A 57,671-nucleotide genomic window follows, 5' to 3' on the forward strand; every position below is an offset into this window, starting at 1 on the left:
ATTATGTGGCTTGGGCCCTAATATCGGGGCAGATTTGCATTTTGATGGACGGGTCCCCGACCGCAGTATTTGCGCCGGTCAATTTGGGGATATTTTTCATTTCCTATGAAGATTATTTTTTGCCTTGGATCATCGGCTCTTTCATGAGGCTGGTCCGTATGACTTCTGTGGTCTTTTCCATCTTTGCCACACCCTTGTATGTTGCTGTAATGACGTATCACGGACAAGGCATTTCAAATATTTTTTTGCCCACGATTATTTCTTCCAGACTTAACGTACCTTTTCCTCCGGTAGTGGAAGTGCTTATTATGGAACTTGTTATTGAACTGTTACGGGAAGCTGGCGCCAGATTGCCTAGCAAAATCGGACAAACGATTGGAATTGTTGGAGGTATTGTACTCGGCACAGCTGCTGTTGAAGCCTCAATTACAAGCAACTTTTTGCTGATCATCGTGGCATTATCGGCGTTAGCTTCCTTTACAACACCCATATTTCGAATGAGTGCAACGATACGTGTCCTTCGTTTTCCATTTATTATTGCAGCGCAGATATGGGGAATATTAGGTATTTTCATCGTCATGCTTGCTGTGATTACTCATCTGCTGCGACTAACGTCGCTAGGAATGCCTTATCTGGTCCCCTTTTATCCTTTTCGGACTTCCGACATGTTCGATTCTATCATTCGTTCTCCTTACTCCAAATATCATCATAAGTTTAGTTTTTTCAGAACATCGCAACCCGTTAGGTTCAATAAGAAAAAAGCAAAATTGAAAAGAGACATCGACGAATGAATACATATTGGGAGTGTTAAACAGTTGAAGCCATCGGTAAATGCACGGGTCGCCGTTTCACCGTTTCTGATAGCCTTATTGATTCATTCCATGCAGCTCGGAGTCAGCTATCTCTCTATGGCGAATAAGCCGATTCAATGGGCTGGCCAAGATACTTGGATAGCTGTCCTCCTTTGCGGTCTCAGTATTCACGTCGTTATTTGGATGATGTATGGAATCCTTAACCGTAATGAAACGGATCTTATTCAGATTCATCATCAATTTTTCGGTAAATGGGCTGGCGGTGCTCTTAACTTTAGTTTTATCGTTTATTTCCTGCTAGGTTCCATTTATCAAATGAGGTTGTTTATAGAAATTATACAAGTCTGGGTATTCCCTGATATTGAGATTTGGAGTCTGGCATTAGCTTTGCTTCTGTTAGTGTATTACATCGTTGCAGGAGGATTCCGAGTTATCGTAGGTATTTGTATGTTTAGTATGGTACAACATTTGCTTATTTTTTCCTTGGTGTTTGCGATGCCTTTTTTTCATTTCAACAATTTATTGCCTATGCTGGATCATTCAACGAATCATATCCTCAAAGCAGCGAAGGAAATAACATTTCCATACTTTGGCGTGGAGATGCTCTTTTTCTATTACATGTTCGACAAAACGCCGCGAAAATCACAGAAATGGGCTCATTTGGGCAATATGGTTACAACCATGTTTTATCTTATTATCATTCTTTCTTTATTGTTATTGTTCAAACCCGATCAATTATCGACAGAAATTTGGCCTGAATTATCCAATTACAAATTTGTTCGTTTTCCTTTCATTGAACATATTGAATTTATCGGTGCCTCTTCATTGATATTTGCGCTATTCCCTGTCCTATGTTTAAATCTTTGGGCTTCAACCCGAGTGATGAAATTCATGTTCAAGGTCAAGCAGCTGGCTGCTCTGCCGATACTTTTAATTCTGATCTTTATCCTAGTATGTCTGATTCCAGATCGTAACAGCATTGAAGAAATGAAAACTTGGTTATCCAAAATAGGGTTCTACATGATTTATATGTACATCCCCTGTTTGTATGTTGTTGATCTTGTCAGAATGAAAGTGAGAAGAGCGGTATGAACCGGTGTTTTTTCTTGCTATTAACGACTTGTTTACTGTTAACGGCGTGTGTGAGGCAACAAATTATAGACAGAATCACGCTTTTTATCGTCTGCTCCTTCGATGCCGCAACAAACGATCAAATCGAATTTACAATCGCTGCGCCTAAGGTTAAATCCAAGAAACCCGATTCCATCTCAAACCAATTGCTTTCCAAAGTTGCCAACACAAGCGTGGATATCAAAGAAACCATGGATTTTCAATTAACCCGCCCCACCAGTCCCGGAAGACTTTCGGTGATGTTGTTTGGAAAAGATTTGGCAGCAAAAGGGCTGGCCAAAGAATTGGATGTCGCTTTACGGGACGCTCAGGCATCACGCAGGATGTACTTAGCCGTAGTTGATGGAGAAGCAAAGAATATGCTGCAGGCGGATTTCAGTTCGGATGAGGAGAAAGGGATGTTCTTGTTCAATTTGCTTGATTCGAACATGCGGAGTGGAGTGCTGCCCAAGCAAAATCTTCACGAGTTCGAATATTCCCTTTCGGGGAAAGGCATGGACCCTTTCTTGCCACTGCTTAAACTGGAACACGATCAAGTCATGATTTCTGGTTTAGCTTTATTTAAGGATGATAAATATGTACAGTCCATCAACGAAAAAGAAATGCGACTCATGAAACTGCTTCAAAGTAATACAAAGCTAGGAAGTTGTGAAGTAAAGCTTGACGATGGCTCTTATGTAACAGTGAGAAACACCAGTTCTAAAGTGCGTTATCGAGTCAGTAAAGATGAGAAAAGTGAAAGCGTGACGATTAATCTTAACTTGAAAGGTGAAATTAATGAATCAAGGACTGTTTTTTCTCCAAGTCAAGAGCTGCAGTTAATCAAAAAGAGTCTGGAAAATGAACTTACCACATCTGGCATACAGCTTATCCACTTATTTAAAAAGGAAGGAATCGATCCACTTGGATTAGGGGATTTCGTAAGGAGTCAAACGCGGAATTGGAACGAAGATGAATGGGAAGAACAATATCCAACTTTGAATGTTCGCCTGAATGTTACGGTTATTATTAAAGAAATGGGTATCAAGAAATAAGGATAAAAACGGGAGTTTATATCCATACTGATAACGCATAACGAGATCCTACATAGGGGTATTTTAATTTGGCACAACAACTAACTAAACGCTATTCTCATTTGATGCATAGCATCCCATCTAATTCCAGCATTGAATACCCCATCAATCCGTGGATTCCTCTTTGGTGGTCGGCGGCCTTTCCGGGTTATGGACATTGCATGATCAACTATCCTTTGATCGGGTATTCGCTCATTATTTTCGAATTTACTGTCAACAATCTCGCCAAAATCAATCAGGCCATATACTTCTCCATGATCGGTAATTTCCAGGGCGCAATGGACGTCATCGATCTGCGCTTTTTCTACCTCTACATTGGCGTGTATGTGTTTACGATGTTCGACTCTTACCGCAGATGCGTGGATATGAACAATAACTACGTCTTATCTTACCGGACGACCACTCTGACGAAGACGACCAAGGCCTCTTCCTTTAGTATCAATACGTTGAACAAGGTTAGTCCGATTACCGCGACCTATTGGGAAATGATTATGCCTGGGCTTGGTTCCTTGTATCTCAATCATCTGATTTCGTTCTTCTTTAGCGTGGTCACCTGGACGATTACGATCGGCTTCTCTCGGTTCTATGTCGGCTTGTATTACACGTGCATCGGTGATTTTGAAAAAGCGAAAACGGTTATCGATCCACAATGGTACTTGTTCATTCCGTCGATCTACGGCGGTTATGTGTATTTCGCATATTCTCAGGCCGTTATAACGAATTTTCAATTCAAGCTGTCCCAATCGCAATTTTTGTGTTCCGAATATCAAAGTGCCGCGTTCATCATGCCGCTTGCACCTGCGGAAGAAGGGGAATTCATGTATATCGTCGCTTCGTTTGAGCATTCAACTGCAATCGAGCTGGCCTTAACCGAACTGGAACAGACGGGCATCCAGAAATCAGATATGTTCGCTTTGCCGCTTCGAATAAGAAACAAGAATAAAAAGCTCTTTGATAATGCTCATTACTCAGACGGTGTAAGCTTCATCGACCTTTCCACCATCATGGGATCAATTCTCATGCTAGTTGGCGGCATCTACGGCTTTGTGCTCAAGCAGGGGCCTGTCCTCTGGGCGTTATACGGATTGGTTAGCGGTGGGGTTCTTGGCTTTCTAATCAAATGGTTAGTCATTAAGAAGCTGCCGTCTCTGGATCTGTTTGGAAGAACAAGACCGACGGAAGTAGTCATGATGATCAGATGCAGCTCCGAAGACGACGAGCGTATCAAAGATATTTTATGGCACAACAAGGCTCTTGGTGTAACCGAATATAATCCGATCAATTGATGATATAACGAAGAAAAGAAGAAGATCGTTCTACCGTGGTCCCGGTAAAACGATCTTCTTGCGTTGTTCGCTTTTGGAAATAGTTTACAAAATGTATAAATTTCGAAACTTTTTCCGAGCTTTTGCGTCTAAAATTATGGATGAAAATGGGTTTAGATGATGAAATACCCAATTGAAGGAGAGATGGAGAATTTGAAGTTTAATTATTGGCCAAAACGAATGGCTCAATCAACTGCATTACTATCTGTACTATCGCTTTCCAGTGTTGCTCCGCTAACAGCAATAGCAGCAGATACTTCACCAAAAGATCAGTCCAAGATCGTCCAATTGACAGATCCCCGTTTGGCGATTGATGATCAAGGTGATGTTTGGTGTTTGGCACAGCATGCGATTTCGGTAAAGGATGGCTTTTTTCCTGATCTGATGGTTAGAGCAACAAGCATTACAAATGTAAAAAGTATTGCTTCAGGTGGCGGTAGCACGCTTGCATTGAAAAAGGATGGTACCGTATGGACGGTGGAACTAAACTCCGGAACTGCGACAATCGATCTAAAGGACACCCTATCTGCAACTTTGGGAGAGCGTATCCCTCACTTGGAAAATATCGTGAAAATTGATGTGTTTGGTAGCATTGGACTGGCCCTTGATAAAGAAGGAAAGGCATGGATATTTGAAACCGCACCTAGCTGGGTAAGAAACGATCCGTCTACTTCATTGAAATCAGAGCCTGTTTTACTTGAAGGTTTGGATCATATTAAGGACATGTCATTTTCTTATGATGTGACGTTTTTAAAAGAGGATGGCACTGTTTGGAACATTGATGAGTACAGCCCAAGGCCAAGTTCGAACTGGTCCCTATACGACTCGATCCGATATTCGAAACCTGTGCAGCTTAAAAATCTAAAAGACATTGTTCAGCTAGAAAGCAACCACTATGCCATTAAGAAAGATGGTACGGTATGGACTTGGGGACGAACAATTATATCCAAAGAGAACCTCGGGCCTGCTCTGACGCCAGTTGCACCTTATCAAATTGAAGAACTCTCTGATGTCGTGGACATTGCCAGCAGCAATGATCATTCGCTTTTTGTGAAGAAAGACGGTACGGTTTGGGGCTGGGGCTATTTTGTCGAGAAGTGGGAAGCTCTTGGAGCTACGCCTCAAAACGCCTGGAAGGACTTATCTAAATTAGATGGGTTTGAAGATGCTGCTTCTATCCATATAACTATAAATGGGAATTCTTTGTCGACGGAGTCCGTTATCAAAAAAGATGGCACGGTTTGGATGTGGGGATTGGATCAATTCCAAAACTTGGACAGTAAACCGCGACAAGTAGAATTCAGGAAATAATGAGAACTTAGACCAATTTGAGCCTTTCAAAGGCCTGCGAATTGGTCTTTTTTCCGATATTGCAGCGGTGTCAGCCCAATTCTTTGCTTTTCTTTGAAAATTATTTTTTTAAACCAGCTGCAAAGAAGGGACCATTGACCGAAATGGTCGTTAGGATACGAGCCATTTCTTGAGGAGATTCTTTCCCGCCACTTTCCAGCCATTGTTGGATTACCCCTATTATTGCAGTTCCCATATAAGCGGCTAAGTATTGACCTGGAACAAGAAGATTTTCTTCTTTTACAAATGCATTAGGATTATTGCCATAGAGTGTTTCCCACATGAATTTCTTCAATCTAGTTTGAAAGGATAAATCACCTCTTGGACCTAACACAGCTTTCATAAATCCACTATTGATTTGTAAATACTCAAATAATGAAACTGTAAAAGAAAATGGTGTCAAAGTCTGAGAGTCAATTTCAAGTGCGGCAATCACACTCGGATAGTTTTGTTTGGTAAGTCTGGACATATCAAGCATAATTTCCTCTTCACATCTCGTCATTAAATCAAACTTGTCTTGATAGTGTGCATAAAATGTGCCTCTATTAATTCTCGCCCTGGTTGTAATGTCTTTAACCGTAATAGCATCAAAACCTTTTTCATTTATTAATTCTACGAGTGCGTACCGAATAGATTCTTTGGTCCGAATGACACGTAAATCAGGGTTTATATTACGCAAGTAAATCCCTCCTTAATTTTATCCAACACATGTATGAAAGGTGTTCCGTAACCAACACATTTGCCATTTTTAATTATTGAACAGAGTCTATTCCAATTTTATAATTTGAAATGTAATAAACAACAGGGTGTTCATTATTATAACTTAACATCCAGGAGGGAGGCAGGCAACCTTTTAACGAAAATATGCGCTGCGCTAAGCAAAATTTGACATCAAATATGCAAATTTGGGGATACTGTTTTAAACGAAAGCTTATGGATTCCAGAAATTATTTTTAAAATGAGAGGAAGTCATGGTAAATGAACAAATTCATAGGCCGTCCTGATCTGAAACCGACACATCCAAATGACACTAAACCAGGTTTGAACCAAATAGTCATGACTACTGCGCATTATGGAAATCAAGAGATGATCATGGAAAAGGATGTTCCCATCAAAATGCGGGATGGTATCACCATATACGTCAATGTATTCCGTCCGAATAAACCCGGGAAGTTTCCGGTGGTAATGAGTATGGATCCGTATAATAAAGATGGTTTACCTCCCTATGAAACTTTTCGTCAAGTCTGGCCGACGGTAGGTACTATCGTTACATCTCTTTTTGCGCCATTTGAGTCACCTGATCCCGGTTTTTGGGTGCCAAACGATTATATTTTGATTAAAATCGCAACGCGGGGTAGTTCAAATTCGGAAGGTGACCTCTATCCTTGGACGAAAACGGAAACTGAGGATTATTATGAAGTCATCGAATGGGCAGGTGTTCAGGAGTGGAGCGATGGCAATGTGGGACTAAACGGTGTGTCATATCTGGCCATGACCCAATGGCGGGTGGCAGCTATGAATCCGCCACATCTGAAGGCGATCATCCCGTGGGAAGGGACTTCTGATCTGTACCGGGAATGGTACTTTCACGGCGGAATACCGGAAACGGCTTTCTCAGCTGATTTCGAGAAGTTGCAACATACCCGGTGGCCAAATAACAACATAGAAGAAATGGTAACATCGCAAAAAGAACATCCGTTACTCGATGAGCACTGGGAGGAAAGAGAAGTCAAATTGTCCGATATCAAGGTACCCATGTTGGTTTGCGCCAGCTGGTCGACTCATGGCTTGCATTCCCGCGGCACCTTTGAAGGTTTTAAACAGGCTTCATCCGAAGACAAGTGGCTGGTAGTCCATGGCCGCAAGGAGTGGGAAACCTACTATTTGCGTGAATCGCTGGAACTGCAGAAGGAGTTCTTCGATTACTTCCTGAAAGGCATTGAAAATGATTGGAAGGAAACGCCTCGGGTACGCTACGAGGTCAGAGAGAAATTCTATAAGGGACATATTCGCAGCGCGAATGAATGGCCGATAGCTCATACCCAATATTCAGAACTTTATCTGAATGGCGAAGAGACGTCTCTGCAGCAAACTCCTGTTCAGAACGAAACCAAACTTACTTATAATGCCGAGCCCGGTCAGACAGAAAAAAATGATGTAAAGTTTACATTTACCGCTGACGAGGACATCGAGCTGACCGGCCATATGAAGCTCAAGCTCTGGGTCTCCACCGAAGACACGGATGATATGGATATTTTTGTCGGCATTAAGAAGTACGACAAACGCGGCAATGAAGTGTACCTGCCTGATTTCAACCATCTTGAGAACGGTCAAGTGTCGAGTGGTTGGCTGAGGGTTTCCCATAGAGAGCTGGATCCAGAGAGATCTACGCCTTATCAACCAGTACTGAAGCATAAGAGATTATTGAAACTTAATCAAGGCGAGATTGTGCCGGTAGAAATTGAGATTTTGCCTGCAAGCATTTTCCTATCCAGTGGAGAAAGTCTGGTACTGGTCATAAAAGGCAGCGAGATCATTATCGAGGATCTCTCAGCAGGTGCAGTTTCAAGAGGTTATGGGCATAAGGAAACAGTGAACAATGGAACTCATTCGATTTACGCCGGCGGAAAGTATGATTCTTTCCTATTGGTACCCGTGATTCCAACGAAAGACTAGTGAAAGTCTGAGTTCGGGCTATATGGCCCGGACTATTGGGCTTTCCTGAAGTACCTAAGAAAGGAGTGATAACTGATGTTGATTACCTATAAATCCTCTGGCGATGGAATTCTGGAAAAGATAGCGCACCTCGAAAAGGATTGTTGGATAAATATTACTGCCCCATTAAAGGAAGAACTTATAGAGGTATCTGAACTTTGTCATATTCCAATTGAATTTTTAGAAGATCCGTTAGATTTAGAAGAAAGTGCACGGATTCAATATGATGAAGAGACAGATTGCACACTAATTATCAATGATTTTCCAATTATAGATGTTAATAACCATCCATTTGAGTCTTATATTACCATTCCTATTGGAATAATTTTAGGAAAGGATTACATCGTAACGGTTTGTAACCAGTCGAGTAACACCTTAGAAAATATGATCAAGAAACATGTTAACACTTCGATGAAGAGTCGTTTTGCATTAGAGATATTATTGTCATTTTCAACGCTGTATATTGAAAAGTTGAAGCTGCTCAACAAACAGCGTCTTAAAATAGAGAGTCATTTGCGTGATTCATTGACAAGCAAGCAACTCTATGACCTAATGGAGATTGAGAAAAGTTTAGTTTATTTTCTCACTTCTTTAAAGGCTAATGCGGATGTTATAACCAAACTTTTTCGTACCAAATCCTTAACCTTATATGAGGATGACAAAGATCTTCTGGAAGATCTAAAAATTGAAAATAATCAAGCCATTGAAACCACAGAATTATATACAAGAATTTTGAACAGCATAACGGGGTCGTATTCTTCCCTAATATCTAATGAATTAAATAAAACAATGAAAACTCTTACGTTATTTACAGTTTTTTTAACGCTGCCTACACTTGTATTTAGTTTCTTTGGTATGAATGTTTCCTTACCCATTGCGGATAAAGATCCCTTTTCATGGATTATTACACTTGTAATAGCCTTAGTTATTGTTATTTGGATTGGTTTTGCGCTATGGAGGAGAAGGATGTTATAAATTTTTACAACGAATTTAGTACATAAAAGAAACGATATTTTCCCCTTTCAAATAGTAAATATTCGCCATAGAATGGAGTTGTTTGCAAGCGGTTACGAAGGCGGATTCTAATGAATAACATGGTAGTACCGTCACCAGAAACCTTAAAAATAGAGTAGGAGATATGAGAAAAATGCATGTACATTGAAATATAAATATTCTAGGATAATGGGAATATTTATATTTTGTTTAAATGGAGACTATGTGATGAAGAACAGAGTGAAATTATACATCCTTGCAACTCCACTTTTACTTATGATGGGCGGATGCAGCATCATGCGATCAGATGATCCTAATGCTCCCTTAAAAATTGGAGTCCTAATTTACAGGTTTGATGATACTTTCATGACAGAAGTGAGGAACAGCATACTTGCAGCAGCTGATAGCCATGTCATCGTCGAGTTCGCGGATAGTCGCAACTCTCAATCAACTCAGAATCATCAAATGGATAAATTTGTGAAAGAAAAGGTGGATGCTCTTGCGATTAACCCCGTAGATCGGACTGCAGCAGCCGCAATGATTACGAAGGCAAAAGCAGCCAACATTCCTGTGGTCTTTTTTAACCGGGAGCCTGTGGCAGATGCTATGAAAAAATGGGACAAGGTTTACTATGTCGGCGCTAAAGCGGAACAATCCGGTACAATGTCAGGTCAACTGATCGTTGACTATATTAAGTCGCATCCGGAAGCGGATAAAAACAAGGATGATGTACTGCAATATGTGATGTTGAAAGGAGAACCTGGCCATCAGGATGCCGAGTTGCGAACCAAATTCGCCATTAAAGCCGTAGAAGATGCGGGTATTAAGGTGGAAAAGCTAGCTGAGGATACGGGAATGTGGGAGCGCTCAAAGGGGAAAGCGAAAATGTCGACATTTCTAGGTTTATATGGGGATCGAATAGAGGCTGTTTTTGCCAATAACGATGATATGGCGCTTGGGGCGATTGACGCAATGCAAGAGAAAGGCTTTATAACAGCCGATCGATTTATCCCCGTTGTTGGGGTCAATGGCACAGCCTCGGCTATGAAAGCGATGGAAGATGGGGCACTTCTGGGAACCGTGCTGAATGATGCAGTAAATCAAGGAAAAGCAACCTATGCCGTGGCTCATAGTTTGGCCTCTGGACAGATACCGGATCAAACCAACATTGGCTACGAAATGGCAGATGGTTTATATGTCTGGATACCGTATAAAAAGATTACGAAAGGAAATAGGAGCATTAATCTATCAAACAGTATTAGGTAAGCGTTATCAAATTGAATAGTAACCGTTTTGAATCAAGGAAGAAAATTATAGGTAAGTCGGAGGCTTCTGATGAGAAAATATGTGGATCTATTCGTCTACTTGCTGCTTTCCATCTCTCTTATGCTATCGGGTTGCACAATAGCTGATACTGGGCGATCCAATCAGCAGGAGCAGGTGGCTGCGGTGGATCATGGAAAGATCGCATCCTCGGGCGAAGTAAAGTTATCCGTCTACATGTATGTGACCGATGTAAGAGTACAAAACGTGTATTATGAGATTGCACGCACCTTCGAGGCCACACACCCGGAAATTAAAGTGGAACTGCAATTCCCTGGTTTTCAGTATGAAGAGATTCTGAAAGTTAAGCTTGCCACCAACGAGTTGCCAGATATTTTCGACACACATGGTTGGGCCAAGATTCGATATGGGAAGTATTTGGTGGATCTTAGAGATGAGCCGTGGGCGAGTCAGTTGACAGATACGATAAAATCGGTTGTAACGGATGACGAGGGGAAAGTATATGTATTGCCTATTAGTGAAGCGAGGGATGGCTTCTCCTATAACATGGATGTTTTAGAAAAATATCACACTCAAGTTCCAGTTACTTTTGATGAGTTGATGATGGCCGCGGATAAGATTGTGAAAGAAAGCCACGGAGAAGTCGTTCCTTTCTTTTTTTCCGGCATTGATTCATGGACGATCGGACAGTATTTTGATTATTTCGCAAGCTCTCTATTTGAAAAGTCTGATGTTTTTAAAAAGTACCCGCTGACAGCGACAGATTCGGACTGGAGCCAGTGGAATGTGCTTGCCATGAAATGGAAGGAAATGTTCGATAAAGGATATATCAATCAAGATGTTTTCACGGCAAAATACAGCGACTTGCCCAAGTTGTTTGCCGAAGGTAAAGTCGCATTTTCATTTGCTTCTCCCTCTTTTGCAGACGATGCGTATGAAGTGAATCCGAAAACACGAATTGGTATTATGCCAGTTCCGTCATTAAGTGTGGGAGGAAAACCTGCTTTTTCAAGCGGAGAACGCAACACCATGGGCATCTGGAGAAAATCCAAACATTTGGCCGAAGCAAAGCTGCTAGTGAATGAATTCGCAAAGCCGTCCAATATGAAAAAAATTGCAGACGTTGTAAAAATTCCGCCAGGATTGAAGGGTGTAACTCCCGAACATGAATTTGTACCGTTCTATAAGCTATATGAACAAGTACGTGTCACCCCCTATTTCGATCGTATCTATTTGCCAAATGGGATGTGGGACGTGATGCGGAGTCTGGGAATTGAGTTGCTAGCAGGCGATGTAGCTCCAGAGAAGTTCGGTCAACTTATGAAACAAGAAGTCAATCGACTTTCCAAATAAAAGGGCTAGAGGCTAGGAGGCAGGAACGAAATGAGATCTGATTCTTTTCGCTTTAAGCTCATGATGCTGTATTTCTGGACGATTGTTATTCCAACGGTTATCATCGTATTCTTTCTACCGAACTTTTTTCAAAAGTTGCTGCTGCATCAGACAACACAATATACCGAAAGTACAGCTGCTGCCTTTACGAAAAACATTGAAAGCTATCTGAATGAACTGGAGCGACTCACTTTAACGCCGTACTTTGACAGCGATATTATGAAGGCGCTTAAATATAAAGCCAAACAAGATCCTATAGCGCAGCTTTCCCCCCTTGAGAAATTGAAGATGGATGAAGTGCTGAATGAAAAGTTCCATAATTTTATTCGCATGTCGAGAAAAGATATATCAGGAACTACGCTGGTCACTTCAGATGGCTCCATCTATGCCAAATCAACAGGTTTGACAGCGCCAGTTAACAATTATCCCTTTTCTTCCACAGAATGGTACCGCAAAGCGTTGGCAGCAGAGGGGTCTGCCGTCTTTATTGGTAGTCATAAGCAAGACTACTTGAAGCAGCCTTTAGAGACAGATGTATTCTCGGTAGCTAGGATTATAAGAGATCCTGATACGGAGTTAAAGCTTGCTTTTATTATTGCCGATGCAGATACTGGGGTGCTGCGGAATTTAATTCAAGATTTCCAATTTAACGTAAACGCTACCATTGCTGTTCTCGATGACAATCAACAGGTGGTTTATTCCACAGCACCATTATCACCATTAATGAGTAAAAGCGTAGGGGAGTCCTCAGTTTCGTTAGTAGAGGATGAAAATACGTACACGGTTATTCGCCGTGATATTGGAACAGCCCATTGGAAGTTGGTTTTTTTTTGCCAAATTCAGAAATTATCTCTCAGCTAAGGTGGTTGTACATTATCGGGGGATTGTTCGCTGTATGCGGACTTTTCTTAACTGTCATTGTCTTCTTTCTTTTATCAAAGTGGATTATTCGTCCGTTTAAAGAAATCATCTGGACGATGAAGAAAGTGGAAATCGGTAATTTGCAAACACGTCTGCAAGTTAGGGGGACGGATGAGGTAGCGCAAATTGGTTTAGCGTTTAATCGAATGATTAATCAAGTGGAAGAGCTTATTGTTCGCGAATATCAAGCGAAATTTAATCAACAGCAAGCGGAATATCGGTCCTTGCAAGCTCAAATCCAACCCCATTTTCTTTATAACATCTTAAATGGCTTTATTGGTCTTAATCGGATTGGAGAGCATGAGAAGCTGGAAGAGTCGATCATTCACCTTAGTAAAATGCTTAGGTATATTCTTGCTGGGCGAGATTGGACTTGCGTTAAGGATGAGTGCGACTTTCTCACTTGGTACTGCCAATTGCAGCAGCTCCGGTTCCAGGATCGTTTGCAGTACCGTATTCGATATGATACAGAGAGCATGACCGTTCAAATTCCAAAGTTATTACTTCAACCACTTGTTGAGAATAGTATCATTCATGGAATTGAACCTCTGAATCAGCAAAGGGAATTGAACGTCGATGTTCATGTGGTGAACAATCATACGCTAGCTATTTCGGTTACGGATAATGGTGCTGGATTTGATGTAAGTAAAGCTGGGAAAAGTGTAGGTCTAACCAATGTTAAAGAACGCTTGCAGCTTGCATATCCCGAAGGTGAATTTGCTTTGGACAGCAAGATTGGAGAGGGCACTTGCATACATATTCGAATTCCTATCAAGGAGGCATTCAATTGAAAATAGTAATTGCCGATGACGAATATTTAGCTCAACAAACATTACTTAGTATGATTCGCCAAATGGAAGGTGAGTGGGAAATTGTCGGAGTAGTGGGCAATGGCTCTGAACTGTTAGACATCCTTCAAGCGCAGCGTCCGGATATCGCTTTTGTGGATATCAAGATGCCTGGTATGAATGGCATTGAAGCTATTAGAGAAGGTAAGGTTGTTTCTCCTCACACGGAATGGTTTATTTTATCAGGCTATTCGGAGTTCATTTATGCACAAGAAGGTATTCAGCTTGGTGTCCTTAACTATTTGCTAAAACCTCTTAGTTTAGGGGAGTTGCGGGAAGCTTTACTTTCTGCAAAGGCATCTATTCAAGAAAGGGTTGTAGACAAACAAAGACAATTCGCGAATTCCGTGCAGAATCTGTGTTATGGATTTGAGCAGGATAATGTTTGCTTTAAGGATGAGTATACATACATGCATGTTCAAATGGCTGTCGTTTTTTGGGATTGTTCTTTAGAAGGAACAGCTGAATCCTTACTGTTTAGACAGGTATACATCTCAATCAACCGGATTGTTGAAGAGTTTACGGCAAAAGGAGTGCTGCTTACCTGCTTTGCCCTCCCGAGTGGTCAGTATACGATCGTTGGGGGCCCTCGGTACAGCGTCAAAGACAAGGAAAGCTGGAACGAATTTATCTTGCGACTGCAACAAATTATTGATAGCTGGAATACTTCTGAATTGAAGCTAACGGTCATTTCTTCACAGGAGCATTTACCTTTGCATGATATTAATCAATATGTGAATCGTATCATTCAGAGCAGCATTTTTCGTATCTTGAAGGGGGTGGGTAAAATGTGGAACAACCATTCGTTTCAGCACTTTAGTAGTGAACATCACGAACTGTGCAAAAAAATGGAGAGATTGGTTAAGGCTTACCGCGAGAATCGGTACTCAGAATATATGGATGCGTTGTTTGCGATTAAGCAATACGCTGCAGCGAGTGAACGTCTTTTTGAAGGTAGCGGCATTATGGAATCAATTGGCACTTATTTAACAACAACATTGCGAATTCAGCTTGAGTCTGGCACGTCCATGTCTAGGTGTATTGTGCTTTTGAAGGAGCATGGTGAACGATTGCTGCAACGTATGAACAAGGATGAACCATCCCAGGACATTGTGCAGAAAGTTATCCAATACATGAAGTCCAATTATAGGAACGAGATCGGTACAAACTTAATTGCGGAGCATTTTCATGTCACGCCGAATTACTTGAGTACCGTGTTTCATCAGAAAACGGGGTTTACAATTATGCGCTTCTTGACTGAACTTCGTATTAACAAGGCCAAGGAAATTCTAGCAGAAGGAACTGTCCAGATACAAGAGGCGGCGGAACTTGTCGGGTATTTCAACCCTAGTCACTTTACGAATTTATTTAAAAAAATTGAGGGACATTCCCCTACTGAATATAAACAGATGTTGAAAAGAAACGGATAGTAAAAGAGGTCTATTGACCATAGAAATGGACAAGTCAACATTAATTATGAGACTCATGGAAGCGCCAACATTCATGTTATCCTGTATGTATTGAAGCCATTGGAAGGCTATGCGATGAAGGGTGGGGACATTGTTTCTAGAGCGCGAAATGCCTCAACGCACATTGTACGAATGGCATGAAAATTATTGTAATCCCAGAGATTCCGTTATCATTACGGGGGAGACGGACCTGAAGAAAAAGAGGAGGAGTAACATTGCAAAAAAGACGTTCTACACCGAAAATTGCGGTAAAACTATTCTTAATTATGAGCTTGCTTATTGTCAGTCTGCCATTTGGATTGCCGAATGCCGCCTTTGCCAATTCTGAACAACCTCTATTTAAACAAGACCAATATAATTCTAATGAAAGCAACGTCACGAAAGCAGGAATTTCATCGGTGTCCGAAGCTACCTATGTATCTGACCCAAATGGGGTTAACAAGGCACTTGCGGCGGAGCTGCCAGCTGCGGCAGGAGCAAGCATGGTGCTGGATAGTGCATGGGAAGTAGAAAACCCGACAGTTGGAAAACTTGTTGTTAATGCGGATGGAAGTGTTACGATCACAACGGAAGGTGGAGCAATTAATGATGCAGGGGGAATGAAAAACATTCTTTACTATCAGCTTCCGAACCAGACGGACTATGATTTTACTGTGAAAGTAAATGGGAATTTTACGGCAAACTATCAGGGGGCTCAACTGATGATCGCAAGCGGAAAAAACCGTGCGAATGCCGTTGGTGTGGTCCGCAGATTTCATGGATTTCTTGGCGGAACATATGGAACAAACATGCTCATGGGCGTTATGCAGAATGGTGGTACGCCTGGCGAGTATTATGAAGGTGCTGCAAACATCGGCAATGAGTTCTATCTGAAACTTCAGAAGCAGAACGGAAGAATCACTGGTTTCTATGCAGCGGCGTACAGTGACAACAAAGCAGATTGGAATCAGATTATTGATACCACTGGCGGCAAGAACTATGAATTCATAGATAAGGGCAATGCACTCATTGACCCTGAGAAGATTTATTTAGGAATCGCAGCGGCAAACGGTGGCGGGAATACACCCACAAACATCACGTTCTCTGATCTGAGAATTGGTGGTGAACCGGTACCCTTCTCTATAAATTCAAAGGCATTAAAATCCGTTGTGCTTTCTGGTGAAACGGAAATGGGTGTAGGTGCTGCACATACACAAACGCTTAACGTGACAGGTGCAGATTATGATGGAAATGTAATCACAGCATTTGATTCGGTAGTCTACACAAGCAGTGATGAAGATGTGGCAACGGTTAGTGGAGCCGGTGTAGTTACTGGTGTACGTAACGGCAATGTAGTCATTACTGCCCAAGCAACATTGGGTGAAGTTACAAAAACAGCTACTCTGGCAATTCAAGTTGGAAATATTGAGACAGAAGATTCATGGGAACTTTCATCTCCAGATGGCCATACAAAGATGACGGTAGAAATGATCACAGGTGGCGTTCTTCAATATACGGCGGAAAAGAATGGCGTAGAAAATATTGGGACATCACCTCTTGGTTTAGTAACCAACTTAGGTGACTTTTCGAGTGGCCTTGTATTTAAAGAAGCTTCAGAAGTGAAAGAAACCAACGAAAGCTATAAGGTGCTTTCCGGTAAGAGTAATGAATATACCAATCACTACAAAGAACAGACGCTTACATTTGCAAGGAAGAATGATAATTCTGTTACATTTGATTTGATAATACGTGCCTATGATGATGGAACGGCATACAGATATGCTGTCCACACGGACGTGGCAAAAGAGATTAAAATCAGTGATGAAGTTTCAGGTTTGCAGCTTCCGAAAGAAGCAGATGTCTATTGGATGAACTATACTTCGGCTACATGGAACTATGAAGGTCAGTATACAAAAACGACTACGGAAGGATTAGCAGCAGGCTCTACTCCCTCGATACCATTCCTCTATGGAAAAAATGGTGTTTGGACGCTGTTCTCAGAAGCTGACCTCAACGGAGCTTACACGGGTTCTATGTTTACAGTTAAAGAAAACGGGATGTTGGATGTTTCGTTCTCTAAGACACAAGGGACGAAGGCTGTAGTGACAACGACGCCTTTCAAATCACCTTGGAGAGCGGCCATCACAGGTACTCCCAAAGACATTGTCGAGAATACAATGATTGAAAACCTGAGCACGCCAGCAGATTACGAAAAATACGACTATGAATCATGGGTAGATCCAGGTTTATCTTCCTGGTCATGGGTAGCGAACTGGGGAAGTGGCATCAGTGATCAGTCGAAAGCTGAAACACATTTGAACTGGATTGAATTTGGAGCAGAAATTGGATGGGATTATTATATCCTTGATGAAGGCTGGGCCCTGGGTGGTCGTGGAAATGTTACTGGTGTGCGTGACTGGTGGCCGCAAGTAAAAGCGTTTGCACAAGAAAAAGGAGTTAAATTGTGGGCATGGGTACATGTAAGCGATATTGATACACAGGCAGAACGTGACAAGCACTTTAAAGAATGGTCAGATCAAGGCATCGTAGGCATCAAGCCGGATTTCTTTGATGGGGAAGGCCAGGCTAATATGCAGCTTTATGATGATCTATATAAAGATGCGGCGAAGTACAAGCTCATGGTACTTGCACACGGTGCAAATAAACCAACCGGTGAAATTCGTACTTATCCAAACGTGTATGGACATGAAGCCATCCGTGGACAGGAAGCAGGTGGTATTACTGCGGAACAGTACACCATGATTCCGTTTATCCGAGCGGCAATTGGACCGGCAGAGGTTACGGAAGAAATCAGATCTAAGGATTATAACAAGACGACGATGGGTTTCCAGTTCGCATTGACAGCGTTGATTGAAGATGGCATTCATAGTATGGGTTCTGCGCCGGATGTTTATAGAAGTATTCCGGAAGGCATGTCCTACTATAAAAATTACCCGAAAAAATGGGATAAAACAGATTTACTTGACGGTGAAATTGGCCAGTATCTGAGTATAGCTAGAAGAGCCGGAACAAACTGGTATGTTTCTGGAATCAGTGTGAATCCAAGAACGATGAAAGTTCCATTAAAATCCCTTGATTCAGGCAAAACGTATACAGTTTTGCTTTACACAGAAAACGGCAGACAAGACGTAGATATGAAAATTATCCCGAATGTTACAAACCAAACCGTATTAGACATAAATGTACTTTACGGCGGCGGATATGCCTTACGTGCAGTTCCAACAGCAGAGTTGGATAGCATCACTTCAATCGTTGCCAATCCGACAGTAGTGACAGTAGAAAAAGGATATTTATCTGATCCGGTTGCAGTTACAATCAATCCGAATAAAGCAGAATTCAAAGATGTTATTTGGAGTGTTGGGGACGAAACCATCGCAACTGTCAATCAGAACGGTGTAATTAGAGGCGTTGCTGAAGGTAAGACGACAGTAACGGTAGCTTCTGCTTACAACAAAACTGTAAAGGCAGAAGTTAAAGTAACAGTTATACCTCCAAGGTATGTTCTTGATAGTACTAAATGGACAATCCTTAATCGGAATGAAAATGTGATTATCAATAATGCCGATTCTGCAACAATTACAACAGAAACGGGAGTACTTGGCGCTAATAACTGGAAAAACATGTTCGCTATGGATGTACCGGAAGGTGATCAAGACTTTACGATCACAGCTAAGATTTCCGGTGGGCTTAAGGCCAATTATCAGGGGGGATTTATCACAGTCTTTAATAAAGCGAATCCGAATAGCTTATCGGTAGCAGCAGGTCGGCGTTATCACAGCGGCATAATGGGAAGTCACCCTCAGGCGTTCGGTGTCATGTCAACCGCTTCAGGAGCTACCTCGGAATATTACAACGCAGATGATGATTTCAATAAGGATGTTTACGTTAAAATTCAAAAAGTTGGAAATACATTTATTAATTCTTATAGCTATGATGGTGAAATTTGGACAGCAATTACCGATAAAGGAACACCGAGAACGACTACAAATGCAAATTTGGCAGCAAGTGCAAATCTTTCTGTAGGTTTCTATGCAGGTTCCGGCGGGGGACAAACGGCAATTGATATCAAAGTCAGCGATTTTACTTACAATGGTGTGAAGGTACCGATAGCAATTGACACCTTGGAACCAGGAGTTGTTGATAAGTCGGCGCTGAATGATGCAATAGCATCTGTACAAGCATTAAAAGAAGCAGACTACACAGCAGACAGCTGGGCAGCATTAGTAACACAATTGGATGCAGGAAAAGATGTAGCTGCAAAGGAGAAGGCAACACAGCAGGAAGTGGCTGAAGCAACAGCAGCAATTCAAACAGCAGTAGAAGCACTTGTAGCTGTAGATCCAGAAGTTGTTGATAAAACGGCACTGAATGAAGCAATAGCATATGTAGAAGGATTAAAAGAAGTAGACTACACAGCAGACAGCTGGGCAGCATTAGTAACTCAATTTAATGCAGGAAAAGATGTAGCTGCAAAGGAGAATGCTACACAACAGGAAGTGGCTGAAGCAACAGCAGCAATTAAAGCAGCAGTAGAAGCACTTGCTAGGACAGGTTCAGGAACAGATCCAGGAACAGATCCAGGGACAGGTTCAGGAACAGATCCAGGAACAGGTTCAGGAACAGGTCCAGGAACAGGAACAGGAACAGGTTCAGGAACAGGTTCAGGAACAGGTTCAGGAACAGATTCAGGAACAAATCCAGGAACACCAGTAACTGAACCCGCTAAGTCGGTAGTGCATTTCATGGACAATGTCGTTGATATTGCCAGAGTGCTAACCAGCATCGCACAAAAAGTTGAGGAAGCCAAATCCATTCCGGCTCCGTTGGAATTTACGGATACTTCTTCTCATTGGGCTGACTCCACAATTGGTATGTTTGTGAAGTTAGGAGTGGTTACCGGATATCAAGACGGCAGCTTCCACCCGGATGGAAGCATCACTCGTGCGGAGTTCGCTACGGTTCTTGCCAAGGTATTTGGCCTTGCAGGCAACGCTGCTGGAAGCTCCTTAAGTGATATTTCCGGTCACTGGGCCGAAACCTCCATTAGAGCCCTGCAGCAAAAAGGTATAATTTCTGGCTACGAGAACGGCACATTCCAGCCTGATCGGGAAATCAGTCGTGCGGAGATTATTGCAATGATTTCCAAGATTATTAACCTGAATAGCGTTAATGCTGCGTCGTCCACTTTCTCCGATCTGGAAAACACATGGAATAAGGAGCAGATCGGGCAAGCGGCGGCAGCCGGAATAATCAGCGGATTGGGAGATGGTAAGTTTCTTCCAGCCAAGCAGGCTTCCCGTGCCGAAGCGTTAACTATTGTACTGAAGGTTCTAGAGACTAATCCAGAGCTTAAGATTCTACTGGATACCCTGAAATAAGCAGGCGTTTGTTTTACTAAAGGTGCTTGCGCGAATAGAAGCCCGCCTAGCCTTTTCGAAGGCCGGAGCGGGCTTCTTCTTGATTGCAAGAGGCAGACGCGCCTTTTACAAATCAATAAAATAGGTTAATATTCCTGCAAATTCATTGGTAAAAGGTGATGGAAGAAATATGATCGGCCTTACGAGAAATCGTAAGGCTATTTTCTATTCTTAAGCTTGCAAATGATAAGTTTAAAGCTCACAAACGAAAATATTACATAAAAGAGACGGAGCTAGTACATTTTTATTGATGAACTTATGCGATATAGTAATCATACTAATTTTTAAAAAAAGGCTGTAGCGAAGTGTGAAATGCTCGCAAGAGAAGCAGAGAGGTGTATCCTATTGATTTTACAAGCAAAAGAAACAGTGGAAATCAGGATTGACGCTCAGGAACATACGGGCATTGGGTTAGCTTTGCAAGATTTAATTCGTGATTTGAGCCATGTGATGAACATTCAGGCTGATTGCCGAAAGTACCTTTCGGATGTAGAGGGCTTTTCCATTCTAGTAGGAAGCTTAAGCAATCCTGCTTTTTCAGAGTTCTTAACGAAGAAAAAAATAGATTTCAGCGATATCCATGGGAAAACGGAGCACTACTTCGTCAAGAGTTTAGGGAAAGAAGGGCAACATCTCGTTATAGCTGGCAGTGATACCAGAGGGGCGATCTATGGTATATACGAATTTAGCCGAGTTGTTCTGGATGTGAATCCCTTGTATCTGTGGACAGGCCATGCACCTACACCCAAGGAAAGTCTTGATTTGGGCAGCATCTCGTTGACTGATGGACCTACGACGTTCCGTCACCGGGGATGGTTCATCAATGATGAGGATCTGCTGCTGGGCTGGACCGGGAAATTCGATCAGGATTTTCAGAACAATGCCTTCACGAAGCATGCTGGTTATGCGAATGCACTGGAACCGATTATGGAGACTGCGCTCCGTCTCAAACAGAATCTGCTGATCCCATGCTCCTTGTTGGATATCCTCGATCCATCTGATGAAGATTTGGTTAGGCGGGTGTCGGAACGCGGATTACTTATTTCCCAGCATCACATTGAGCCGTTAGGGGTATTCCCCAAAAGGGTCCGACGCTATTGGCAGGAACGGGGAGATGTTGAGCCTCTGTCCTACACGACAAATCCTGAGAAGTATGAGGAGGTTTGGCGGCTTTATGCAAGCCGTTGGGCACGGTATGACAATGTGGTTTGGCAGCTTGGTCTTCGTGGCATGGGCGACAAGCCTGTCTGGGCAGATGATCCGTATGCGCCGGAAACTGCAAGTGGAAGAGGTCAGTTAATTGCTGGTGCCATTGCCAAGCAACATGAGATTATAGCCGAAGCGCTGGGTCACAGCAACTTCGCCTCTACGGCTACTTTGTGGATGGAAGGTATGGAGCTTCTGAAGGGAGGACATTTATCCTTCCCGAAAGAAACGATCATTATTCATGCGGATTTCGGACCTACTCAGATGTTAGGTGACAGCTTCTATGAAGGTAAACGGGAACCGGATCGGCAATATGGCATTTATTATCATGTCGCGTTCTGGAGCTGCGGACCCCATCAGGTCCAAGGGACTTCACCGCAGAAAATTTATTACAATCTGCAAGCAGCTGTTCAACAAGGAAATACAGACTACCTTGTCGTCAATGTAACGAACCTCAGAGAGATGCTGCTGGGAACCCAATATACGGCTGCTATAGGTTGGAATTTTGGGAATTACGAACCAGAAGCGTATTTGCAAGATTGGTCTTTCGAACATTATGGTCAGCGAGGTGGACAGGCAGCTGCGCTTGCTTATCAAGCTTATTTCGGCGCGTTCCACGCATTAGACAACCAGGGATACGCTGGTCGCATGCTTCTGATGGATGGCATGTGCCGCAGACTGACGATCAAGTTAGTTGCTATCCTTAAGGGTCAACCGTTTACCAAAGACGAGATCCAGAACAAAACCCTATTGGCTTTCGATCAAGATGAGGATTTCATAAGCTATTATAAAAATGCCACTGGGGATGCCCTTCCGAAGTGGGACAACGCTTTGAACGCGGCTTATCAGGCTTTGCAGGAAATGGATGAAGAGCGTAGAGAGTTCTTTACGACCAATCTGATGGTCCAGCTATCTCTCATCCGCGCGCTGTATCGGGCCGTTCATCATCTATCTGTTGCGGCGGAGATTGTACTTGCCGGATCTACAAGGGAAGAGAACGCACGTGGCCGAATCTTGGAGGCTGTAGCAGAGCTTCAGCAGGCATCGGTTATCCGGATGCATGCGGAGAAAGGGAAATGGAAAGGTTGGTACGATGGTGATGTATTGCTTAACCTTCCTGACCTCATACGCCAAGTGAGAGAATGTGCAGGGAATTATTGAGTGATCCACTTGAAAATTTTATAACAATAATGGAGGAGTGTTGCTGCTATTTTTACTTATATGAAACCAACTTATACGACAACAAGCTCGGATTTTCAGTTGCAAGTAGACCAGAACGCTGTCATTGTTGAACATTTTTTGGATTACCACTATGCTCATTTTTCCTATTCGGGTACGCCAACACTAACAGTCACAGCAAGTCAGCCAATCACAAGTTATGATATAAGCCCACACAGCATGGGAATTACCGGGGTAGTAAGTGGGAATCAACTGACTTTCACGATCGACAGCAGCTCGGTCAAGCCATCCTATCTGGTTATACAGATTAATGGCCTGGAGAAGCTCGTTGTTCTGGCGGACCCTTTGGAAAGCAACGCTCCCCCATCTTCGGGGACAGGTATCTATAATATTATCAATGCTCCTTATCAGGCAGACAACACCTGGACGAGCGATGTTACCCATCTCATACAGATGGCCATTGATGATGCCTCTGCTGCAGGTGGGGGAATCGTTTATGTCCCTGTTGGTGTATACAAAGTGAAGGACATCCTGTACATCAAAAGTAATGTCACTCTGTACCTGCAAGGCGGGGCGGTCATCAAGTCAAATCCGGACAGAAGCCTTTATGATTATACGACTAGTAGGGAAGGTAAAATATTTATTGATCCCATGATCCGGATCGACCATGCACCTAATGCCAAAATAATCGGACGAGGCGTGCTGGATGCCAGCGGCATAGCGATTATGGATAAGGATCGTGCTTCATCGACCTTTCTCGGGTACAGAAGAAATGTTATCGTAGGCAACTTTTCAGATCATGTAACGATAGAGGGCATCATCATCAAGGACTCAACCACGTGGACGATTAACGGTATTCAAGGTGGCGAAGGATTTACGGTCAGATATGTTAAGATTATGAATCACAAAAATGCCGATCAATATAAAATCATGAATGATGGTATCGATCTATGCGGAACTAGGAACGCGATAGCGGAAAAGAACTTTGTCATGACCGTGGATGATGCTCTTTGTGCAAAATCAACGATAACTGACTATGCGATGTATAATATTCGTTTCAAAAACAATATCGTATTCTCATCCTGTGCAGGTCTCAAAGCGGGTTTGCAATCCCACAGCCCCATGTATGATGTCTGGTTTGAAGACAACGACGTCGTTCAGGCACGACGAGGCATTGTAGTAGAAGCAACTTCAGGGAAGCAGCTGATGAGTGATATCCATTTTGTAAATACGAGGGTAGAAAACTACGTGTTTACCTCTATGGGGAAAAGCATTCCTGTAGAGATAGAAGCGGGTACAGCACCAGTCAAGAATGTTTATATTGATAGCGCTTATTTCGAAAAAGAGGCGTTTAACCCCATACATATGTATGGCTCAAGTGATACGAATGATGTAACCAATGTTACGTTTAACGATCTAAACTTGTGTGGGGATGTCATCACGAATAGCCTGGATGCGCGAATTATTAAGGGCAGCTATGCATCAGAACTAACGGTGAAGGGACACATGCGATGAGAAGAATGGGTATCGGTTTGCAGTTGTTTACTGTGCGCGAGGATTTGGCCAAAGATTTTACCGGTACACTTCGGCGAGTGGCTGAACTCGGCTATGAAGGAGTGGAATTTGCAGGTTACGGTGGTATGTCTGCGGAAGAGCTGAAGGATCTGCTGCAAGAATTGAACTTAAAAGCAATCGGCGCTCATGTCAGTCTTGCCAAAATGAAGGCTGATTTGAATAAAGAAATCGAATATTTGCTAGCGATTGATGCGCCTTATCTCATATGCCCGCATATTGCTGCGGAGGATCGTCAAACACCTGAAGCATGGCAAAGCTTGTTCACTTATTTTGCGGAAGCAGGTCAGCAGGTGAAGGAGAAAGGGCTTCAATTCGCTTACCACAACCATGCATTTGAATTTGAGATGAAAATAAACGATCAATACGTATTCGACGCCATGTATGCATCGGCTACGCCAGCGGCGCTGCAAGTGGAGCTGGATGCAGGTTGGGTGCAATTTGCGGGTCTGGATGCACTACAATACATTGCGAATTATGCAGGCCGCCTTCCGCTGCTTCATCTGAAAGATTTCAAAGGTGCAGTGAACGGGCAAATCAATACGGTTGAGTTGGGTGAAGGGGAAATCGTTCTGCCATCAGTTATCCAAGCCGGCTCGGATGCTGGGGTAGAATGGATCATCGTTGAGCAGGATCGTTGCGCGAACCCGCCGCTTGAAAGTGTTGCTACCAGCTACAACTGGCTGAAGATGAACTATTTATCCAAATTTTAATTTGAATACCAACACATAAAGGAGTCGAACCAGACATGAGCAAAATCAAAGTAGCGGTTGTGGGCTGTGGGGCCATTTCCAAGAAGAGACATATTCCGGAATATGCAGCGAATCCGAACGTTGAATTGGTAGGTTTTTGCGATCTGATTCTGGAGAGAGCCGAAGGCTACGCGCAACAGCACGGCGGTAGAGCCTACACAAGCTATGAAGAAATGCTGAAAGTGGAAAAACCGGATGCCGTCAGCGTATGTACGCCGAACGTACTTCACGCTCCCTATGCAATTGCAGCAGCGAATGCAGGGGCACATGTGCTTGTGGAAAAGCCGATGGCAACGAACGAAGCGGATGCTTTGGCTATGATCGAAGCGGCAAGAAAGAACAGTGTGTTCTTGATGGTGGGTCAAAACCAACGGCTGATGCCGCCTCACCAAAAGGCTAAAGAAATTTTGCAATCAGGTAAAATGGGTAAAGTTCTTTCCTTCCGTACGTCCTTCGGTCATGGAGGACCTGAAGGTTGGAGTATGGATGGTCGCGACAGCTGGTTCTTCCGCAAAGAAGATGCCATCATGGGGGCGATGGGCGACCTCGGCGTACACAAATCTGATTTGATCCGTTGGCTGCTCGACGACGAAGTGGCAGAAGTGGCTGCTTTCGTGAGCACGCTGCACAAAGCAGGCACCGATGTAGACGATAACGCGACCTGTGTTTTGCGTATGAAGAGCGGAATAATCGGCACGTTGGTTGCCAGCTGGACGTATTATAAAGGCGGCGATAACAGCACAATATTGTGGTGTGAGAATGGCGCTATGCACATCGGGACACATCCGCTTGATCAAGTTATTGTGCAGCTTCGTGACGGCTCCGTTGAGAAGTATCAGGTTGGCGCGATGGCGACGAACGAAAAGCAAGTGTCAAGCGGCATCATGGACGCTTTCGTGGAAAGCATTGTTACGAATACACCACCGAGCATCTCCGGTGAAGAAGGCTTGAAGTCGCTGGCGGTTATTCTAGCTGCTTTCGAATCGCAGGATTCGAAAAAAGTTGTTTCTTTGTCCTAATACTTACATCAGAGCCACGCCTATATTGCGGGCTCTCTTTGTTTTACTTTATCAACGAATTTAATGCATAAAAGAAACGATATTATTCCATTTTTATTAGGAAAGAATTGCCATAGAATAAAGTTGTTTGCAAACGCTTACTTTTGAATAGGGGGTGTTTCCTGTTAACCATTATGGATGACAGATTCGCAGCGTAGAGTGTCGTAATGAATGAAACGCAACTACAAGTAAACTGGAGGCGAAATAAGAATGCGCATTAGTAAAATCAAAAATTGGCGAATTGGAAATTTGCTCACGAAAATGATTGTTGCTGCTGCCCTCATGTTCAGTTTCTCTATTCACATGGCCCAGCCTGCATCCGCTGCGACCGTCGTGACGTATCCTACTCCTTCCTACTTCACTACAAGTACGGCATACTCTCTGCAAGTAGATTCTACGACAGTGAAAGTTGTTAAGCATTTTGATTATTCTTTTGCTCAGCTATCGTATAACGGTACGGCGACATTCAAAGTAACAGCCAAAGATAATATTACCTCCTACAACATCAGTCCTCATAGTTATGGCATTACCGCAAGCGTAAGCGGCAAGGATCTAACTTTCACCCTTCCCCAAGCTGGATCGCGGTACTTAGTGATCAAGATTAATAACTTGGAGAACCTTGTCATCATGGCGGACCCTGTGGAAACAGATGCCCCAGTACCCAATGGCGGCAGTGTGAAGAACATCATGGATTATTCAGGCATAGACAATACGGGCGGCAATCTGATGACGTCCAAAATTCAACAGGCTATCAATGACGCCAATGCTCGTTCTGGCGGAGGTATGGTGTATTTTCCAGCTGGTATCTATAAATTCTCTCAGGTTGAGCTCAAAAGTAATGTCACGCTCTACTTAGCAGCAGGTGCCATACTTCGCGGGTCAACAACGTTAAGCGATTACGATTTCACTGACACCAATTTTAAACAGGCTAACATCCGTATCGTAGGGGCATCGAATGTAGCAATCAAAGGAAGAGGGATGATTGACTCCAATGGGACCTCGCTTACAACAGGCGATAGTGGACCGAACCGTGAAAATATCATCCGTTCTTATAAGAATTCGTCGGGAACAAAGCCGAGTGGTCTCACGTTCGAAGGTATCACCCTTAGAGATGGAACAACCTGGAACATGAATATTGAGGAATCGACGAACGTGACTATCACGAATGTAAAGATTATTAATAATGTCCACTGGATCCATGGAGACGGCTTCGATCTCGTCAATACGTCTCACGCTGTCGTGGATCAATGTTTTGCTTATACGGGGGATGACGTATTCGATGCGAAATCATCGACAGAAGAACCAATGACGGATGTCGTTTACAAAAATTCGGTTGCCTATACGGAATCTGCAGGTACGAAGGCAGGGGTTGCAGGCAATGCCTCGTTGACGGATCTTTGGTTTATCAATATCGACGTAATCTTAGGCTATAGGGGCATTAGTTTAAGCCATGACGAAGGCAATGGGATATGGAACGATATTCATTTTATCGACATCCGCACAGAAAAGATTTTTGATAATGGACCTAACGGCCAATATAGGACGGCTCCGCTGCTCATCTGGACGGCCAAATATAAAACGGAGGTTGGCCCGATTAGCAATGTAGAACTGACCCGCATTACCTATGAGGACCTGGGCAATTTCCATTCCATCATTCAAGGTTATGACAGCACGAGCAAGGTTTCCAATGTAAACTTCACGAATTTGAAAATGAACGGTACCATGATTACCAACCCTGCTACGGGTCTAATTGATATGGGTGCGAACACATCGAATATTACTTTTAATACTGCGGCCACGAATTACATGATTACCAACGCTAACTCAGGTAAAACTGTGGAAGTTTTCGGTGGTGGTACTTCGGATGGCACCAAGATCGTCCAATGGAATTATCATGCTGGAACGAATCAACGGTGGGAGCTTGTCGATGCTGGCGGCGGTTACTACAAGATTAAAAACGTTAAAAGCGGAAAGTTACTGGAAGTAACTGGCGGTTCTACAGCCAATGGAGCCCTAGTCGAACAATGGGGGGATAACGGCGGAACCAATCAACAATGGCAGATCGTTGATGTTGGCAATGGATACTCGAAACTCATTAATCGCAAGAGCGGTAAAGCATTAGATAGCAGTGGGTCGACGGAAGACGGAGCTCAGCTTACCCAGTGGACAGATAATGGCGGAGACAATCAGAAATTCCAATTTTTTGCGCAATAGATCAAGCCACTCTCATTAGCGATTATTTTGCATAAAAGATGCGAGATAATTACATTTTTAATGATGAACGTATGCAATTATTATGAAAATGGAGGTCATATTCGTATGTATGTTAGTAAAATGAAATGGCAAATCGGAAATTTGCTTACGAAAATGATCCTAGCTGCTGCTCTAATGTTTGGTTTCACATTTACAATGGCTCAGCCTGCAGCGGCTGCGACCGTAGTGACGTATCCTTCACACTTCGGTACAAGCTCGGTCTACTCTTTGAAGGTTGATTCGACTACGATCAGGGTTGCCAGGCAGTTTGATTATTCTTTTGCCCAGTTGTCTTATTCCGGAACGGGCACATTTAAAGTAACGGCGTCGGAAAATATTACTTCCTATAATATTAGTCCTCATAGTTACGGGATCGAGGCAACGGTAAGCGGCAAGGATCTAACTTTCACCCTTCCCCAAGCTGGATCACGGTACTTAGTGATCAAGATAAATAATCTGGAGAACCTTGTCATTATGGCTGATCCTGTGGAAACAGGTGCGCCAACGCCGAATGGCGGCAGCGTAAAAAGCATCATGGATTATTCAGGCGTGGATAACACAGGCGGCAATTTGATGACGTCCAAAATCCAACAAGCCATCAACGATGCGAATGCTCGTTCCGGCGGCGGAACCGTTTATTTCCCTGCTGGTATTTACAAGTTTTCTCAAATTGAACTTAAAAGTAACGTCACACTATATTTAGCTGCTGGTTCCATCCTTCGCGGATCATCGGATGTAGGCGATTATGATTTCACTAACACCATTTTTACCAATGCCAACATCCGTATCGTAGGGGCATCTAATGTAGCTATCAAAGGAAGAGGCATGATCGATTCCAACGGGACTACACTTACATCTGGTGCTAGTGGGCCGAATCGAGAATATATCATCCATTCTTACAAAGATGCATCGGGTACGAAGCCAAATAACCTTACCTTTGAGGGTTTCACACTAAGAGATGGAACAACCTGGAATTTTAGGATTCAGGACGCTACGAATGTCAAAATAAATAATGTGAAGATTATCAATAACGTCAACTGGATTCATGGCGATGGTTTCGATTTGGTTAATACTTCCCATGCTGTAGTTGATCAATGCTTCGCCTATACTGGCGATGATGTATATGATGCGAAAGCATCAACGGAAGAACCGATGACGGATGTTGTATACAAAAATTCGGTTGCCTATACGGAATCTGCAGGTACGAAGGTAGGTATGCAAGGAAATGCATCGATTAGCGATGTTTGGTTTATCAATATTGACGTAATCCAAGGCTATCGTGGCGTCAGTGTGGATCATGACCAAGGGAATGGCGTATGGGACGATATTCATTTTATCGACATCCGCACGGAAAAGATTTTTAATAATGGAACCAGCGGCCAATTTAGAACATCTCCGCTCCTCATCTGGACGGCCATATATAGCGGTAGCGAGGTTGGCCCCGTCAGCAATGTTGAACTGACGCGCGTTAGTTTTGAGAACATTAACAATTTTCATTCTTTCATTCAAGGTTACGACAGCTCGAGCAAGGTTTCCAATATATCCATCACCGATTTAAAAATGAACGGCAACGTGATCACAAATGCTTCCCAGGGGTTAATTGATATCGGTGCGAACACATCCAATATTACTTTTAACACAAATCCTACTACGAAGAAGATTATGAACGCAGATTCGAGCAAAGCTGTTGAAGTTTTTGGTGGTTCTACGACGGATGGAGCCAAAATATCTCAATGGGATTATAGTGGTGGCAAGAATCAACGGTGGCAGCTTGTCGATGCTGGCGGCGGATATTACAAGATCAAAAACCTCAAAAGTGGAAAACTCCTAGAAGTGACTGGCGGTTCTACAGCCAATGGAGCCCTAGTGGAACAATGGGGGGATAACGGCGGAGACAATCAACAATGGCAAATCGTTGATGTTGGTAATGGATACTCTAAACTCATTAATCGCAAGAACGGTAAAGCATTGGATAGTGGGGGGACGACGGCAGACGGAGCTCAGCTTACCCAGTGGACAGATAATGGCGGAGACAATCAAAAATGGCAGTTAATGGAGTAAATTAGACATCCATTGAAGCGTTGGGTGTGGGTGAAGAGAGAAAAAGAGAGGCTTACTGCCTCTCTTTTTCCTTTACTCTTGCTCCATCAGCTTATATTGAGGTTCCCAGCCTAATATTTTTCAACGTTGGAGTAAGTAGGCAAATTACGAATATATGACATAAAAGAAACGAGATTATTACATTTTTATTGATGAATGTATGCCATAGAATGAAGTTGGCTTATAAGCTTGTGACGTGGGGGTAATTGCTATGTATTATGTACCTAAAAATGAACGATATTCCAACATGAAGTATACAAGGTGTGGTAACTCAGGCCTCAAACTGCCTGTTATTTCCCTCGGACTTTGGCAAAATTATGGCGGTATACATGCCTTAGAAACCCAACGTGAAATGCTGCGTCGTGCATTCGACCTTGGCATTACCCATTTTGACTTAGCTAACAATTATGGGCCGCCTCCAGGAACTGCCGAAGAGAATTTCGGCAGCTTATTTAAAGCGGACTTCAAACCTTACCGCGATGAGTTGATTCTATCAACCAAAGCAGGCAATTTAATGTGGGAAGGCCCATATGGAGACGGTGGCTCGAAGAAACATATAATAACCAGTCTTGACCAAAGTCTTAAGCGCATGGGACTTGATTATGTTGATATTTTCTACTCTCACAGATGTGATCCAGAGACGCCTATGGAAGAAACGATGCGTGCGCTTGATTTGGCAGTAAGACAGGGAAAGGCCTTGTATGTAGGCGTCTCTAATTACAACGCTGAGCAGACCAAACAGGCTGCTGGCATTTTGAAGGAACTGGGTACACCTTGTCTGATTCACCAACCCAAGTACAATATGTTTGATCGATGGATAGAAAACGAGCTGCAGGATGTACTGGAAGAGGAAGGAATGGGTTCCATAGTCTTTTCACCTTTGGCAAAGGGATTGCTGACCAGCCGATATCTCACCGGAATTCCTGCCGATTCAAGGGCTGCAAGCGCAAGTCGAGCTTTGAGTGTCAATGCCATCACGGATGAGGTCATGTCCAAGATCATACGTTTGAACGCTATTGCGCTAGAGCGTGATCAAAGCCTCTCTCAAATGGTCATCGCTTGGGTGCTTAGAGAAGGAAAGGTTACTTCGGCTCTCATAGGGGCAAGTAAGGTAAGTCAGATTGAAGATAATGTCAGAGCATTGAAAAACCTAGATTTTAGTCAGGAAGAGCTACTTCGTATTGAGGAAATATTGAGTTTCTAAAGATGGGAGTGTTGGATATGAGGAACGATTGGGAAAATCACAAGCTGCTGCAGCGGAATCGGCTGCCAGCAAGAGCTGCATTCATACCGTTCGCTGATGATCAGAGTGCTCTATGCAATGAACGTGAGTTGTCTCCTTACTATGTGCCGTTAAATGGAAATTGGAAATTTAATTACGCTCCGACACCTGCGCATGCCCCTTCGAGCTTCCACCTGGAAGAATTCGATGCGAGCGGCTGGGATGACCTTGCAGTACCATCTTGTTGGCAGATGCACGGCTATGGCAAACCGCATTATACGAACGTTGTCTACCCGTTCCCGGTTGTCCCGCCGCTAGTTCCGACCGAAAATCCGACTGGCTCCTACCGCCGACAATTTGCGGTTCCGACAAGCTGGAGCGCACAGCGGATTACGCTGCATTTTGAAGGCGTAGACAGTGCGTTCTTCGTTTGGGTAAACGGCAAGGAAGTTGGCTTCAGTAAAGGCAGCCGCATGCCATCGCAGTTCGACATCACGGACCACATTCATGAGGGGACGAACGTTCTTGCGGTTCGCGTCATGCAGTGGTCGGACGGCTCTTATATCGAGGATCAGGATATGTGGTGGCTGAGCGGGATTTTCCGCGACGTGTATGTGACAGCTGCACCGCAAACGCACTTATACGATTATTCCGTTCGTACGCTGCTTGATAGCGAATACCGTGATGCTTCTCTTGAAGTCAGATTAAGCTTGCGAAGCAGGATCGAAGCTAAGGAAGCTGCTCGTGTCGAGCTGCAGCTACTTGATGCAAGCGGGAAAGCCGTAGAAGGGGGGCATGCAGAGGGAGTCGTAACTGGCGGTGTTTTGAAGCAGGAGTCTTTATTTAAGCTTCCTATCGTCAACCCTAGGAAATGGTCTGCCGAAGATCCGTACTTATACAAGCTGTTGATCCGGGTTATTGGCGAAACTACACAGGTTACGTCCGTACGTGTTGGATTCCGTTGTGTCGAGTTGAATGGCGGCTTACTGCTTGTAAATGGGACGCCAATTAAGTTCAAGGGAGTTAACCGACATGATCATCATCCCGACTTTGGGCGAACTATACCTCTTGATTCAATGCTGCAGGATGTACTTCTGATGAAGAAGCACAATATTAACGCTGTCCGTACCTCCCATTATCCAAACGATCCACGCTTCTATGACCTGTGTGACGAATACGGACTGTACGTTATTGATGAAGCCGATTTGGAATGTCATGGCTTCCATCGGACAGACAACTCCAATCAATTAAGTGATGACCCTGAGTGGGAACCGGCTTATCTAGATCGGATCGAACGGATGATTGAGCGGGACAAGAATCATCCTTCTATTATCCTCTGGTCTCTAGGCAATGAATCGTATTACGGTTGTAATCACGTAGCGATGTACAACTGGGCCAAGGAGCACGACCCAACACGCTTGGTGCACTATGCGGAAGATCGAGAAGCCGCGAGTGCCGACGTGTACAGCACGATGTACAACAGGATTTGGCAGCTGCACGAGCTTGGCGCACGTGAAGACCTGGATAAGCCCCATATTGTATGCGAATATGCGCATGCCATGGGCAATGGGCCAGGCGGCTTGAAAGAATATTGGGATGTCTTCTATTCCTACAAGCGGTTGCAGGGGGGCTTCGTGTGGGAATGGGTTGATCAAGGCATCCGGCAGCGAACAGCTGAAGGCAAGGAATTTTTCGCCTACGGCGGAGATTTTGAAGAAGCCCCGAACGATATGAATTTCGTCATCGATGGTCTTGTTAACCCAGACCGTCTGCCATCGGCAGGACTGCTGGAACTTAAGAAAGTGATGGAACCCGTTATCATCGAAGCGTTGGATTTGCAGGCTGGGGTGTTAATGCTGACCAATCGATATGATTTCGTACATTTGGAGCATCTACAATTGTCATGGCATGTCATGGCGGACGGGAAAGTCGTATGTTCTGGCCAGGGTAAACTGCCCGAGGTCGCGCCGGGCGGTACGGGTAATGTGAACATCCATTATGCACTGCCAGAACAATTGCAGCCTGCGACCGATTACTGGTTGAACGTCAGCATTTTGCTTGCCGTAGATGCCATTTGGGCTGAAGCTGGCTTTGAGGTTGCGTGGGCTCAGTTCGAACTTCCCAACAAGTCGGAGCTTAAACCTACCGTTGAATTGTCTGACTACGCGCCATTAACTGTTACGAAGAACGGTGTGATGTTGGACGTACAGGGAAGTGATTTTGAACTTCAGTTTGACTGTGTTTACGGCGTTATCGCAAACTGGAAATATGCAGGATTCCGCCTGCTGGAGGAAGGACCGAGGCTTGATCTGTGGCGTGCGCCGACAGACAATGATATGCGACCCATCGGCGACTGGAGGACCTCTCTCGCGGATGACCAACGAGCAACGGTCCTATGGAAGCTGAAAGGGCTGCACTGGCTGCAGCATCGTGTTATGAGCGTGGACTGGAGCTGTAATAGCAATGGAACGGTTGTGACGATTACCTGCAAGGTTCGTGTAGCGCCACCGATTCTAAAATGGTCGGTAGACACGTTGTACACGTATACGATTTATGCGAGCGGAGATGTGGCGATCGCCGTAAACGGATCGATCGAAGGCAGCGACGCTCCAGAGACGCTCCCACGCGTCGGACTTCGTCTGGAGCTGCCGAACGATTATGAGCGAGCGGAGTGGTATGGCCGCGGCATTGGTGAAACGTATGCGGATTCGAAGCAAGCCGCGAAGTTCGGAATCTATCGGCAAACTGTGCGCGAGCTGTTCACGGAATACATCGTCCCTCAGGAAAACGGCAACCGTTCCGACACGCGATGGCTCGCGATGACGAATGAGCAAGGAGTTGGTCTGCTGGCGACAGGTTCGCCGCAGTTCGGGTTCACAGCTCGTCGCTATACGAGCGAAGACTTAGAGAAAGCAAAGCATACGTTTGATTTAAAGGAACGTGACCGGATCTTCTTGCATCTCGATCTTGCGCAGAATGGCATCGGCAGTGCCAGCTGCGGTCCTGGCGTACTTCCGCAGTATGTGTTGAAGGCTGAGGATTTCCACTTCCAAGTTCGCCTCACACCGATGATCTCCGGGTCGGGTTCGCCTACACAACTTGCTAAGCGTGACGTGTAAATTGCCCAAAAAAGAAGGAGCCTAGCAGGCTCTTTTTTTTTTGGCAATGATATCTGTGAAATAAGACCAATTCGGGCCTTATTGGCGTGCCGTTATTTCTACCATTTACGAACATATTACATAAAAGAGACGATATTATTACATTTTTCTTGATGCAGTTATGCCATACAATAAAAGCATCAAATGACATTGCGATGTACAATCAATAAAACGTTTTCAACATGAAAGGGAGTCGAAATAAAGTCAAATAAACCAAGACAGAACTTATCGCTTCAGGAGGAAACCGAAATGACAAATAGTGAGAAACTACACAGAAAAATCAGAATTAAAGAGAACATACCTTTGTACACCATGTTGGCTCTGCCCCTATTGTTTTTTATAATCTTTAATTATGTGCCCATGTTTGGCGCGGTGATTGCCTTTAAGGATTATCGATTTATAGATGGCATTATGGGAAGTGATTGGGTAGGGCTTCGAAATTTCCAGATGATATTTGCACAGCCACATACGATAGAAATTATCAGAAATACGTTGGTGATAAGTTTACTTACCGTCTTTGTTTCATTTCCATTTCCAATCGTATTGGCTATTCTGCTCAATGAGATAAGAATGAAATGGTTCAAAAAAGCCTCACAAACGGTTCTGTATTTGCCTCACTTCTTCTCCTGGGTCATCGTAGGTGGTATTATTATTAACGTTTTCTCTGTTAAAAATGGCCCAATCAACTTTATCATTGCCTATTTTGGCGGGGAACCCATCCAGTTTTTGTTTAATCACACAGCATGGATGACCATTTTCCTAGGAAGTGGGATTTGGAAGGATGCAGGATTTAATGCCATCATCTACCTAGCAGCGCTTTCGAGTATAGATCCAACGTATTACGAAGCGGCGGTTGTAGATGGCGCTAACAAGTGGAAGCAGATTACGAAAGTTACCCTTCCTAGTTTGTACCCAACCATTGTCCTGACGTTTATCTTGGCAACAGGAAAAATTATGGAAGTTGGATTTGATCGCATTTTCGTTCTGCAAAATCCTGTTGTAAAGAATATGACGGATGTCGTGCCCACCTTTATTTATGAAATGGGTATACAACAAGGCGAATTTAGTTTAACGACGGCCATGGGATTGTTCGATTCTGTGATTAGTTTGATCCTTGTACTTGTGGCGAATCGATTAGCTAAAATGTCAGGGAATGCACTATTCTAATCAACTAATAATTTAGATATACGAAGGAGGAGCAGGACATTGAAAATATCGACGGGAGAAAAAGCCTTTTATAAAATAAATAATATTGTGCTTTTTATCATATCGCTGTCGTGTTTACTTCCGCTCATTTATATTATTGCTACTTCATTCAGCAGCGGTGCAGCTATTGAAGCAGGTAAAGTATTTTTGTGGCCGGTTGAATTTACACCAGCAGCTTATAAAGTATTAATTGTATCCACAGATTTATTTAAATATTTTAAGAATAGTATCGTTGTTACCGTAGTAGGTACTGCGCTTAGTATGATTTTCACAATCCTCTGTGCATATCCATTATCCAAAAGGAAATTGTTTGCTAGAAGGAAAGTAACCTTTCTAATCGTCTTCACCATGTTGTTTAGCGGCGGTTTGATTCCAACTTATCTATTAGTGAAATCGCTTGGATTAATGAACTCCTATTGGTCTATTTGGTTAACAACACTGATTAGCCCCTACAATATGTTGATCATGAAGTCATTCTTTGAAAATATATCGGAAGAGTTGGAAGAAGCAGCTAGAATTGATGGTTGCTCCGAATGGCGAATTTTACTTCAGATGTATCTTCCACTTTCCAAAGCTGTGATAGCCACATTGTGCCTCTTTTACGGGGTTGCGTACTGGAATAGTTTTTTGAAAGTACTGATGTATATCAGTGATTCGAAGGGTTATACGTTGCCCGTGCTCATACAGCAGATGGTTTTCCAATTAGAGCAGATAAAATTGGGTACGAGTCAAGATTTAAGTGCTGTATCGGGTTCAGGTGAGGTCATTTCGGAATCAGTAAAGTCCGCAGGTGTTGTTGTGTTGATATTGCCGATGCTTGCCGTATATCCATTCCTGCAAAAGTATTTTGTTAAAGGTGTTATGCTAGGGTCTGTTAAAGGTTAAGTCAAGCGCATTGAAGCTATGATTTAGGGAATATTTGTTGATTGTAAAGAGGACGATAGTTAATTCGTATTCTTCACATATATATCGAAAGCGATTTCATAATTTCGATCATATTTTTATTAGAAAAAGGGAGGCAACATGAGCATGAAGAAAAAATTACGAGGTGTGGTTGCATTATCGTTAGTGATGGCCGTTTCTGTTGGACTTACCGCATGCAGCACTACGAAAGAAGAGCCCAAAAAGTCAGGTAATGCAACTGCTACGACCGCTGCTAACGTGAAAAAAGGTAAAGTATCGGTTATGGTTTATGATCGAGGACTTATTCCAGCTTCCGAAGGCACGTATGATAATAACCGTTGGACGAAGTGGATTCAAGAAAATGCGCCGTTTGAAGAAGTAAAATTCATCGTGGTACCACGAACAGAAGCTCCTCAAAAAATGAACATGCTGTTCGCAGCTGGGGAAGGTCCGGATGTCGTAGCCAACTATGAAGATATGACGCCATTTATTTCCAAAGGGCAAGCTTTAGAAATCACAGATGAATTGCTTGCGAAAATGCCCAATTATAAAAAGACTTTAGATAAATATCCAGCACTTCAAAAGCTTACGACAGTCAATGGCAAACGTTACACGGTCGGAACCGTATCACCTGTTTCACCTAATCATACTGCAGTCATTCGTGCAGATTGGTTAGAAAAGTTAAATCTTCCTATGCCAAAGACACCAGAAGACTTGCTTGCTGTAGCCAAAGCGTTTACAGAGAAAGATCCTGATGGGAATGGCAAAAATGATACCTATGGATTGACTTTAAACGCGGATTCCCAAAGAGTGCTTTCTCACATGTTTGGCTTTGGTAATCCGGAGAAGTATGCTGTCGTTGATGGCAAGCTGACATTTGTGTGGGATAGAATCCAAGATTGGTTGAAGTTTACGAAACAAATTGTTGATGCGAAGGTTGTTGATCCGGACTTCTTACTTGATAAAGGCGACAAAGCACTAACGGATTTCACGAATGGGAAGATCGGTATTTTTTTGACAGGGAAATTTAGTCAACTGAATTCACCAACATTTGCAAATTTCAAAAAGGCTAATCCAATTGCTAAACTCGATACATTTGATTTGCCTGCGACAAAGTATGGAACTTTTGAAGGCTATATCAATGGAGGTCCTTCCGTTGTAGGTTTTATTAATGCAGCAACCAAAGATACTGATGCTGCTGCTAGGTACATTAACTGGCTAAATGATCCGAAAGTTTCCGACTATTTAGTTAATGGACCTGATGGCGTTTACAAAAAAAGGGATGCAGAAGGAACTGTTGTTGTTATAGACCCGGCGAAGAATAAAATTGAGTACGATTATGCAACAGACTACAGTATCATTAGAACTTTCGATTTTAACTTAGGTTCTGCAGTTAGTCCGCTAGCCAATGAATATTACAATTCATATCTCAAATCGAGCGACCCTGTCCTACAAGAGTTTGGAGATTTGTACTATAAGATGGCGCAAGTTGTTAATAAACCAGATGCCATTGATCCAAGAAAATGGCAACAAACACTGCCAGCACTTGCCTCTGATACGCTTTTGAAGAAAACGAATGGAACCAAAGCTGTAGACGATTACCTGTTAAAAGCACTTGCACAACCCAATTTAACAGCAGAGAAAGCTGTTGCAGATGCGAAAGAACTTTGGAAGAAAGCTGGCGGTGAAGATGTGGATGCATTCTACAACGATTACTACCAAAAAAATAAAGATAAGATGTTATCTCCAGAAGATTTTAAACAACTAAAAATGGCACCAGAATTGTTGCCTTCTGCGAAGAAAAATTCTAAAATTAAATAATTGTGGTTATGCTATTATTAATATAAGTCAAGAAAAAGGGAACTCTTTGTCCACGGATAAAGAGTTCCCTTTACAGATATTAATGGCAGAAATGTGGTGAATCCTGTATGTATCGTGTGGTTATTGTTGATGATGAACCTTGGGCTTTGATCGGCATTCGTAAATTAATCGAACGCAATGGGAATCGGTTTAAAATTATTTGTGAAACGACCGAACCAGTCAAAGCTTTAGAAGTGATTTGTGAAGAACATCCTGATGTCGTCTTTACGGATATTCGAATGCCTGACATGACAGGGATTGAACTGATGCAAAGGACGAGAGCACAAGGGATAGACACTGATTTTATAGTGATTAGCGGGTTTGCGGAGTTCTCTTATGTGCAGCATGCACTTCAGGAAGGCGCGATGGATTATCAATTAAAGCCGCTGGATATGGCAAAGGCGGAAGAAATGTTAGACAAGCTTTATAGAAAGTTAGAGAACAAACGCAGCACGAATGATTTAAGCTTCTACATGTCCTTGCTGGAAGAAGTCAAGGATAATCAGGCACTTTTGAATACTCGGTTGCGCTATAGACCCTACAAAAGATATCAGGTTGTAACGGTTTATTTTAAAAGTGCGGAATATGATGATGTGGTTTTATTAGAATTAGGGAGTAAAGCGCAGCTCACATCCTTGAAATTAGGTCCTAAAAAATGTGTGTTTATTATTAATAGTGATGAAGATAAAAGTGAGATGGTCTATCGCAGTCTGACTTCCCAAGAACATGCAGTTGATAGGGCAGGGATTAGTTTATCCAGTGATGGGTCTGATCAGGTATCCATACTTCTGAAAACGTCTGATATCGCGAGCAATGATTGTTTTGTAGAGCGATCAAAGCGAATTTCACAATATGGCAAGAGTAAGAAAAGTCTCGTTAAACAATTTGTTGAAGGCATTATTGAAGCACTTGAACGTGTTCACTACAAGAACATGAAGGATATGACATCCGATATTAACGCTTTTTTTAGTGCAAACCAATTAGGTATTGAAGATGCTGTGTTTTTATGGAATGAGATCGTTATGCTTACGCTAAAAGATACTGAAAACAGCAGTCGCTTACTGGACTTTGAATTTCTGGATTATAGCGAAATGAAAGAAAAGTTCATGAATTTAGAATCGTTAAGCGAATACGTGTATGAACAGCTCTCATATCCAGACCGAGAACAGCTTGGTGATGCCAATAATAAATTTATGGAACTGCTGCATTATACTAATAAGCATTTTCATGAAGAACTGTTTCTAAAGGATTTATCCACGAAGTTTTTTATTAATGTGAGTTATTGTTGTGAGTTGTTTAAAAAGGTTACGGGCATGACGTTTTCCCAATATATGACAGATTTGCGGATGAAAAAGGCTTCTGAATTGCTCCAGAATAGTAACTTGTCTATTGCAGATGTATGTAAGAGTGTGGGCTATAGTGATTATTTCTACTTTAATAAAGTGTTTAAACGGAATTTAGGGTGTACACCTTCCAAATATCGTAAAACGAGTGGGGACTTGAATGCGCTTAATTCGTAATCTGAAGCTGAAGCACCAAATATCGCTTTTAATCCTGATTGCACTCATTATGATGATCTTGATGCAGAGCATGTATAATGTTTTCTTCAATTCGCTTACTCGGGAACGTGCGGCTAAGTATGCGAGTAATCTGATGGAACAGGTAGCGCTAAATGTAAATACGATTGCTAAAAGTGTGGAGAGAGATTCCATTACGGTTAGTTATAGTAAGTATGTGCAGGAATTAATGGTGTCGACGAATAGCATTCGGAGTGCGGAATTAAATGAATATGTCTCTGAAATTTTCACGCATACAAGGTCTTCCAATCAAAATATTTATAGCATTCTTCTCTTAAATAATAATGACAGACAGATCTCAGACAATCTGCATTACAACAATGATATATTGAAAACTTTGGGGAAAATGTACAACTTTCAAAGCGAAGAGTTTATTAAACCTGTGTTTTCATCGATTGTGAGAGACAACAGTGATGCGTTCTATTATTATTCGTATATTTCACCTATCTTTTCTTCTTTTGACGCTACGGGGGATTATTCAAAAATCGGTAATTGTATTTTTCTTCTTGATACGAGGGAATTAGAGAAATTAGTGAACACAACCGAATTAACGAAGAATTCACTCTTTCTGATCCTTGATTCTGACAATCGAGTGATTGTAAGCAATAAAGGGCTCAAAGCAGGTGACTATTACGAGAATGTTTTTTGGCAGGAAGGCATAAGTAGTACAGCCAAAGATGAAATTGTTTATGAGGGCAAAAAATCGCTTGTCCAATATAAGAAAATTGATAGTGTGAATTGGAAAGTCATCAGTGTTCTTCCGATTGCTGAACTTACAAGTGATATGAAGCCGATCGTGTCCTTAGGCATTTGGTTGGGTATCATTATGATCCTCTTGTTAACGATTATTGGCAGTATGTTTATGTATAATACGACACGGCCTGTCATGTTGATCGTCAGATTCCTATCCCATGTTGGTGAGCGTAATTTAAAGCAAAGGTTAAGAATCCCGTCAACAAATGAAGTTGGAATAATTGCTACCCACATTAATCAAATGCTCGATAACGTAGAGACGATGACGCGAGAAGTTGTTGAGAATCAAACGTCCCTCTATGAAGCAGAGTTATCGAAAAAACAAGCGAAACTGTCAGCGCTGCAAAGCCAAATTAATCCTCATTTTCTCTATAATACGTTGAACTGCTTGAGCAGTATTGGCTTGGCCTATGATGTGAGTGAGGTCGTCAGTATATCGTCCGCGATGTCGCGCATATTCAGATATAGCATTAAAGGCCAAGAGATCGTAAGTATCAAAGACGAAATGAACTGTATTAAAGATTATCTGTTAATTATGGACATCAGGTATAAGGGCAAATTTGAGATCGTGATCGAGATGGATGAGTCTTTCTTGGAAATGAAATCGTTGAAAATGATTCTTCAACCGATTGTGGAAAATGCCATGTACCATGGCCTGGAAATGAAATCTGGCGTTGGACGTCTGATTATTCGCGGATGTATATCCGAACATGGTTATATGCAAATTGAAATTGAGGATAATGGAGTCGGAATGACGGACAAACAGTTATCCAAACTACGTAAAGGCATTCGAGATGACGAGAATGTAGAACTGTCTGGAACGGACAAACAAAGTATAGGGCTAGGCAATATTAATAAGCGATTAAAACTACAATTCGGATCGCCATATGGTCTAGATGTCATTAGCGAAGCGGGTAAAGGAACCAAAGTTACCGTCAGGCTGCCTGTTATTGAACCTACGGGTAAAGTCATCTTATTGCCTGATAGTTAGCTTCGAAAGGAAGGAGAATCTGCAAGATGGATCTGCACATAACGAAACATGGTGATTGTCAGCTAAGTATTGAGATTTGCTATAACAGCGGCATCATTACGAACAATGCGGTGGGGTTGTTGATCGAAGAGTGGCGAGATGAGTATCAAGTTGAGAACCTTTCATTGAACACGGAATCCAGTGAAGGTAACCGAATTCGTATTCTCGAGCCACAAGTCATAGAGGGGTATAGTGAACAGACGTTTGTGATTTTTACAGTAATGCAAGATGGCTATTATCATATCAATCTATCCGGTGCAAGTGAACAGGCTATCCTGTATGGCATATGTGAAATCCTTGACCAAACATATGTTCTGGAAGGTGAAGTGCGGCTACCCCAATTAAATATGACCTCTACACCTGATATTAAAAAAAGAGGTGTCGAGCGGCATTGGGGTCCTTCGATGACATCGATGGAAAACCTGGAAGAGAATCTTAACCTAATTAAACTTTTGGCCAGAAAACGTGTTAATCATCTGATGTGGATCGATAGTTGGATTAGCATGAGCTGGTATCCATTCCTCGATTTTAGATACTTTCCGATTCTGAAAAGAGAGGATCAACTCGGCAAGATCAAGCTTGCCAAGGAGTGCCTTCGTACAATCATTAATGAGGCGACAAACTGGGGAATGGACTTTTACCTGTCCTGCACCGAGTTCAATATTCCAGAAGATCTTCTCAAAATACACCCGGACATGTTTTATCGAAATCCGGATACAGGATTATGCGTGCTGCGGTTAGATAGCGAGGATACTTGGTTATTCTACAAATCCAAAATCAAAGAAGTCATGGAGGACTTCCCTGCCCTTTCCGGTATTGAACTTTGGACAGGAGAGGCCATGGAAATATGGCAATGTTATCGTCCTGAGACAGATACAAGATCAATTGGCGAGCTTTTCCTCGAGATGTATGATAAAGCCCTTGAGGCTATGGATGAAGCAGGACGAAGTGATGCTCGGATCATTTGTTCCAGCTTCACCCACCATCCTGATTGTGAGAAAGTGTATGAAGACATTTTGGGTAGGTTACCAGAGCGTTGTGATTCACGCAGTAAAATGCAGGTGGAGGATTTCTATCGTTTCCATTCACCTGCGACGTTGCCAGGCAGACTTTCTCCAGGTAGGGAATGGGTAGAATTCGACCTCGGAGGCGAATACAGAGGGGATTGGGCGGGATGGATCACTTGTGCGCTTGAGTTCATCCCGAATCGGATGAGGCATTATTACGACAAAGGTATTAGTGGTTTTATGTGTCGAATACGTGGTTATGCGTTGGGTCCGAACACCACATTCATCGGGGATTATGCCGTGTTAAAGGGCGTTCAATCGATTAAATATGATGTCTATTTCAAAACCTGTTGGGATATGAATATAGGGCTCCCCGATGTATGGCGAATGTGTAAGAGAAGGGGATTCCCTGATCAGATGCTGGAATTTTTCCAATTGTCGGAGAAAGTTGCGGAACAAGCACATTATGCCAATGAATCGATCGTGAATAATTTCCATTCCTCCTTCATTGGTTCTATAGAAAGATATGAATGGCAGTTGGCCTATATGGATCATCCTTATAATATAGCGGGTCAGGAACGGAAATGGATTTTAGAGCCTACGGAAGCAAATCTATCGATTATCCTTGCTGAGAAAGAACAGGCGATTGTAAATATTTTGAAAATGAGTGAAATATTGGAGCGATGTAAACGTGAGCTCGTTGAAGAGGACTATGCGACTTTGAGGACTTGTCTAGATTTTCAAATACAGGTAGTTAAGGTCTTCAAAGTACACACGGAGATGTTTTTCAGATATAGAATTTTAATGATGACGAAATTGGAAAATAGACATGCGCTTCTGATGGATTGTATGAAAAGGTGTGAAAGGGAAGTCACGCTGCTTCGGGAACATGATCAGCAGCAGGCTCAGCATGCTTATGCATTGATTTCCGACATCAAATGGCGATTAAGTAGTGATATGAATGGTCCATACTATCATCTGCTAGCGTACCATGGTGTTTGTAAGGTAGCAGGGTTCAGATAATGAATACAAAATGGGGGTTTTTCTATGAGCTATACGTCCCGAAATGATCGATATTCGAGTATGAAGTATAATAGGTGCGGAAACTCAGGTCTCAAACTGCCTGCGATTTCCCTCGGCCTATGGCATAACTATGGAGATGTGGATGCCTTTGGAAATCAGCGTGACATGCTGCGCCGTGCCTTCGATCTTGGCATTACACATTTTGACCTAGCCAACAATTACGGGCCACCACCAGGGTCAGCAGAAGAAAATTTCGGCAGAATGTTAAAGGGCGACTTTGCAGCTTACCGTGATGAAATGGTCGTCTCAACCAAAGCAGGCTATACCATGTGGGCAGGACCCTATGGCGACTGGGGCTCAAAGAAGTATATGACGGCTAGCCTTGACCAGAGCTTGAAGCGTATGGGCCTTGATTATGTGGATATTTTCTATTCACATAGGCCGGACCCCGAAACGCCACTGGAAGAAACGATGGGTGCACTGAATTTGGCAGTCAGACAGGGAAAAGCGTTGTATGTAGGACTATCCAACTACAATGCCGAGCAGACTAGAAAGGCTTCTGCCATTTTGAAAGCGCTGGGTACCCCGTGTCTGATCCATCAACCCAAGTATTCAATGTTTGAAAGAGGGATTGAGAACGGGTTGCAGGATGTCCTGCAAGCGGATGGAATAGGCTCAATCGCCTTCTCATCCTTGGCGAAGGGGCTGCTGACCAACCGCTACCTGAACGGAATTCCTTCCGATTCGAGGGCTGCAGGTTCAAGTCCGTTTTTGAGTGCTCAAGCCATCACCGATGAGGTATTGTCCAAGATCAAACACTTAAACAGCATGGCGCTGGAGCGTGGTCAAAGTCTCGCCCAAATGGCTATCGCTTGGGTACTCAGAGAAGGACGCGTAACCACGGCTCTTATAGGAGCAAGTAGGGTAAGCCAGATTGAAGACAACGTTGCCGCATTGAATAATCTGGCATTCAGCCAGGAAGAGCTGCTGAGAATTGAAGAGATATTGAAATGAGATCTTGTGGCCACTAGGAAAGCATTTTTTGCATCCCACTGGATAAACTCCAGTCAAAGTAGCATTGCCTTCTCCCAAGCCCGATAACACTGGAGTTATTCCAGTGGAATTTGGGTTTGAGGCCTCTAGGAAGGCGCTTTTTTGCATTCCACTGGATAAATTCCAGTCAAAGTAGCATTTCCTCTCCCCAAACCCGAGTAACACTGGAGTTATTCCAGTGGAAATTGGCAACAGGGTTTGGGTTGCATTCCTTATTTTTTGGCAGAGCTTGTCCTGTCCTCGTTGGGGCTGCTGCTTGGCGTAGGCTTAGCAGTTGATTTCCCTTTTGTAGGCGTTGGGCTCGGCGGCGAAGTTCTTGGTGTCGTCGCTGGGGGCTGATCAAGTACTTTGCCCGCTTGTGGTTTGTGGGTTGCTGTTGGTTTTGGCGGTGAGGAATTATGCTCCGCTTTCGCACGAAGCTTAGCTTGCTCCTGCTGGAATCCTGGATTGTCATAAGCACCTCCAGCATCGATCTTCGTGAGGCCTTCCCACATGTTATCTGGTTTATAGCTGCTTGGATCTGCCAATACCAGGAAACCGTCAGGTAAGCGGCGTTCACCGTAACGACTCGCAGGCTTTGTCTGCAGTTTGCCGTCAGCGACTAATTCAGATGAGGCCCCTCCATCTAGAAAGCCCGCATTCATGCATCCCTCCGATAGAAAGATATCTTGTACTTCTTTAAGTGTAGCCCCCATGCTGTGTCCCGGCTGGCGTCCGTCAATAACGAGAAAGATGATCGTTCCGTTCCCTGTTTGGCAAAGGGCTGTCCTCGGATCGCGGCCCGCCCCGCCGTCTCCGCTGGTGATGAGTCCTTTGCCGTCTTCAATAATGCGTGGTTTCCAGAAGGCAGCATCGGTGACTCCATCCTTAATCAGCTCATCAATGGAATATAAGCCAATTTTCAGGATTCCGTTTTTTGTAAACCCAACAACGTGCTGCTTGACACTACCGTCATATTCCGTAAGAATGACTTTGCCGCCTGACATAAGAAACCCAATCGGGGCAAAGCCATTACCTAAGCCTTGCGGATCATCGAACGCTCCGCCATTCACACCTGCAAGCGCGCCTGTCCGTTTGACCATGTCCGTAATTTTCTCGCCCTCTTGTTTATGGCTTGTTGTTACAAGGCGGATGGTTCTGGGATCGTAGACATACATTTTTTTGCCACGCCAAGTAGGAATCTTGTGAATTTCATCCTGGATGTCAACGACCTTGATTAATTCACTAGCTGTTCGTTTGCGTTTGTCCAGCTTGATTAAGCCATCATGCTGCTTGTCGACTCCCCAAACATCGATTTGCTTCTGCATCTTATTGACCATATCATCGCGCTTCTCGGCGCCAACCAAAAGCCAAGCCCATTCACGGTGCTGGGTATTGATCACCATTTCGGCAAGATTCGTCCGAAGATCAATTCCCCATGGTGTCATGAATAGGAGCATCAAGCATACAATGACAGAAGCGACTATAGCCATTAGCGTCTTTTTCAGCCAACTCCGGCGGACCCTGGCCCTATTATTTGGCGTAACGATGTTCTTTAACTCCATGATTCTTCGTGTCTCCCTAAAATGATTAAAGCATAAATGCTCATACTTATTTTATTGCATAAAAATTTTGACGCAAGGGGAATGAACAAAGTTTATTCGTTGCCTGATTTTAATTGTCAGATTGATTTAATCGATCAAGTACCAATTGCACGGCAATGGCATCGTCCAAATAGCCTAAAGGAAAAACGTAATCGGGAATAAGATCAGCGGACATCACAAAATAAAGAAGTGCGCTTCCGAGTAGTGCACGTCTTTGTGAGGTGTTGTCATTTTCGCAAAATTGAAGATACATTTGCTTAAGCCCGTCAATGAAAGGTCCGGCTCCATTGACACTGGCAACTTTGGAAGGGAAGTCGTCGATAATGATTTGCCGTCCTTCTTCAGTTAAGGCATATTGCTCGTACTTGATCAGTTCTTTCTGGACGAGTTCGGCTGTGAACAAATGATCTATTAAATTTGAAGACTGCAGAATTTTTTGCACACTACTAATGGACGTGTATATATCCGAGTGACCTTCAGGTTGAGGCATCGTAATATCGAATCCTGCAGCTTGAAACAACTGGGCGGTTGGAACCCCGAGATGGAAGGCAAAGGTTTCCAAATGGTTGAGCTTAGCCTTTTGTTTTCCACTGATGATTCGAGAAATGCTAGCTGTATCAATCCCTGTGAGTGAACTTAGTTTCCGCATGGATAAGGAACGTGCTTTTAATAAAGCGGTTAACGTAAGTCCCAGCGTTTCTTCCCTATTTTTTTCAGACATCCTATGGTTTCACCCCTCATGGCTTAGTGTTGAAATAATCTCAACATTTTTTAGTTGGATAAGCACTTTATTGCAATATAATCAATACTCTGACTGTAAACAGTTGGAGGAGTGAAACATAATGACAGCATGGCTCTTGATCCTAGGATTTGCGGTATCTTCAAGTTTGGATAATTTAGGCGTTGGAATTTCTTATGGTATTCGCGGTACTCGTATTGGTTTTTCTTCAAATGTCGTAATCGCCATTATTTGTTTTCTTTTCAGCATGGTTGGGATTCTTTCTGGACAATGGCTTTCGAAGGTTCTGCCAGGTATTTATCCTGTCTTGGTAGGTGCATTTCTGTTGTTTATTGTAGGTATCCGCATTATTTTATTAGCACTTCCACGAAAGAAACAACATCTATCCAGAGAGGTTGAACATATTGAAACATCGAGAGATATTGGTTTAGGTGAGGCCATCATTCTGGGGGTTGCGTTATCAGTTAATGCAATTACGAATGGCTTAGGTGCAGGTTTACTTGGATTATCGCCTCTAGCTATATCCATAACTGCGGCTCTCGGTAGTTTCATTACGGTATGGTTTGGTGTTCTTCTCGGTCAAAAAGTAGCGGGGATTCGTATTGGCTCTTTCACAGTTGGCCAATTCGGGACCATTCTGAGTGGAATTATGCTTTTGTTAATTGCCAGCAATTCTTTATTTGGTTGAAGAATGTTGTCATTCTCGTATCCTATATTTTACGCAAGGGATAGTATTTTATGACATTAATGAGGATGTGATATGATAAATAGACAGAGTCGGATAGCTGACTTCCCAAAGCTCTCGTTGTATATAGAGAGCTTTTTTCTCATAGAATTGAATTTTTCGGGTTGTAGGGAGGTACTTATGGACAATTTATATCAAAACGAAGTACTCATTGTTGAGGACGATGACAATATTAGACGTTTTGTAGCCATTCATTTAGACAGAGCTGGATTTAAAGTCACCGAGGCTGCTATAGGGGAAATGGCTTTGAAAAGTCTCGCCATAAGTCGACCGGATGTTGTCGTTCTGGACATCATGCTGCCCGATATGGATGGATTTGAATTTTGCAGGAAGCTAAGAGAAGTTGACCCTGACATCGTCATTGTGTTCTTGACAGCGCGTGCACAAGATTTGGACAAGATCAGAGGGCTTGAGCTTGGTGCTGACGATTACATTGTGAAACCTTTTAATCCGCTGGAGTTGGTTGCAAGAATCAAAACGGTTTTGCGCCGTACCCAGAAATTAGCGGAACCTCACAGAAAAACACTGCAGTCTGGCTCTATCCGCCTTGATATGGATGCCAATAAGTTGTTTAAACATGACTGTATCATTGAAGTGACACCGAAGGAATATCAAATGGTGAAAACATTTTTGGAAAACCCGAATAAAGCTTTATCTAGAAACGACCTGTTGAACCTTATTTGGGGAGAAGATTTCGTTGGTGACACCAAAACTGTCGATGTCCATGTTCGAAAACTAAGGGAAAAGATTGAAGATGATTGCTCCAAGCCGCAGTTGATCGAAACCGTTTGGGGACTAGGATACCGCTGGAGCATGGAGGCTTGAAAGGTTGAGTATTCAAAAAAGATTAGTCGGAAGTTATTTCGTTGTCATACTCATTACGGTTGCCATTTTGGAATTTTTGCTGATTGTTTTGGTGAACTATTATTATTTTCACAATGTTGAACGCATTCTGATCAATCAAGCGGAACTATCCGCTTCTTTTTTTCATCAATATGCCGCTGATGAAGATGTAGAGAAGCAATCTGAACGACTTTTGAATGGATTTTCCCATAATTCCGCAGCACAAGTCCAGATCATAAGCTCTAACGGTCAACTTCTTCAGGACTCAACCGGACTTCCTACAGGGGAGAGGATGAACGAATATCCGGATGTGCAAGAGGCATGTAGTGGGGAAATCGGCATTTGGAAAGGAAAGGAGCCAACGACCAAAGAGGCTGTTTTGGCGGTATCCTATCCGTTACAAACCAACCATACCACGGTGGGCGTTGTTAGGTTCGTTACTTCTTTAACGGAAACGGCGAAGACGGTTAACCAAGTTTCTGCTATCTTTATTGCCGTTGGACTTTTCGTTATTGCGATAGTTGCCGTACTTGGTATTGTCCTATCTCGAACGATCACGAGCTCAATCACGGAGCTTAAGTCAGCTGCGGAAAAAATGGCTGAGGGGGACTTTTCCGTAAGAGCTAATAAACGATATGAAGATGAGCTAGGGGCATTGGCGGATACTTTAAATACGATGGCTGCCAAAATACTGCAAAACGAACAGCTGAAAAACGATTTCATTTCATCTGTCTCTCATGAGCTTCGTACGCCGTTAACGTCTATAAAAGGTTGGGTTGTAACGTTATCTGCGACTGAGGAGGATGACCAGAACATGGTAAAAGACGGCCTGGAAATTATTGAGACAGAAACCGATAGGCTAACTCGTCTAGTAGATGAACTACTTGATTTTGCTAAATTGGATAACGGTCGTATTGCGCTGTGGCTTACGCCAGTACATCTTCAGGGGCTGCTTCGGCATATTGGAAAACAGCTTGCTCCGAGGGCTGCTCGGCTAAGGATTTCATTGGAGGTGCACGCTGACGATTCGCTTCCTGTCATTCACGCCGACGAGAATAGGTTGAAACAAGTGTTGATTAATCTGATAGACAACTCACTGAAATTCACCGGACCCCAAGGAAGTATTAAAGTGTATGCTCACTCCGAGTTGCATCAGGTCATCATTACCGTGGAGGATACGGGTTCGGGAATTGACGAGCAGGACTTGGCAAATGTATTTCAAAAGTTTTACAAAGGAAATATTCATACGGCGGGTAGTGGTTTGGGACTAGCCATCTCCGATCAAATCATCAAACTGCATCACGGACAGCTGAAAATTAGCAGTAAGGTGGGAATAGGAACGATAGTAGAGATGTATCTTCCCCAATAAGGAAGTGATAAATTTTAACTTTTTCATAACCTTTTATTCTCCATAAAAATATAAAATAGAACAGTACAATGACATGCAAGGAGCAGAGCAAAGAATGTTAAGTAAATGGATTTGTACAGGGCTCATTGTAACTTCTTTCGGATGGATCAGCGGATGTGAAATGCCTTCAACGCCAATGGATTTAATTAAATCGCCGTCCTCTGAAATGAATGTCCAAGGAGAGGATTTCAATGCGATCCTCCGAAATTTACTTCCTGACGGTGCACGGCTGCTGGCTTCGGACCATGGGCAGGGGAAGAAGGGAAATGACATTGCATTCGGAGATGTGGATGGCGATGGCATCGATGAGGCGATGGTTGTTTATGAAGAGAACGCAGCTAAGGACAAGATACTTAAGGCTGCATTGCTGAAGAAGCATAATGAAGAGTGGCAAGTCATCTGGGATACAAAGGGTTTCGGTAATGGGTTAGAATTCGCGGGGCTTACCGATGTTACGAAAGACGGTCAACCCGAGATTATTCTGGGATGGTCATTGGGAGCGGGAGAAAACGGACTGGACATCTATGAATGGAGAAACAATTCGTTAAAACTATGGACCACGGAATGGTATCAAGGACATCTTGATTTGGATAAAATCATCCATAATAAGTGAGTGGATGCGGGATGAAGGGGCTTCCAGAACAGATCAGTTCACCCAAGTAAAAGCCAGCGAAAATACAGGAATTTCCGGGCGAATTCGGTTAAAAAGTGGAAATGCCTGCAATTGTGCAGGCATTTTTATCTTTTTCAGCCGCTCATCCAGAAAAAGCCTCAAAAACCTGCACAAACGCAGGAATTTAATCGTTGAGGTTATTCCAAGAGCAAAAAAGATGCATAATTGCAGGCTTAGAGCAAGCAATACAAATCCGAGCACGAATAAGCCTCTTTGTGTACTGGGAACGCAAATGAAGTTTAACTAGATACGTTTGATGGAGGGGTTTCATGATTTGACTCATAAAATGAAGGGCCGTCCAGATTTTCTGCTGTTGTTTTCAACTATTTTACTGGTCGGCTTTGGACTCGTCATGATTTTTAGCGCTAGTTCAGCCAAAGCTGTCTTTACCCATCAAAGCAGCTGGTATTACGTAATGAAACAAGGCTCATTTGCGGGGATCGGACTATTGTTAATGCTCATTTGTATGGGCTTGCCCTTTTCAATTTGGAAAAAAGCTGGACCAGGCTTGATGATTTTCTCGTTGATCCTGCTTGTTTCCGTATTAATTGTAGGCACGAACATCAACGGAGCGAAAAGATGGTTTGTTGTGGGCGGGTTTAATATACAACCGTCCGAATTTACGAAATTATCCATCATTGTGTATTTATCGGCGCTGATCAGCAAGAAAGGAGAAGGAATCCAATCTTTCAAAAAAGGATTGCTTCCCTTATTGATCATGGTTGGTTTGATTCTTGCGCTTGTCATGAAGCAGCCTGATTTCGGTACCGTACTAATCCTGGCTTTTATAGCAGGTACGATCATTATGATCGGCGGGATTGATTTGCGCCATCTGTTGATGCTTGGTCTTGGACTTGTACCGATGTTTATTTATCTGGCGCTAAGTCAAAGCTACCGGCTTAAACGGATCCAAACATTTTTAAATCCATTGGATAACCAATCCGATTCAGGGTATCAGCTCATGCAGTCGCTTTATGCTTTGGGACATGGAGGACTCCTAGGAACGGGATTAGGACGCAGTGTGCAGAAGCTTTTTTATTTGCCCGAAGCACATACCGACTTTATTTTTGCCGTTATCGGAGAGGAATTAGGACTTCTGGGCACAACGTTGTTTCTCCTTGTTTTCTTTCTTTTTTTCTGGCGAGGTTTTGCTGCGGCAATTCAAAGTCATGATCCATTCGGAATGATACTTGGAATGGGGTTAGTATCCATGATCGGTATTCAATTCCTGTTGAACCTAGGGGCTGTCACTGGGAGCATTCCTGTCACTGGGGTACCTCTTCCATTTATCAGTTACGGCGGATCGTCATTGATTCTTTGCATGGCAAGCACTGGCATTTTATTAAGTATTTCTCGCGACAATAATCGAAGACGAAAAGAACAGCTTGAGACATACTTAAAGTAATAACTTCACGATTTCCAAAATATTACTTCATTTATAAAAGGAGAACTAGCATGGATTTTATTCAAACTATCATTTTTGCCATTATCCAAGGGATTACAGAACTGTTTCCAGTTAGCAGTGTGGCGCATGGCGTATTAACTCCATATGTGTTTCATTGGAACCTGGATCCACAATTTCTCAAGGAACACTTTTTACCCTATGTTGTCATGCTGCATTTGGGAACAGCTGTTGCCCTGCTTCTGTTTTTTAGTCGGGATTGGGTGAATATGCTGCGTTCCCTATTCTCGGGTGGACCGTCCCAGTCTAAAAAAATCCTTGTACTTGTTATTGCGGGAACCGTACCTGCCGGATTGATTGGTGTGCTTTTTGAAAAATCACTGAGGCATCTGTTCAGTAGTGTGACCAGTGCCGCTATTTTTCTTATTATCAATGGCATCCTGTTGTACGTTGGAGAAAAAGCTTCCGGGAAGGGGGACAAAGAGATTGAAGACTTGAAAGTAGGACAAGCATTGCTTATAGGCCTGTTTCAGTCGTTAGCTTTAGTGCCTGGTTTTTCAAGATCCGGGGCTAGTATGGTCGCCGGCTTCTGGATGGGACTGAGGCACGAAGCCGCCGCACGTTTCTCCATGCTTTTGGCGACACCGATTATTGTTGGTGCAAGTATTCTAGAAGTTCCCAAATTAAGGACTGGTATGAATGGACTATTGAGTATGTCATTAATAGGCGGTGTTTTATCAGGCGTATTTGCCTTGCTTGCCGTTTGGGCCCTTATGAAATGGTTCAAAAAACACGAATTTCAGGCGATGAAACCTTTTGCCTATTATTGTTGGATCGTTGGTGCCATCATTTTGCTTACTCTATATGCGTTTTAAGTCTATGACTTAAACAAGAAGAAGCTGTGATCTATGATCCAGCTTCTTTTTGTTTTTGAGTTGCCTATCCGAAGCACGATATTTGACTACATTCCTATGAATCTACTGGACAAATCTATGATTAACCGCTAGTATGGGCAATACAACTGTATAAATGCAAATAAGGTGCACAATCGATAACGTAGTCGAAAGTGCTTAAAAGGGAAGTCAGGTGTAAAACCTGCGCGGTCCCGCCACTGTAAATGCGGAGTTGCTTTTCTATCAGGCCACTGTCCCCACTTGAGGGGGATGGGAAGGCGAAAAGTTTACGAGGATGCATGAGCCAGGATACCTGCCTATTTCGCTTGTTACGCTGTTTCTCCGGGGGGTGAGAAATCAGTTAGCATTCCTATGTCTTTTTTCGGCATGTGCCTGTTGTTTTTTTATGTTGGAATCAAAGGTAAACCCCACCTCCGGGGTTTGCCTTATTTGCTTTACTTTTTAAGAAAATTTAAGGAGAGATAAGAAAAGTATGTTAAGTAAACTGCATCTTAGAGCTACGTCATCCTTGTTATCCTTGGTAATGGTATTATCTGTATTATTCACCGCCATTGCTCCAGCTAATCAAGTTTTCGCTGCGAATCAAGGACCGGTTTCTGTTGGACTTCACGTCGAAGGACCGCAAGGTCTTATCCATGAAGGAGTGGCTGAAGGCTCAAACGCGTTAGAAGCGTTGCAAGCTAAATTAAGGCAAGCTCAAATTCAATTGGACCTTGCAAATTCATCCTTTGGTCCATATGTGACAGGAATTAATGGGGTACAAGCAGGACTCTATAACGTCTATGATGGATGGAACTTTGCCGTCAAGCGCCAAGGACAATGGACCATACCTGCTGTAGGAATGGATCAATTTAATTTAGAAAGCAATGATGAAGTTAGTGTGTATTACGGTAATTCTAATACGCAATTAGTTCAATCCATTTCGATTCAACCAAATGATGTCAAAGCCAATCAACCTTTCTCTGTTACGGTTACGAAAAGCACTTATGATTGGACAAGTAACAACTTTGTAAACTCTCCGGCTGATGGCGTGCAAGTAACTGTCGGTGGGACAGCAGTCGTAACGAATCCAAGCGGTGTAGCTGTATTTGATAAAGGAGTTAGTGCAGGTAATTATTCGCTAGAAGTTTCAGATTATCGTATAAATGCACCACCGGGAATCGTCAGAGCTGCTCAGCCATTAACCGTCAATACGACATCAGCCATTCCGGTTGGGAATGTAACCATTTCTGTTGAGAAATTTACATTAGGGCAAGGTTACTCGAAAGAACCAGTTAAAGTTCCTTTTTACGAAGGTGAAAATGGAGCAGCTGTACTCACACGCGTTTTGGGTGAGGATAATATTCAGCATACAGGAAGTATTGAAGATCGTTTTTATTTATCTAAAGTTAAAGACACTAGCAGTCAAGTAAAAGTGCCAAATTATATTAAAGAGCAAATGGATGCAGATGGCGTTCAATTAGGTACAAAGAATAACGAGCAGTGGCTGGGAGAATTCGATTATACGTCTATGTCTGGATGGATGTATGCTGTAAATAATGCCTTCCCCAACGTAGGGCTATCTGAATATATACCTCATGATGGGGATGTCCTTCGAACTCAGTTTACTGTGTATGGCTTTGGAGCATCTCTGGGAGGCGACGAGTGGAATCCGGGCTTTATACAAACGGCTAACAAGGATGCACTGACTGCTCGGATAGCAGAGATAAATAGTGATCCGAATAAAGCAGCAATTTTATCGAATGCAGTTGTTAATTCTCTATATGATCAAGCGTATTCGCTGCTTACAAACATGGAAAGCAAGCAAAATGATATCGATAGCGTGCTGGCTAGTCTGCAAGGTAATGAAAAACCGACAATCAAAGTAACCGGGCTAACGGATAAGCAGGAAGTATCCCAAGCTAACATTAGCTTTAATGTGGAAGCGACGGATAACACCCATGCTGTAATAACACCGGTTGTAAAGTTGAACGGAACTGTTATCTCGAAGACAGGTGGTACTTACAATGTTGTTCTAAACATGGGTGTAAACACAATTGCAATCATGGCCAAAGGTGCATTTGGCAATACATCAGAGCAAAATTTCACTATTACTCTCAAAGTCAGCACTGAAAACAATACGAAAGAACAATTGAATAAAAACCTAGCCTATATTCTAAAAACGGTAGATAAACCCAAGTTTGGAACTGGTGGTGGAGAATGGTCTGTCCTTTCATTGGCCAGAGCTAAATATTCTGTCCCTGATGGCTATTATCAATTTTATTATGACAATGTAGTTAATACAGTAAAAGAAAAAATGATCGCGAATGCTGGGGTATTGGATAAAACGAAAGGTACAGAGCATTCAAGAGTCATCCTGGGATTAACTTCTATTGGAAAAGATCCAAAAGATGTTGGAGGCTATGATCTTTTACAGGCACTTTCGGATTATGATTATGTCCTTAAACAAGGCATGAATGGTCCCATTTTCGCCCTACTTGCATTTGATTCTAAAAATTATATAATTCCCACAGCTGCAGAAGGAAAAGTACAAACAACAAGAGATAAGCTCATTGAATATTTGATAAATGGAGAATCAAACAAGGGCAAAGACGATCAGGGAGGCTGGGGACTGTCTCCTGGTGGTAAACCCGATGTCGATCTCACCGGAATGACGATGCAAGCACTTGCACCGTATGCTCAGTCTAAAGAAAATGTAAAAGCAGCAATAGATCGAGCTGTTAGTTGGCTTTCCAAATCTCAAAATAGTGAAGGAAGTTATACAAGTTTCGGAAGTACAAGCAGCGAGAGTCTATCACAAGTGGTTACCGCATTATCAGCGGTCGGCTTAGATTCGAGAACGGATACAAGATTTATAAAAAATGGTCAATCTGCTTTGGACGCTTTAATGTCATTTACCGTAGCGGATGGCGGTTTTAAGCATGTTAAAACAGGTAAAGTAGACGGTATGGCCACTGATCAAGGCACTTATGCATTAGTAGCCTATGATCGATTCCTTAGTAGTAGCAACCGTCTGTATGACATGACGGATGTTGATACAGAGAAACCGCAATTGATCGTAAACGGTCTGACGAATAACCAAGAAGTATCACAAGCAGCTTTGAACTTTGGAGTTGAAGTAACCGATAATAAACCTGGAGTAATAACACCTGTAGTAAAGCTGAACGGGACAGTCGTATCCAAAGTTGATGAAAAATACAGCATTATTCTTCGTGTTGGAGCAAACACAATTGCTGTTACAGCAACAGATTCTTCTGACAATACGGCGGAGAAGATTTATACAATTACATTTGTTGATGCAGAAAAACCGGAATTGATCATAAACGGTCTAACGAATAACCAAGAAGTATCACAACCCAACCTAAGCTTTAGTGTTGGCGTGACAGATAATAGCTCTGAGGTTATATCACCGGAAGTGAAGTTGAACGGGACAGTCGTATCCAAAGTTGATGAAAAATACAGCATTGTTCTTCATGTTGGAGCAAATACAATTGCTGTTACAGCAACAGATTCTTCTGGCAATACGGCGGAGCAGATTTGTACAGTTACATTTGTTGATGCAGAGAAACCAAAATTGATCATAAATGGTCTAACGAATAACCAAGAAGTATCACAACCAAACCTAAGCTTTAGTGTCAGCGTGACAGATAATAGTACTGAAGTTATATCACCTGTAGTAAAGCTGAACGGGGCAGTCATATCCAAGGTTGAAGACAAATACA

General features: G+C 42.9%; 38 protein-coding genes and 1 riboswitch (2 of these 39 cut by a window edge). Of the genes, 35 read left to right on the forward strand and 3 right to left on the reverse strand.

The features are described 5' to 3' along the window. From HQN90_RS09850 to HQN90_RS09870, 5 genes are all read left to right on the forward strand, one after another. Positions 1-791, forward strand: the 3' portion of a protein-coding gene (locus tag HQN90_RS09850) for a spore germination protein (RefSeq protein WP_173217698.1). It extends 661 nt beyond the left edge of the window; the window shows 791 of its 1,452 coding nt (coding positions 662-1,452); its start codon lies beyond the left edge, outside the window; it ends in the stop codon at positions 789-791. Positions 792-815: 24 nt separating this feature from the next. After that, positions 816-1,904 carry a GerAB/ArcD/ProY family transporter gene (locus tag HQN90_RS09855; protein WP_173217700.1) on the forward strand — a complete coding sequence of 363 codons (1,089 nt, stop codon included), beginning with the start codon at positions 816-818 and terminating at the stop codon, positions 1,902-1,904. Then, positions 1,901-2,977, forward strand: coding sequence for a Ger(x)C family spore germination protein (locus HQN90_RS09860; RefSeq protein ID WP_173217702.1), 1,077 nt, complete (start codon positions 1,901-1,903; stop codon positions 2,975-2,977). The genes HQN90_RS09855 and HQN90_RS09860 overlap by 4 nt, the downstream gene beginning before the upstream one ends. Before the next feature lie 68 nt (positions 2,978-3,045). After that, entirely contained in the window at positions 3,046-4,302 is a 1,257-nt protein-coding gene (locus tag HQN90_RS09865) for a hypothetical protein (RefSeq protein ID WP_173217704.1), read from the forward strand. A gap of 192 nt (positions 4,303-4,494) precedes the next feature. After that, positions 4,495-5,652, forward strand: coding sequence for an RCC1 domain-containing protein (locus HQN90_RS09870; protein ID WP_173217706.1), 1,158 nt, complete (start codon positions 4,495-4,497; stop codon positions 5,650-5,652). Between the two features lie 100 nt (positions 5,653-5,752). On the opposite strand, the gene HQN90_RS09875 is transcribed toward HQN90_RS09870, so the two are convergent. Then, complete coding sequence (locus HQN90_RS09875; RefSeq protein ID WP_173217708.1) at positions 5,753-6,370, reverse strand: TetR/AcrR family transcriptional regulator; 618 nt, start codon at positions 6,368-6,370, stop codon at positions 5,753-5,755. Between the two features lie 299 nt (positions 6,371-6,669). Between HQN90_RS09875 and HQN90_RS09880 the strand changes: the two genes are divergently transcribed. The 23 genes from HQN90_RS09880 (at position 6,670) to mgrA (HQN90_RS09990) (ending at position 45,603) form a co-directional block, all read left to right on the forward strand. After that, a complete protein-coding gene (locus tag HQN90_RS09880) occupies positions 6,670-8,367 on the forward strand; it encodes a CocE/NonD family hydrolase (RefSeq protein WP_173217710.1) in 1,698 nt (565 codons plus the stop codon). A 75-nt stretch (positions 8,368-8,442) separates the two neighbouring features. Continuing rightward, positions 8,443-9,381: a magnesium transporter CorA family protein gene (locus HQN90_RS09885; RefSeq protein ID WP_173217712.1), complete on the forward strand. Its 939-nt coding sequence runs from the start codon at positions 8,443-8,445 to the stop codon at positions 9,379-9,381. Positions 9,382-9,627: 246 nt separating this feature from the next. Then, a complete protein-coding gene (locus tag HQN90_RS09890) occupies positions 9,628-10,665 on the forward strand; it encodes a galactose ABC transporter substrate-binding protein (RefSeq protein WP_173217715.1) in 1,038 nt (345 codons plus the stop codon). A 69-nt stretch (positions 10,666-10,734) separates the two neighbouring features. Continuing rightward, entirely contained in the window at positions 10,735-12,036 is a 1,302-nt protein-coding gene (locus HQN90_RS09895; protein WP_173217717.1) for an ABC transporter substrate-binding protein, read from the forward strand. A 30-nt stretch (positions 12,037-12,066) separates the two neighbouring features. Continuing rightward, positions 12,067-12,936: a cache domain-containing protein gene (locus HQN90_RS09900; protein WP_173217719.1), complete on the forward strand. Its 870-nt coding sequence runs from the start codon at positions 12,067-12,069 to the stop codon at positions 12,934-12,936. Then, positions 12,906-13,787: a sensor histidine kinase gene (locus tag HQN90_RS09905; protein WP_173217721.1), complete on the forward strand. Its 882-nt coding sequence runs from the start codon at positions 12,906-12,908 to the stop codon at positions 13,785-13,787. The genes HQN90_RS09900 and HQN90_RS09905 overlap by 31 nt, the downstream gene beginning before the upstream one ends. Continuing rightward, positions 13,784-15,274, forward strand: coding sequence for a response regulator transcription factor (locus HQN90_RS09910; protein ID WP_173217724.1), 1,491 nt, complete (start codon positions 13,784-13,786; stop codon positions 15,272-15,274). Before HQN90_RS09905 ends, HQN90_RS09910 begins: the two co-directional genes overlap by 4 nt. Positions 15,275-15,528: 254 nt before the next feature. After that, positions 15,529-20,691: a glycoside hydrolase family 97 N-terminal domain-containing protein gene (locus HQN90_RS09915; protein ID WP_173217726.1), complete on the forward strand. Its 5,163-nt coding sequence runs from the start codon at positions 15,529-15,531 to the stop codon at positions 20,689-20,691. A gap of 384 nt (positions 20,692-21,075) precedes the next feature. Beyond that, positions 21,076-23,097, forward strand: a complete 2,022-nt coding sequence (locus tag HQN90_RS09920; protein WP_173217728.1) for a glycosyl hydrolase 115 family protein — start codon at positions 21,076-21,078, stop codon at positions 23,095-23,097. Positions 23,098-23,157: 60 nt separating this feature from the next. Then, on the forward strand, positions 23,158-24,630 hold the full coding sequence (locus tag HQN90_RS09925; RefSeq protein WP_173217730.1) for a glycoside hydrolase family protein: 1,473 nt from the start codon (positions 23,158-23,160) through the stop codon (positions 24,628-24,630). Beyond that, positions 24,627-25,400 carry a sugar phosphate isomerase/epimerase family protein gene (locus HQN90_RS09930; RefSeq protein WP_173217732.1) on the forward strand — a complete coding sequence of 258 codons (774 nt, stop codon included), beginning with the start codon at positions 24,627-24,629 and terminating at the stop codon, positions 25,398-25,400. The genes HQN90_RS09925 and HQN90_RS09930 overlap by 4 nt, the downstream gene beginning before the upstream one ends. Before the next feature lie 35 nt (positions 25,401-25,435). After that, on the forward strand, positions 25,436-26,458 hold the full coding sequence (locus tag HQN90_RS09935; RefSeq protein WP_173217734.1) for a Gfo/Idh/MocA family protein: 1,023 nt from the start codon (positions 25,436-25,438) through the stop codon (positions 26,456-26,458). A 249-nt stretch (positions 26,459-26,707) separates the two neighbouring features. Beyond that, positions 26,708-28,711 carry an RICIN domain-containing protein gene (locus tag HQN90_RS09940; protein WP_173217736.1) on the forward strand — a complete coding sequence of 668 codons (2,004 nt, stop codon included), beginning with the start codon at positions 26,708-26,710 and terminating at the stop codon, positions 28,709-28,711. A 105-nt stretch (positions 28,712-28,816) separates the two neighbouring features. Continuing rightward, positions 28,817-30,811, forward strand: coding sequence for an RICIN domain-containing protein (locus tag HQN90_RS09945; protein ID WP_173217738.1), 1,995 nt, complete (start codon positions 28,817-28,819; stop codon positions 30,809-30,811). A 250-nt stretch (positions 30,812-31,061) separates the two neighbouring features. Further along, the gene (gene mgrA, locus HQN90_RS09950; protein ID WP_173217740.1) at positions 31,062-32,054 is read left to right on the forward strand and encodes an L-glyceraldehyde 3-phosphate reductase; all 993 of its coding nucleotides are present in this window, start codon (positions 31,062-31,064) and stop codon (positions 32,052-32,054) included. A gap of 17 nt (positions 32,055-32,071) precedes the next feature. Continuing rightward, complete coding sequence (lacZ, locus tag HQN90_RS09955; protein ID WP_246362190.1) at positions 32,072-35,191, forward strand: beta-galactosidase, LacZ type; 3,120 nt, start codon at positions 32,072-32,074, stop codon at positions 35,189-35,191. A 288-nt stretch (positions 35,192-35,479) separates the two neighbouring features. Further along, positions 35,480-36,397 (forward strand): ABC transporter permease, encoded by a 918-nt coding sequence (locus HQN90_RS09960; protein ID WP_173217742.1) that lies wholly within the window; start codon positions 35,480-35,482, stop codon positions 36,395-36,397. A gap of 39 nt (positions 36,398-36,436) precedes the next feature. Beyond that, positions 36,437-37,321, forward strand: coding sequence for a carbohydrate ABC transporter permease (locus HQN90_RS09965; RefSeq protein ID WP_173217744.1), 885 nt, complete (start codon positions 36,437-36,439; stop codon positions 37,319-37,321). Between the two features lie 144 nt (positions 37,322-37,465). Continuing rightward, positions 37,466-39,160, forward strand: coding sequence for a type 2 periplasmic-binding domain-containing protein (locus HQN90_RS09970; protein WP_173217746.1), 1,695 nt, complete (start codon positions 37,466-37,468; stop codon positions 39,158-39,160). 107 nt (positions 39,161-39,267) lie between these two features. Next, positions 39,268-40,719, forward strand: coding sequence for a response regulator transcription factor (locus HQN90_RS09975; RefSeq protein WP_173217748.1), 1,452 nt, complete (start codon positions 39,268-39,270; stop codon positions 40,717-40,719). After that, positions 40,703-42,520, forward strand: a complete 1,818-nt coding sequence (locus HQN90_RS09980) for a sensor histidine kinase (RefSeq protein WP_173217750.1) — start codon at positions 40,703-40,705, stop codon at positions 42,518-42,520. Before HQN90_RS09975 ends, HQN90_RS09980 begins: the two co-directional genes overlap by 17 nt. Positions 42,521-42,546: 26 nt before the next feature. Beyond that, a complete protein-coding gene (locus HQN90_RS09985; RefSeq protein ID WP_173217752.1) occupies positions 42,547-44,589 on the forward strand; it encodes a hypothetical protein in 2,043 nt (680 codons plus the stop codon). A gap of 24 nt (positions 44,590-44,613) precedes the next feature. After that, the gene (gene mgrA, locus HQN90_RS09990; RefSeq protein ID WP_173217754.1) at positions 44,614-45,603 is read left to right on the forward strand and encodes an L-glyceraldehyde 3-phosphate reductase; all 990 of its coding nucleotides are present in this window, start codon (positions 44,614-44,616) and stop codon (positions 45,601-45,603) included. 251 nt (positions 45,604-45,854) lie between these two features. On the opposite strand, the gene HQN90_RS09995 is transcribed toward mgrA (HQN90_RS09990), so the two are convergent. Together HQN90_RS09995 and HQN90_RS10000 are read right to left on the reverse strand one after the other, a co-directional pair. Then, positions 45,855-47,186 carry a phosphodiester glycosidase family protein gene (locus HQN90_RS09995; protein ID WP_246362191.1) on the reverse strand — a complete coding sequence of 444 codons (1,332 nt, stop codon included), beginning with the start codon at positions 47,184-47,186 and terminating at the stop codon, positions 45,855-45,857. A 109-nt stretch (positions 47,187-47,295) separates the two neighbouring features. Then, positions 47,296-47,946: a DUF1232 domain-containing protein gene (locus HQN90_RS10000; protein WP_173217756.1), complete on the reverse strand. Its 651-nt coding sequence runs from the start codon at positions 47,944-47,946 to the stop codon at positions 47,296-47,298. 121 nt (positions 47,947-48,067) lie between these two features. Between HQN90_RS10000 and HQN90_RS10005 the strand changes: the two genes are divergently transcribed. The 7 genes from HQN90_RS10005 to HQN90_RS10035 all read left to right on the forward strand — a co-directional run. Next, positions 48,068-48,652 (forward strand): manganese efflux pump, encoded by a 585-nt coding sequence (locus HQN90_RS10005; RefSeq protein WP_173217758.1) that lies wholly within the window; start codon positions 48,068-48,070, stop codon positions 48,650-48,652. A 177-nt stretch (positions 48,653-48,829) separates the two neighbouring features. After that, positions 48,830-49,534, forward strand: coding sequence for a response regulator transcription factor (locus tag HQN90_RS10010; protein ID WP_173217759.1), 705 nt, complete (start codon positions 48,830-48,832; stop codon positions 49,532-49,534). A 4-nt stretch (positions 49,535-49,538) separates the two neighbouring features. After that, the gene (locus HQN90_RS10015) at positions 49,539-50,921 is read left to right on the forward strand and encodes a sensor histidine kinase (RefSeq protein WP_173217760.1); all 1,383 of its coding nucleotides are present in this window, start codon (positions 49,539-49,541) and stop codon (positions 50,919-50,921) included. A gap of 94 nt (positions 50,922-51,015) precedes the next feature. After that, positions 51,016-51,573: a hypothetical protein gene (locus HQN90_RS10020; protein WP_173217761.1), complete on the forward strand. Its 558-nt coding sequence runs from the start codon at positions 51,016-51,018 to the stop codon at positions 51,571-51,573. A gap of 334 nt (positions 51,574-51,907) precedes the next feature. Next, positions 51,908-53,038 (forward strand): putative lipid II flippase FtsW, encoded by a 1,131-nt coding sequence (gene ftsW, locus HQN90_RS10025; RefSeq protein ID WP_173217762.1) that lies wholly within the window; start codon positions 51,908-51,910, stop codon positions 53,036-53,038. A 50-nt stretch (positions 53,039-53,088) separates the two neighbouring features. Then, positions 53,089-53,910, forward strand: a complete 822-nt coding sequence (locus HQN90_RS10030) for an undecaprenyl-diphosphate phosphatase (RefSeq protein WP_173217763.1) — start codon at positions 53,089-53,091, stop codon at positions 53,908-53,910. 146 nt (positions 53,911-54,056) lie between these two features. Next, a riboswitch (cobalamin riboswitch) is annotated at positions 54,057-54,263 on the forward strand. 158 nt (positions 54,264-54,421) lie between these two features. Continuing rightward, a protein-coding gene (locus HQN90_RS10035) for an S-layer homology domain-containing protein (RefSeq protein ID WP_246362192.1) crosses the window boundary here: on the forward strand, positions 54,422-57,671 show its 5' portion. 4,208 nt of this gene lie beyond the right edge of the window; the window shows 3,250 of its 7,458 coding nt (coding positions 1-3,250); the start codon lies at positions 54,422-54,424; the stop codon falls past the right edge of the window.

Origin of the sequence: Paenibacillus alba, from assembly GCF_013204855.1 — a bacterium.
Classification (GTDB): Bacteria; Bacillota; Bacilli; order Paenibacillales; family NBRC-103111; genus Paenibacillus_E; species Paenibacillus_E alba.

What these genes read in the sequence shown, in the direction of transcription:
- HQN90_RS09930 (WP_173217732.1), top strand. Translation starts at nt 24,627, where the DNA reads ATGAGAAGAATGGGTATCGGTTTGCAGTTGTTTACTGTGCGCGAGGAT.
- mgrA (WP_173217740.1), top strand. Translation starts at nt 31,062, where the DNA reads ATGTATTATGTACCTAAAAATGAACGATATTCCAACATGAAGTATACA.
- HQN90_RS09975 (WP_173217748.1), top strand. Translation starts at nt 39,268, where the DNA reads ATGTATCGTGTGGTTATTGTTGATGATGAACCTTGGGCTTTGATCGGC.
- HQN90_RS09900 (WP_173217719.1), top strand. Translation starts at nt 12,067, where the DNA reads ATGAGATCTGATTCTTTTCGCTTTAAGCTCATGATGCTGTATTTCTGG.
- HQN90_RS10010 (WP_173217759.1), top strand. Translation starts at nt 48,830, where the DNA reads ATGGACAATTTATATCAAAACGAAGTACTCATTGTTGAGGACGATGAC.
- HQN90_RS09895 (WP_173217717.1), top strand. Translation starts at nt 10,735, where the DNA reads ATGAGAAAATATGTGGATCTATTCGTCTACTTGCTGCTTTCCATCTCT.
- HQN90_RS09860 (WP_173217702.1), top strand. Translation starts at nt 1,901, where the DNA reads ATGAACCGGTGTTTTTTCTTGCTATTAACGACTTGTTTACTGTTAACG.
- HQN90_RS09985 (WP_173217752.1), top strand. Translation starts at nt 42,547, where the DNA reads ATGGATCTGCACATAACGAAACATGGTGATTGTCAGCTAAGTATTGAG.
- mgrA (WP_173217754.1), top strand. Translation starts at nt 44,614, where the DNA reads ATGAGCTATACGTCCCGAAATGATCGATATTCGAGTATGAAGTATAAT.
- HQN90_RS09980 (WP_173217750.1), top strand. Translation starts at nt 40,703, where the DNA reads ATGCGCTTAATTCGTAATCTGAAGCTGAAGCACCAAATATCGCTTTTA.
- HQN90_RS09880 (WP_173217710.1), top strand. Translation starts at nt 6,670, where the DNA reads ATGAACAAATTCATAGGCCGTCCTGATCTGAAACCGACACATCCAAAT.
- HQN90_RS09945 (WP_173217738.1), top strand. Translation starts at nt 28,817, where the DNA reads ATGTATGTTAGTAAAATGAAATGGCAAATCGGAAATTTGCTTACGAAA.
- HQN90_RS09890 (WP_173217715.1), top strand. Translation starts at nt 9,628, where the DNA reads ATGAAGAACAGAGTGAAATTATACATCCTTGCAACTCCACTTTTACTT.
- HQN90_RS09940 (WP_173217736.1), top strand. Translation starts at nt 26,708, where the DNA reads ATGCGCATTAGTAAAATCAAAAATTGGCGAATTGGAAATTTGCTCACG.
- HQN90_RS09970 (WP_173217746.1), top strand. Translation starts at nt 37,466, where the DNA reads ATGAAGAAAAAATTACGAGGTGTGGTTGCATTATCGTTAGTGATGGCC.
- HQN90_RS09995 (WP_246362191.1), bottom strand. Translation starts at nt 47,186, where the DNA reads ATGGAGTTAAAGAACATCGTTACGCCAAATAATAGGGCCAGGGTCCGC.
- HQN90_RS10000 (WP_173217756.1), bottom strand. Translation starts at nt 47,946, where the DNA reads ATGTCTGAAAAAAATAGGGAAGAAACGCTGGGACTTACGTTAACCGCT.
- HQN90_RS09960 (WP_173217742.1), top strand. Translation starts at nt 35,480, where the DNA reads ATGACAAATAGTGAGAAACTACACAGAAAAATCAGAATTAAAGAGAAC.
- HQN90_RS09935 (WP_173217734.1), top strand. Translation starts at nt 25,436, where the DNA reads ATGAGCAAAATCAAAGTAGCGGTTGTGGGCTGTGGGGCCATTTCCAAG.
- HQN90_RS10005 (WP_173217758.1), top strand. Translation starts at nt 48,068, where the DNA reads ATGACAGCATGGCTCTTGATCCTAGGATTTGCGGTATCTTCAAGTTTG.
- HQN90_RS09925 (WP_173217730.1), top strand. Translation starts at nt 23,158, where the DNA reads ATGAAACCAACTTATACGACAACAAGCTCGGATTTTCAGTTGCAAGTA.
- lacZ (WP_246362190.1), top strand. Translation starts at nt 32,072, where the DNA reads ATGAGGAACGATTGGGAAAATCACAAGCTGCTGCAGCGGAATCGGCTG.
- HQN90_RS10030 (WP_173217763.1), top strand. Translation starts at nt 53,089, where the DNA reads ATGGATTTTATTCAAACTATCATTTTTGCCATTATCCAAGGGATTACA.
- HQN90_RS10020 (WP_173217761.1), top strand. Translation starts at nt 51,016, where the DNA reads ATGTTAAGTAAATGGATTTGTACAGGGCTCATTGTAACTTCTTTCGGA.
- HQN90_RS09885 (WP_173217712.1), top strand. Translation starts at nt 8,443, where the DNA reads ATGTTGATTACCTATAAATCCTCTGGCGATGGAATTCTGGAAAAGATA.